Raw genomic sequence first — 57,671 nt, forward strand, 5'->3', positions numbered from 1 at the left:
CCTCGTCCTGGGTGTCGCTCTGCTTGACCGTCACATGGGGGTGGAGCTGCTGGTACTCCTCGTAGAGCCCGGCCTCCTTGAAGCCGAAGGATCCGAAGAGGTCGACCGTGAGGGTGACCTTTCCGCCCGCGCCGTCGGCGGAGTCCGGCGAGGCGCCGGATCCACACGCGGCGAGCAGGGCCCCTGTGAGGACGACCGCGCCGAGGCGGGCAGTGGCTCTCTTGGCGGCTCGGGCGATGGGCATGGGAAGCCTCCCTTGACTTCGGGATGAACCGAGCGCTTTGAGAGCGCTCTCAGTACGTGCGTCTGGAGCGTCCCCCACCGCCTGCTCCCCGTCAATACTCGAACACATAACAGCTTGGTGTTACCCCCAACTGCCCGCTGCGCTGGCTCTCTTGACACTTAGGTTTCAGGAGATTTACGTTCCATGGCACTTGAGAGCGCTCTCGAACGCGCTCTTCCCCCCACGTGATCGAGGTGCTGTTTCGTGCGAACCTCACTCTCCAGACCTGCCGCGGCGACGTTCCTGGCCATCGCCCTGGCCGCCGTCGGCCTGGGCCCCGCCGCCTCCCCTGCGGCCGCCGCCACCATCCCCGCGGGTTCGGGCAGTTACACCGACACCCGCCCCGCCGGCACGTCCGGACCCACGACGAACACCGGTGCCCCCGTCACCCCCAAACTCACCGCCGCCGCCCGGGACAAGCCGGTCCCGACCAACGACTGGTGGACCTCGCTCGCCTACCAGCGCTACGGCGACAACCCGTACTCCACGCCCATGTACGGCCACCCCCTCACGTACCAGGCCAAGGCCTCCGGCCTGGAGGTCGGCTACCCGACCACGCCCGCCATCGTCGGTGACGGCCGGCAGTACGAGTACGCCCACAAGGCCGACCTCACCGTCGGCCTCGCCGGCTTGAACTCTCCCGACACCAAGGCCGACGCGTGGTCGGACTGGACGGTCACCCCGTACTGGGCGGACGGCTCCCGCACCTTCCGGGCCACGATCGGCCACGGCATGCCCTTCGTGTACGCCAAGGGATCCGGCGGCGACGCCCGCATCACGACCGCCTCCACGCCCACGGTCTTCGCGGACAACGGGAACGTCCTCGGCATCACGGTCGCCGGCCACCACTACGCCCTCTTCGCCCCGACCGGCGCCGACTGGAACGTGTCCGGCACCACGATCACCGCCGGACTCGCGGGCAAGGACTACTTCTCGCTCGCCGTCCTGCCCTCCACGGACGCGCTCGCGACCTACCGCAAGTACGCCTTCAGCTTCGTCACCGGCTCCCAGGTGGCCTGGCAGAGTGCCGGCGGCGACGTCCGGGCGACCTACACCCTGACCACGGAGGCCAAGGAGGGCACCGAACGCGGCACGCTCCAGGCCCTCTACCGCCACCAGTGGCTGCACACCACCGACGCGCTGACCCCGTACACGTACGTCTCACCGCGCGGCACCATGAAGGTGCGCGAGTCCGCCTCCTTCACCACCAACCAGAAGAACAACGGCGTGCTGCCCGCCCTGCCCGCCTCCAGCGGCGTCGACCGGGCCCGGCTGACCGGCTATCTCAACGAGGTCGCCAACGCGGCCGACCCGTTCTCCGGGGCCGCCGACACCTATTGGACCGGCAAGGCGCTCGGCCGGCTCGCCCAACTGGTGCCCGTGGCCGACCAGATCGGCCAGACCGCGACGCGCGACAAGCTCCTCGGCCTGATGAAGGGCCGGCTCCAGGAGTGGTTCACGGCGGGCGGGGCCAGCGGGTTCAGCTACGACAGGGACTGGAAGACCCTCACCGGATACCCGGCCTCCTACGGCAGCGACACCGAACTCAACGACCACCACTTCCACTACAGCTACTACGTCTACGCGGCGGCGATCATCGCCCAGTACGACCAGGCCTGGGCGGCCGACTCGGCCTGGGGCGCGATGATCAAGCACCTGATCCGCGACACGGCCAACCCGAGCCGCACCGACTCGGCCTACCCCTTCCTGCGCGGCTTCGACGTGTACGCGGGCCACAGCTGGGCCTCCGGTCACCAGGGCTTCGCGGCGGGCAACAACCAGGAGTCCTCTTCGGAGTCCGTCAACCTCAGCGCCGGTCTCGTGCTCTGGGGCGCGGCGACCGGCGACACCTCGCTCCGCGACCTCGGCAGCTACCTGCTGACGACGGAGTCCGAGGCGATCACCCAGTACTGGTTCGACGCGAACGAGCAGGTCTTCCCGGCCTCGTACAAGTACGGCACGGTCGGCATGGTCTGGGGCAGCGGCGCCGCCTACTCCACCTGGTGGACCGCCAATCCGGAGGAGATCCACGGCATCAACGTCCTTCCGGTGACCGGAGGTTCGCTCCACCTGGCCCGTGAAAAGGCCGCCATCACGCGGAACATCGCCGAGATGGAGCGCGAGAACGGCGGCCCGGCCCAGGAGTGGCGCGATCTGCTCTGGGAGTTCGAGGCGCTGACCGACCCGGCCTCAGCGAAGGCCAAGTGGGACGCCGCGAACGGCAATTACACCCCCGAGCAGGGTGATTCCAAGGCGCACGCCTACCACTGGATCACCACGCTCGCCACCGTGGGCGCACCGGACATGGCGGTCAGCGGAGACCTGCCCACCTCCGCCGTCTTCACCAAGAACGGAACCCGCACCTACACCGCGCACAACCACGGCTCCACCCCCCGGACGGTGACCTTCTCCGACGGCAAGACCCTTTCCGTACCGGCCCGTTCCACGGCCACGGGCACCGGCGCCGGCGGTGGAAACCCGGACCCGGAGGAGCCGGGCCCGTCCACCGGCAACACCTTCCGCCTCAAGACCGGCGGCGTCCTCACCACCGCCACCACCGATCCGGCCGGCGCGGACACCCTGGCCTCGGCCGACGGCGTCAACCGGGACGGCACCCCGTACCGGCCGAACGTCTACGAGGTGAAGCAGGTCAACGGCAAGCTCGCCGCCGGGGCCGCCACCACGTTCCGCCTCCGGGTGGACGCGGGCACCAAGGTCGGGCTCGCCCCGCAGGTCCGGGTCAGCTACGACCTGACCGGTGACGGCACCTTCGACCGCACCGAAACCTTCCGCTACTTCGCGACCGACCCGGTCGCGGGCTGGGAGGAGTACACGCAGGCGGTCGGCGCGCAGGCCGTCACCGGCAGCCTGGGCGAACTGAAGAACGGCACCGTCCGACTGGAGATCTGGAACGCGCTGGGCAGCAGCACGTCGCAGGTGCAGACGGGCACGGACGCGGCGGTCCTGAGGATCCCGTACGCGTAGTCCCCTGCGCGGACGAACCAGGCGTACGGGCACGAGCGGTGCGGCGGGTTTCCGGCTCCTCGGGGGCGGAGGCCCGCCGTACGCGTACGCCGGGGGTTCAGGCCGAGGCCCGCCGGACCAGCGTGGTCGGGGTGATCACCGAGTCCGGTGCCGCGCCGTTCCCCGTACGGTCGAGGCTGCGCAGCAGCAGCTTCGCCATCAGCCGCCCCTGGCCCTCGATGTCCTGGTTGACGGTGGTCAGCGGCGGGTCGGTCTCCTTGGCCACCGGGTCCATGTCGTCGAACCCGACGACCGCCACCTGCCCGGGCACCGCGATCCCGCGATCCCGCAGGACCCGTAGCGCCCCCGAGGCCATCAGGTCGTTCGCGACGAACACCGCGTCCAGGTCGGGGCGCCGTTCCAGCAGCTCCGCCATCGCCCGCGCCCCGCTCTCCACGGTGAAGGCGCCCTCGGCGACGAGCGTGGGATCCATGTCCAGCAGCACGTCCCGGTAGCCGTCCAGGCGGTCCATCGCCGAGGTCTGGTCGGGCGGCCCGCCGATGTGCGCGATCCGCTCCCGCCCGAGGTCCCGCAGGTACTGCACGGCGACCCGGGCTCCGCCCCGGTTGTCGGCGTCGACGTACGGAACGGCCCGTTCGCCGGGGTCGGTGGTCCAGCCGGGCCGGCCCCCGAACACGGTCGGAATCCCCGCTCGGCGCGTGATCGCGGGCAGCGGGTCGTCCGTGTGCAGCGAGAAGGCGAGCGCGCCGTCCACGTGACCGCCGGACAGGTACCGGGTGATCCGGTCGAAGTCCCCCGGCCCCTCCACCAGCAGCAGCACCAGCTGGGTGTCGTGGGCGGTCAGCTCCTTGCTGATGCCCCGGATCTGCTGGGAGAAGAAGGGGTCCGAGAAGATCCGCACCTCCGGCTCCGCGATGACGACGGCCACCGCGCCGGTGCGCCGCGTCACCAGCGTCCGGGCCGCGTGGTTGGGGACGTAGCCGAGCTCCTCGACCGCCCGGAGCACCTTGTCGACCAGCGGTTTGCGGACTCCGTCGCCCCCGTTGACGACCCGTGAGGCGGTGGCCCGGGAGACCCCCGCTCGCGCCGCGACGGCTTCCAGGGTGGGTCGGTACCCGGGGGACTGCTCGGGCAAGGCGGTCGCTCCTCGTCGACGGGGGCGGCGAGGCGCAGGGTGGGTGCTGACCTGTGCCGTCGCCGGATCGTCTACAGCCTAGCGCCGGGACGGGCGGGTGACTGAGAGCGCTTCCAATCGCAGCTCAACCGGCGTAGCGCTGCCACATCTTGACGGTCGTCGCCGGGTTGGTCGCGGAGTTGGATTTGTGCGTCACCAGGCACCGGTACTGCTTGCCCAAATGGACGACACGGTCGTTCTCCGCGTACTGCCGGTTGACCTTCCAGTCCGAGAATCCTGCTGCCATGTGACACCGCCTTTCATCGAGCCGGCTCACTGCCGACGTGCATGAAGCATCGCACCCTCCTGAGCAGGGCAAATACCTGATCCTGTCGGCAGGCCCGCAGGAGTGCCCGCGGAACACGGGAGCGGCAGCGTCGGACCCGGCGTCATGACGCGCGGGCTTTCGTCGATTCCGGATGCGGCAGACCCGTAGCGCATGCCCACAGGTCTGGACCAAGCTCAGGGCATGGATCTGGAGTTGAGGCACCTCAAGATCGTCAGAGCCGTCGCCGACGCCGGCAGCCTGACCCGCGCTGCCACCGTGCTCGGGCTCACCCAGCCCGCTCTGAGCACCCAGCTCAAGCGGATCGAGCGAGCGCTAGACGGGCCGCTCTTCGTCCGGGGGCGGGAAGGCGTACGGGCCACCGCGCTCGGGGAGCTGGTCCTGGAGCGGGCCCGCGTGGTGCTGCCGGCCGTGTCCGAGCTTCAGGAGGACGCGGTGCGCTTCGCCCGGCAGGGCACGGTCGGCTACCGGCTCGGGGGGACGCACGGGCCGCTGCTGGGCGGGCTCGTGGACCGGATCGTCCGGCAGGAGCCCGGTGTGCCGGTGACCACGTACACCTCGTGGTCGGAAGGGGAGGTCGCCGGGGGCGTGGCCGCCGGCAGGCTGGACTTCGCCCTGGTCGGGGTGTGCGGCGAGAGCACCCCGCCGGGACCGGGGCGGCTCGCGTGGAGGGAGGTGGCACGGGACCCGGTGCACGTGATGCTGGCCGAGGACCACCCGCTGGCGCACCGGCCGTGGATCGAGCTGGCGGAACTGGCCGCCGAGGCCTGGACCGACGTACCGGGCGACGGGTGCTTCGGGGACTGCTTCGCGGCGGCGTGCGTGCGCGCCGGGTTCACTCCGGCGTGCGTGTACGAGACGGACACGGCTTCGTGTGTGCACCTCGTCCAGGTCGGGCGGGCCGTGGGGCTGTGCCGGGCGACCTTCCCCGTGACCCCCGGGCTGGTGACCCGGCCGCTCGCCGGGAGCCCGCTGGTGTGGCGGCACCTGCTCGGCTGGCATCCGGCGGCGCGGGCGGCCGCCCGCGCGGCGGCGGTGCTGCAGCACGCCAGGGACGCGCACACGGAGGCGCTGGCCCGATCGTCCGCAGCCGCGGTCGCCACGGCGCAGGTGCCCGCAGCGCGGCCATAACACCGGGGGAGGGGCCAACCGGCATCTCCCGCAGAAGCGTTCGGATTCCTACGGTGTCGCTGACCCCCCACCGAACCGAGGAGATCCCCCATGCTCAAGCGACACGCCCGAACGGCGTGTACCGCCCTGGCCGCCGCCGGGCTGCTGCTGGCCGCCACCGGCGCCGTTGCCGCCGCCGCCCCCGCGGACTCCGCCGACACCGCGCGCCCGCAGAAGTCGGCCTCCGCCACCCTGCGCACCGCCGACGCCCCTCCCGAACTGCTCGCCGCCATGCAGCGCGACCTCGGCCTGACCCCCACACAGGCCAAGGCCCGCCTGGCCCACGAGGCCGAAGCGGGCGCCACCGCCGCCCGGCTCCAGGCCCGGCTCGGCGCCGCCTTCGCCGGAGCCTGGCTGGACGGTGCCGACGCGGGGACCCTGACCGTGGCCACCACCCGGGCCGCCGACGCGGCATCGATACGGGCCACCGGGGCCCGGGCGAAGCTCGTCAGCCGCTCCCTGGCCGACCTGGACACCGCGAAGGCCGCGCTGGACCGGGCCGCCACCGCCGGGACCCCGGTCCGCTACGTCGACCCGCGCGGCAACACCCTGGTCGTCGAGGAGACCCGGCCCGGGGCCGCGCGTGCCCTGCTGGCGGCCACCGGGACCGATGCGGCACTGGTCACGGTGGTCCGTACCGCCGAAGCCCCGCGCCCGCTCTACGACCTGCGCGGCGGGGACGCGTACTACATGAACGGCAGCGGCCGCTGCTCGGTCGGCTTCCCGATCACCAAGGGAACGGTGAACGGATTCGCCACCGCCGGGCACTGCGGGCGGGCCGGGACCACCACCAGCGGCTTCAACCAGGTCGCCCAGGGCTCCTTCCAGGCCTCCGTCTTCCCGGGCAACGACATGGCCTGGGTGGCGGCGAACGCCAACTGGTCCTCCACCCCCTACGTCAAGGGCAGCGGCGGGGCGAACGTGCAGGTCACCGGCTCGGTGCTGCAACCCGTCGGGGCCTCGGTGTGCCGCTCCGGATCGACCACCGGCTGGCACTGCGGGACCGTCCAGCAGCACAACACCAGCGTCACCTACCCCGAGGGCACCATCTCCGGCGTCACCCGTACGACGGTCTGCGCCGAGCCCGGTGACTCCGGCGGCTCCTACATCTCCGGCAGCCAGGCCCAGGGCGTCACCTCGGGCGGCTCCGGCAACTGCTCCAGCGGGGGGACCACCTTCTTCCAGCCGCTGAACCCGATCCTGTCCGCCTACGGACTGACCCTCAAGGTCACCGGAACCGACCCGGGCCCCGGCCCGGGCGACCCCGAGCCCGGCGGCACCTGGAAGGCCGGATCCGTCTACGCGGCCGGCGCCACCGTCACCTACGGCGGCGCGAGCTACCGCTGCATCCAGGGCCACCAGGCCCAGACGGGCTGGGAACCGCCCGTGGTCCCGGCGCTCTGGCAGCGGCTGTAGGCCGCTCGGCAGTACAGGAGGCGCCGTGGCTGCCAAGGGGGGAGCCACGGCGCCTCCGGCGCGTCCGGGACGGGTCAGTTGACGGCGGGGCCGCTCTTCACGGTCGTCCAGCTGCCGCCCTTCACCGTGTACACCGTCAGCTGGCGGTTGACCGTGTCGCCGTACTCGTCGAAGGCCACGCGACCGGTGACGCCGTCGAACGCCAGCCCCGACACGGCCTGCGACATCTTCGCCCGGGCGTCCGCGGGGAGGGCACCGCCGTTCCCCTCCACCAGGGACTTCACCGCCTCGATGACGGCCCAGGTCGCGTCGTAGGCGTAGGGGCCGTACGAACCGGCCGCCTCCGGGTACCCCGCCTCCTGGTACCGGTCGAGGAAGTCCCGTCCCTTGGCCAGTTCCTCGGCAGGAACGCCGAGGCCCGTGGCGAGGGACCCCTCGGCCTTCGTGTTGGGCGTGAGGAACTGCTGGTCGAAGATGCCGTCGCCACCCATCAGGGGGACGCTCACGCCCGCCTGCTTGAGCTGCGCGGAGAGCGGCCCGGCGGCGTCGTAGTAGCCGCCGAAGTACACGGCATCGGCGCCGGAGGCCCGGATCTGGGGGGCCAGGTAGGAGAAGTCCTCCTGCGCGGGATCCACTTGGTCCGTACCCACGACGGTCCCGCCGAGCTTCGCGAACGCGGTGCCGAACCCGGAAGCGAGGCCGGTGCCGTAGGCGCTGCCGTCGCCGATGACGTAGAGCTTGCGCTTCCCGGCCTCGCCGTGGAGGTACCGGGCTGCGAACGGCCCCTGGTCGACGTCCGTGGCGACGGTTCGGAAGTAGGTCTTGTACGGGCGGGACTTGGAGCCCTTGGCCCAGTGGGGACCCAGTGTCAGCACGGGGTCGGTGTTGGACGGCGACACGTTGACGAGGTTCGCCTGTCCGAGCGGTTGCGCCATGGTCTTGGCGACCCCGGAGGTGAGCGGCCCGACAACGCCGAGCACCTTCTCGTCGTCGATGAACTGGGTGGCGTTCGGACCGCCCTTGGCGGGAGTGGCCTCGTCGTCCAGAGCTTTGATCTCGAAGTTCACACCGGGCACGTGCCCGGTGCTGTTGGAGGTCTTGACCGCCAGGTCGGCGGAGTTCCTGACGCCGACCCCCATGGCCGCCAGATCGCCCCCGCCGCTGAGGGGTGCGTCCACTCCGATGACCACCGTGATGGTGGAGGCCGTGGAACCGCCTCCGGTCGTCCCGCCGCCGGGCGGGTCGTCGCGGGTCAGCTTCCAGGTCAGAACGGTGCCGGCCGTCAGCGTGACCATGGCCATTCCCAGAACGGCGGAGCGCCGCGTGAGGGTGCGCCGGCGGGTGGAAGCCCCCTCCTCCCGCCCCTGCCGGTCCGTCCAGCCGAGCGAGATCACGTCCTCGGCCGAGGGGACGGCGACGGGCGGGGTGGTCGGCCGCTCCGGTACGGGCGGGCGGGAGGCATCGGGCACGTGCGCCGGTTCCACGGCCGTGGGCGTCGGCAGGGGAGCCGAGGACGGCAGCTCCGTTTCCCGCTTGGTCGGGGTCGGAGCGTGCTCCGTCGCCGGGTCCGGGGCGGGCGCGCTTTCGGGCCGTTCCAAGTCGGCCTCGTCGGTCGTGCCCTCCCGGGACGGGGAGGACTGCAGTGCCGACGCCAGCAGCTCGGCGGCCTCGGCGGCGCCGATGCGCTGCGCCGGGTCCTTCGTGAGGAGCGCGTCCAGCAGGGGCGCCAGCGGGCCGGCGTGGGCCGGCGGCCGGTGGGGGCGGGTGAAGACGGCCACGGCAAGGGCGTGCAACCCGTCGGCCTCGAACGGCGGGCGGCCCTCGACTGCGTGGTAGAGGGTGGCGCCGAGTGCCCACAGGTCGTTGGCGGGGGTCGGGCGCTTGCCCTCCAGCTGCTCTGGGGGCATGTAGTGCGGGGTGCCGATGACGGTCCCGCTCTGGCTGAGCTTGGTCGTGGCGTCCGCCAGGTGGGCGATGCCGAAGTCGGTGAGGACGACACGGTCCTTGGTCAGGAGCACGTTGTCCGGCTTGATGTCGCGGTGGATGATCCGCGCGCCGTGCGCTTCGGTGAGCGCGCCGAGCATGGCGGCCCCTATCTCCGCCACCCGCCGCACGGGCAGCCGGCCCTGCTCGCGGATGGCCGCGGCGAGGGACTGCCCCCGGATGAACTCCATGACGATGACGGGGGCACCGTGGTGCTCGACGACGTCGTGGATGGTGATGATCCCGGGGTGGCTGAGAGTGACCGCCGCCCGGGCCTCGCCGGTGAAACGCCTGAGCAGCGTCGCGCGGTCGCCGTCGCCCAGCCCCACCGGGAAGAGGATCTCCTTGACGGCGACCTCGCGTCCGAAGAGCTGCTGGTCGAGGCCGCGCCAGACCCGGCCCATGCCCCCCTGGCCGATGGCTTCGACCAGCTGGTACCGGCCGGCGATGAGTTCGGATTTCTGCTCGGTCACGCGCACACTCTAGGACCTGTTGGACCGGTCGGGTGACGGAACCATGGCTTGATCACGCGCCCCGGCCCCCGTGGGCCGGCGGCCATGGGCGCGGCCTGCGTGTGAACGCCGGAACGTCATCCTGCACGCCGGGGGGCCACGGACGCCCAGAGGTGCTACAACTGGGTGCGTGACCCTTCCTTGCCACCCGTGCCTGGTGTGTCGGTGCGGTCACTCCTAGGCAACAGACTGAGAAGCGTCGCCGGACAGGTGTTCGTCCTTCAGGTGGCGATCGTGGTGTTGCTCGCCGCCGGCGCCCTGCTGTCCCTGCTGCTCCAGTCGCGGCACGACAGCGACCGGGAGGCACGCAACCGGTCGGTCGCCGTCGCGCAGACCGTCGCCCACTCCCTGGGCCTGCAGGCCGCGCTGAAGACGACGGATCCGTCCGCCATCCTGCAACCCCTGGCCGAGGCGACGCGCAAGGCCTCCGGCGTGGACTTCGTCGTGGTGATGGACACCAACGGCATCCGGTACAGCCATCCCCAGCCGGACCGCATCGGGAAACGGTTCGTCGGCACGATCGAGCCCTCGCTCGCCGGACAGGTCCACGTCGAGAGCGTGCAGGGGCCGCTCGGCAAGGAGATCCAGGCCATCGTGCCGGTCACCGCGGCCGACGGCCGGGTCGTCGCACTGGTCTCGGCGGGCCTGACCGTGAAGAACGTGACCGGTGTCGTCGACCGTCAGCTCCCGGTCATCCTCCTGGCCATCGCGACCGGCCTGGCCCTGGCCACCGGCGGCTCGGCGCTGATCAGCCGACGGCTGCGCCGGCAGACCCACGGGCTCGGCACGGAGGAAATGACCCGCATGTACGAGCACCATGACGCGGTGCTCCACGCCGTCCGCGAAGGGGTGCTGATCACGGACGGCGACGGGCGGCTACGGCTGGCCAACGACGAGGCCAAACGGCTGCTCGACCTGCCGGAAGACGCCGAGGGACGCAGCGTCGGCGCCGTGCCCGGGCTGAACCGCCGGATGGCGGACCTCCTGCTGTCGGGCCGCTTGGCCACCGACGAGGTGCTCGAAACGGGCGACCGGCTGCTCGTGGTCAACCAGCGGCCCACCCACCCCGGAGGTCGCCGGGAGGGGGCCGTGGTCACCATCCGGGACTCCACCGAGATGCAGGTCCTGACGAGCCGGGCGGACACGGCCCGCAGACGGCTCAAGCTGCTGTACGACGCGGGAGGCGAGGTCGGAACGAGCCTCGACGTGGTGCGGACGGCCGAGGAACTCGCCAATGTCGCCGTGCCCCGGTTCGCGGACTACGTCACGGTCGACCTGGCCGACTCGGTGCTCGACGGCGACGAACCCGGCGCCGGTGCCGACATGCGGCGCACGGCGGTCAGCGGCATCCGCTCCGACCACCCCCTCTACCCGCGCGGGTGGCTGATCGCCTTCCTTCCCTCCACCCCTCAGGCGCGCGGCTACGGCACCGGCGAAGCGGAGCTCGTGCCCGACCTGGCCGACGCGGCGGGCTGGCACGCCCAGGACCCGCCGCGCGCCCGGGCCATCGTCGACTACGGAATCCACTCGCTCATCGTGGCCCCGCTCAGGGCACGGGGCGTCGTACTCGGGGTGGTCAACTTCTGGCGGTCGCAGAAGCCGGAGCCCTTCGACGAGGACGAGCTGTCACTGGCCGAGGAACTCGTCGCCCGGGCGGCGGTCAGCATGGACAACGCCCGCCGCTACACCCGTGAACACGCCCTCGCCGAGACCCTCCAGCGCAGCCTGCTGCCGCGCGCCCTGCCCGAGCAGAACGCCGTGGACGTGGCGCACTTCTACCTGCCCGCCCAGTCCGGGGTGGGCGGCGACTGGTTCGACGTGATCCCCCTGCCGGGCAGCCGGGTCGCGCTGGTCGTCGGAGACGTCGTCGGGCACGGACTGCACGCCGCGGCCACCATGGGGCGGCTCCGCACGGCGGTGCACAACTTCTCCACCCTCGACCTGCCGCCCGACGAGATCCTCGCCCGCCTGGACGACCTCGTGCAGCGCATCGACCGCGACGGGGCCGCCGACGACCTGGACGGCGGCGTCCTGGGCGCGACGTGCCTGTACGCCGTCTACGACCCGGTGTCCCAGCGCTGCACCATGGCGCGGGCAGGGCACCTGCCACCCCTCGTGGTCGCTCCCGACGGCACGACGGACATCGTGGACCTGCCGGCCGGGCCCCCGCTGGGGCTGGGCGGCATTCCGTTCGAAACCTCGGAGCTGTACCTGGCGGAAGGCAGCCAGCTCGTCCTGTATACGGACGGACTGATCGAGGAGCGGACCCGGGACATCGGCGAGGGGCTGGAGCTGCTCCGCGCGGCGCTGAGCCATCCGGACCGGGACCCGGCGGAGAGCTGCCGGGCCGTACTCGATCTCCTCCTGCCGACCCGTCCGACCGACGACGTGGCGCTGCTCATCGCACGGACGCGGACCCTCGGCCCGGACCGGGTTGCGGAGTGGGACATGCCGTTCGAGCCGAGTGCGGTCGCCGCCATGCGGAGCGTCGCGGTGAAGCAGCTCGAGGAATGGGGCCTGTCGGAGATCGGCTTCGCCACCGAGCTGATCCTCAGCGAACTGGCCACGAACGCCCTGCGGTACGGCAGCGCGCCGGTCCGGGTGCGGCTGCTGCACGCCCGCACCCTGACCTGCGAAGTGTGGGACGGCAGCAATTCGGCCCCGCACCCGCGCTACGCCGCCACCACGGACGAGGGAGGGCGCGGCCTGTTCCTGGTGGCGCAGCTCAGCGAGCAATGGGGCACCCGCTACACGCCCGACGGCAAGGTCATCTGGGCGGAACAGTCCCTCCCCGGCACTCCGGGCGCCGGAAAACCGTCCCCCGCGGCCTTCCTCGACCTGGAACCCCTCTGATTCATCCCGCCGCCCGACCCGGGCTGCGGATCAGACGTTGCGCCACCGGGCCATCGCCCAGGAGAACAGTCCGAAGAGCACCAGCCCCACGGCGACCGCCACCAGCAGCCACGGACCCGCCGGGGTGGTGGTGAACGACCGCAGCGTGTCGTCCACCCCCTTCGCCTGCGCGGGCTCGTAGCGCAGCGCCGCGTACACGAGGAAGCCGCCGGCCGCGACGCCCACCGTTCCCCGGGCCAGACCGCCGGTCACCCCGAGGAAGTCGACGGCCTTGCGCCACCGGGCGGAGACGCCTCCCATGGCCAGGTGCTTGCGAAACGAGCGGCGTGCGGCCTGCACTGCGATGACCACGCCCGCGACGGCGATCCCGACTCCCGCCGCGGCCACCAGCCATTGGCCCGCGGGCAGCCCAAGGGCCTTCGCCGTCGCATCGCGCGACTGTTCGTCCCCGGAGCGCCCGCCGCCCGCGGAGAAGGTCAGTACGGAGAAGGCCACGACGGTGTAGAACGCGCACCGGCCTGCCGAGGCCAGCCGTTTCACGGGCTTGTCGCCGTCCGGTCCTGCCGCCCCGAACAGCGCCTCCGCCAGACGCCACAGCGCCATGCCCACGAGTCCGAGGCCCACGGCCCAGACGAGGACCCCGCCGAAGGGTTTGTCCGAGAGCTCCTGGAGGGCTCCCTGCCGGTCGGCCTCCTCGCCACCGTCTCCCAGGGCAATGCGCACGGCCAGGATCCCGGTCAGTACGTAGAGCACCCCGCGTGCCACCAGCCCGCACCGCGCCGTGACCTCCCGGCCCCGGCCGCCCTGCGAGGCGGTACGGGCCCCCCGGGACGCGGCGTCGGCGCCCCCGCTCGCCGCTCGGATTCCCATGGCGGTCAGATCTCGCCGCGCCAGGAGCCGGTCGCGATCCCGCGCGATTCGATGAACAGCTTGAACCGCTTCAGATCACCCGCGACCTGCCGCTTGACGAAGCCGAGCTTGTCGGCGGCCGTCTCGGCCAGGCCGTCGGGGACCCAGTTCATGTGCAGGACGACCTTCGTGGTGGTCGCGTCGACCGGCTGGAAGGTGACGAGCCCGGCCTGGCGGGCCTCCCCGTCGACCGTGATCCACGCGACGCGGCGGTCCGGGAGCTGCTCGGTGATCTGCGCGTCGAACTCGCGCTGCACCCCGTTCACGTTCGTCACCCAGTGGGTGAGCGTGTCCGTGCGCTGGACGATCCGCTCGACCCCCTCCATGAAGACGGGGAAGTCCTCGAACTGCGTCCACTGGTCGTAAGCCGTGCGTACGGGGACGTTGACCTCGACGTACTCCTCGACGTGCGACATGCGCACCCCTTCCGTGTCGTCAGCAGCCCGCACCCGCAGGTGTGGGTCGTCCGTCAGGACGTCTCAAGGCGCGGCTACCCGAGCTCCACGGACCCATGCGCGGACCGGCCGACCCAACTCCCCGACGGACTGAGCCCGTACGGTGCGCGTACGGGCGAAGGCCCAGGGCACACGCGAGTCATGACCGTACTCAAGACCAGCGTGCTCGTCCTGGACTGCGCCGAGCCCGAACCCCTGGCCGGGTTCTACGCCGAGCTGCTCGGAGCCGTGGCGGGCCCGGCGCCCGGGGACGGGGAACTGATCCTCGTCACCGGCGCCTCCGGCGTGGTGCTCCTCGGGATCCGGCGCGATCCGAACCACGTGCCGCCGAGCTGGCCGGCGCCGGAGGACTCCCAGCAAGCCCATCTGCGCATCCTGGTGGCGGCCGAGGCGCTCGACGAGGCCGAGCGGGAGGCCGTGGGACTCGGCGCGCGCCCGTTGGCCGCCGAGGAGGACGGCAGCCGGCTGGACAACCGCACGACGCTGCGCAGGTTCAGCGACCCGGCAGGGCACGCCTTCGTCCTCGCGGCCGTGTGTGAAGACCGTGCCGCCACGGCCCGTAAGGACGATCACGGGGTTGGCGTCGCAGTTCCCCGAGCCCCTGATGACGAGACCGTGCCGTAGGCCCGGAGGGCGTCGGCCGGGTCGCCGGGGCGGCCTCGCAGGGTGGTGTCCAGAAACGCGAGGGTGGCCGCGGCGACGAGGCGCGGGCTCTCGGTGCGGCCCAGGGTGCCGACGATCGAGGGCACGGGCGGCAGGTAGAGCGGGCCGTCCATGAAGGTGAGGTGCCCGGCGCCGGGGACGGTGAGCCGGTAGCTCGTCGCGGTGTTGTGTTCGAGGGCCTCGGTCAGCCGGGGCAGGTAGCGCGGGTCCGTACCGGCGGTGATCTCCTGGGTGAGCGCGAGCGCCGGCTGCTCGAGGGCGGGCGCGGTGGGCCCGTGGGGGTAGCCGTCCAGGTCGACGACGGCGTCGAACCGGCGGTCCTGCCGGGCCGCCTGCAGGGCGGCGGCTCCGCCCAGGGAGTGGCCGGCCGCCGCGGAGCGGCCGGTGTCCAGGCGTCCGGTCAGCGGGTCGGCGGTCTCACCGCGGTCCAGTCGCTCCAGTTGAGTGAGGACGAAGCCGAGGTCGGCGGCCCGGACGGCGGTCCAGCCGGCGGCCAGCTCCTCGTCCTTGTCGCGGTCTCCGGAGGAGGCGGTGGTGGCTCGGATCGTGCGGCCGTCGGCGAGGACGACGACGGCGGAGTCGTACGGGTGGTCGAGGGCGGCGACCAGGTAGCCGTGGCTGGCCAGCTCCTCCGCCCAGGCGGTGTTCTGGGTCCGCACCCCGCCCGACCCCGGGGAGAAGAGGACGACCGGGAACCGCCCGCCCCCGACAGCCACCGGGGCGTCGACGACCGCGCGGCTTCGGGCCCTCGGGACGCCGTCGACCAGGAAACCGGGCAGGCCGGCCCCGCCGGCGAGGGCCTCTGAGACGGTCCGCGCCTCGCCCTCCGTACGCCCCAGGTACCGGGCCCGAGGGACGACCGCAGGGCTCTTCTGCGCCGGGTACCAGAGCTGGACCACGACCGCGCGCCGGTCGTCCGGATCGGCGGTGAAGCGCTCGGGGCGGAGCGGGTCGGTCCACTGCACCACCCGGGTGCCGACCGCGAAGGCGCCCGTCGGCTCGGGGAAGACGGGCACGGGGAAGGCCCGGGCGGCCAGCGGGCCGGTGGCGATCAGGCCGGCGCAGGCCAGCGATCCCGGCAGGGCCAGCCACCAGCGGGCCCGCCACGCCGGTCGGCCCGTACCGCGCCGCAGCAGGGGCGGGAGGGCGAACGCCGAGGCGACGGCGCCGCCGGCCAGGACCGGCAGCATCTGCCAGCGGATCCCCACGATGCCCAGCACGATCGCCGACGGTACGAGGACCGCCCCCGCCGCGACGATGACGGGCCTGCGGGCGGCCGGGGGGAGCCAGCGCGCCACCAGCAGCACGACGGCGCCCAGCAGGACGAGGACTTCCGGAAGGGACAGGAACAGCCCCGGGATGGTTTCGGTCACCCGGCCATGCTCGGCGCCCGGCCCGCGCCGCCGCATCGGCCCCGGGTCGCCGCCGACTGCGACCGGCGTGGCAACCGGGCACCCCGGACCGGCGGCCGGTCTGCGACCGTGGGAGGTGACGGGGATCCTCCTGTGGTCGTACCCCGGCACATTGAGCTCCGACGCCGGGCTCATGTGCGGCGCGGACCCGCCGCCTAGGCTGCGGCTGTACGCGGTGGCGGCCCAGGCCGGGCCGCCGCGACGACCGATCGGCGGAGAGGTGTGACGGTGCGCCACCGGGACCGGGTACCGCCCCTGGTGTGGGACTCGGTACTGCCGGTGCTGCTCCTGCTCAACGTCGTGACCACGTACCCGGCCCGGGAGCTGCCGGTGGCGACGGCGCTCACCGCCGCCCTCGCGCTGCCCCTCGTATGGCGGCGCCGGGCCCCGCTCGCGGTGTTCGCCGCCGTGGTGGCCGCGGCCTTCGCCCAGTGGCTGGCGGACGTCCAACTGCCCGGTGCCATCGCCCTGCTGGTGGCCCTGTACACGGTGGCCGCGCACACGGGCCCGCGCGGCACGCTGCTCGCCGCCGCCGTCGTGGAGGGCGGGGCCCTGCTGGCCTGCCTGCGCTGGGCGACGAACGGCGCGTTCCTGACCCCGTTCGTCGCGCTCTCCGCGATGGTGGTCGCCGCCGCCGTCCTCGGGGTGAACGTGCGGACCGGCCGGGCCTACCTCACCGCCGTGCAGGAGCGGGCCGAACGGCTGGCGCAGCACCGAGAGCAGCAGGCGCTGCTGGCCGTCACCGAGGAGCGGGCCCGGATCACCCGCGAGATGCACGACATCGTCACCCACAACCTGTCGGTCATGGTCGCGCTCACCGACGCCGCCGTCTACGCACAGCACAGGTCCCCGGAGCGGGCCACCGCCGCGATGCTGCAGATCTCCGAGACGGGCCGGCAGGCCCTCACCGACATGCGGCGCTCGTTGGGCGTCCTGCGGTCCGACGAGCCGGACGCCGAGCGCCACCCGCTGCCCGGCATCGCCCAACTGGAGGCGCTCGCCGACCAGATGGCCGCCACCGGGCTGCCGACCGGCCTGGAGATCCGCGGCGGCCACGCCCATGTACCGGCCACCGCACAACTCACCGTCTACCGTCTGGTGCAGGAAGCCTTGACCAACACCCTCAAGCACACCCCCGCCGGCACCCGCGCGACGGTCCTGGTCGAGTGCTCGGCCGGGAGCGTCGGCGTGGAGGTCACCGACAGCGGCCCCCGGCCGGCGCTTCCCGCCGCCGAGCCGTCCGGCTACGGCATCCCCGGTATGCGCGAGCGCGCGGCCGCCTACGGGGGGACGCTGCGGGCCGGTCCGCTTCCGACCGGCGGCTGGGGTGTGCGGACCAGGCTCCTGCTCGGCAGCAGCGGGACGGGCGCCGCATGACGATCCGCATCGTGATCGCCGACGACGAGGCGCTGCTCCGGATGGCCTTCGGCACGGTCCTGGAGGCCCAGCCCGACATGGCGCCGGTCGGCGAGGCCGCGGACGGCGCCGAGGCCGTCCGCCTCGCTCGGGAGCTGCGGCCCGACGTCGTCCTGATGGACGTCCGGATGCCCGGGACGGACGGGATCGAGGCGACCCGGCAGGTCGTCGAGGTCTCTCCGGGGAGCAGGGTGCTGATCCTGACCACCTTCGACCTGGACGCGTACGCCTTCGCCGCGCTCGGCGCCGGGGCCTCGGGCTTCCTGCTGAAGAACACCCGGCCCGAGGAACTGCTCACCGCGATCCGCAACGTCGCGGCGGGCGACGCGGTGCTCTCCCCGCGGATCACCCGGCGCCTGCTGGAGAACTTCCGCCCGCAGCTGGCCGACGGGGGCACCGCCGTCCGCGACGAGCGGCTGGACCGGCTCAGCGCCCGGGAGCGCGAGGTGCTCGTCGAGGTCGGTCGCGGCCTGTCCAATGCCGAGGTCGCGGCCGCTCTGCACCTCGCGGAGGCGACCGTGAAGTCCCATCTGGGACGGATCCTGCTCAAGCTGGAGCTCCGCGACCGGATCCAGGCCGTGGTCTTCGCCCACGCGAACCGCCTGGTCGCCCCGGCCTGACGCCGTCGGCGTCGGGCTCACGGAGACGGGGGCGGGGCAGCGGGTGAGGGCTCGCGCCACATGGGCCAGAGGGTGGGTCCGTCCTGCGGGAGACGGAGCTCGGAGGTGACGCGGAAACCCAGCCGTTCGTAGAAGGGGACGTTGGCTTCCTTGCTCGACTCCAGGTAGGCGGGTTGCCCGAGCCTGTCGCAGTCGGCCAGCTGCTGGCGCAACAGTGCCGACCCGACTCCCGTCCCCTGGAGCCCCGGGTCCGTCCCCACGGACGGCAGGTACCAGTGCGGAATGTCCGGATGGGATGCGTGCATGAGGTTCTGGACCTCGCCGGCCCGCGACATCCCTCGGAGACCGAAGACGCGCGCGTAGGCGGGGAGCGCCGCCAGCTCTCGTACCGCGGATCCCTTCCAGCGCCCGGGCCCCGACCACAGCGCGGCCGCCAGCAACCGCCCGTCACTGGTCGCGGCGACCCGGACACCGCCCGCGCGGGGCCGCTGCTGGCGCTGGGCGAGCTCGAAGTAGCGGGCGATGCGGCGTTCCCGGTCGGCTGAGGCGGGGACCATCCACGCCATGACCGGGTCATCGGAGAAGGCGCGGGCCAGCAGGGCGGCGACCGCACCGGACTCGGAGGGACGGGCGAACCGGATCCCGTACCCGGCGATGGGCGGTGTCGTGCGGATGCTCATGGGTACACGCTAGGCAGCGGTCCCGGTCCCCTGCCGCCGCGCACGAAGGACACGCCGTGGCCTTCGATCCGGGGGTCGCGAAGGCCCTCAAACCTTCCCCCGAAAGGGGTACGGCTGGGAACGCAGGGTGAGATTCGGGGCTGTCGGCGGTGACCCGCCCCACAGGACCTTGGTCACATATGAGGCGGGATAGTAGTCCTTGGACGGCCCTTACCGGTCCTCTCGAACCGTCCCTGACCTGCGCTGATACCGGCCCGGTCTCTGGGGGGTCGTTGCGCCTCGGCTGCGAGGGCCACTAGTAAGAGGGGTCGTTGCCAGGCGGGCTCTACCCCCGTAGAACTGGATGTGTCGCAAGGCGGACGGAGTTCCCCCGGGTTCTCCCGGGTTCTCCCGCTCCCGCCGACGATCCCCTCTCCTTCGCGTGAGTGGCTCACGCACGTCTTCGGCGTGTCTGCGACTGCCCTTGTTCCCTTCGGAAGGTTCGTCCGTGTCCAACGCCGTCATCCGCCGCATCGCCGCTTCGAAGAAGACCCTCGCGGGTACCGTCCTCGCCCTGGGCGTTGCCGGTTCCATGCTGGCCGCGGTTCCCGCGCAGGCCGCCCCGATGAGTGCCAAGGCGATCGCCCAGCAGATGATCAAGGACCCGGCGCAGTTCGCGGCGTTCAACAACATCGTGTCCCACGAGTCCGGCTGGGACTACACCGCCACGAACTCCGCTTCCGGCGCGTACGGCCTGGTCCAGGCCCTGCCGGCGTCGAAGATGGCCTCGGCGGGCTCGGACTGGAAGACCAACCCGGCCACTCAGATCAAGTGGGGCCTGGACTACATGAACTCCCGCTACGGCAGCCCCGCCGGCGCCTGGACGTTCTGGCAGAACAACCACTGGTACTAAACCACCAGCGGAACACGAAGACACGAAACGCCCGACCGGTATCCCTCCGGCCGGGCGCTTTCGCATACCCGCCCCGTGGATGCCGGACGGTCAGTGCGCCGCGGGGTCGATGTTGCAGCTCGCTCGGCGGCGCCCGATGGTGACCAGAGCGTGATGCAGTGCGTCGAGGTCGCCACGTCGGACCTCATGGATGGCCCCGTGCACCGGCTCGAGTCCCGGGCTGATCGCCTCGCCCGCCTCGTGCGGGTCGCGACGCAGGATGATCCCCGTGGGAGGGTCGAAGGACCGCAGGGCGCGAACGAGGCTCCGGCGGTCGCGTTCTCCCTGAGCGTCGGCACGGTGGAGGGTGACCACGGCGATGTCCGGAAGCAGCACGCGGGCCTGCGCCAGGGCGACGTCGGCATCGTGAGCGTGGGCGACGATGCGGAAGTGCGGCCCCGTGTGGATGCACGCACGGAGGGCTTCCAGCTCGGCACCGTCCGCCACACCCGTCACCAGAACGGTCATCATTGCCCCCATTCTTCATGAAATCTGCACTTTTGGTAGAGGGGGAGGCGGGTTGCGGGGGAGAGGGGGAGGGGTGCGTAAGGTCGGCACGGCCGTCGGCGCATCGGCCGTGGTGCTGACCTGGTGGAGGAACACGTGGGAAATGCTGAGCCGCGGCGGCGGTCGCACTCTGATGCGGGGGGTCCTGGCGCAGCAGGAGCGGACGGTCTGCGTGAGCACGGGTTTGCCCGCTACGGTGCCGAGCAGCTCGGCATCGCTCCGGGCGGCTCCACGGCGAGGGACTTGGCTGAGCTCCGGGAGGGCTTCGCGGGTCTGCCGACCGACCCGTACGCTCCGGGAACGAACCGGTTCCGCCGCTACTCCCATGCCGTGTACCTGCCGTGGAAGGACGAACTGTCCTGGATCCCCGGTATCCCCGACCCCGTACACGGTACGGTCACCAATTTCTCCCAGGGCGAGGACGACCCCGAGCATCCGCGAAAGCTCCGCGTGCTCCCCGACATCCCCGGGGCACTGCGCGGCAACGCCCTGCTGCTGCGGCTCCTGCGCTGGGACATCGAGCAGGTCCTGTCCCTGAGGGACATGACGAGACGGCCGCTGTGGGCCGGGGTCCACCTGATCAGGCTCGGCGTCGACCTCCCGGGCCAGGATGCCGTCTCTTTGCCGAACTGCCTGCACCAGGACGGAGGTTCGGCCAGCACGTTCACGTTCGCCCACCTGATCAGCCGCACCAACGTCACGGGTGGGGAGAACGTCATCGCCACGCCGGGCAGTGCGGGCCTCCAGCCCGAGGATCCGTGGGCGGACGTCCACGCCAGATTCACCCTCACCGACCCACTGGACGGCTACGCCGTCCACGACCACAGGGTCAGCCACCACGTCGGCCCGGTGCGCAGGGGCTCCGGGCCGGGGCCGGGCGAGCGATCCGTCCTCATCGTCGGCCTCGCCCCGTACGTCCCGCAGTTGTGACACCGGCACCGCCCGAGCCCGCCGGAAACGCCGGCTGCTGCTCGAGCACCGCGTCGGACCACACCTCGACCAGGCGGTCCGGCAGGCCGAAGAGCGGGAAGAGGCGGTCGGTGTCGCGGTAGGCCGCAATGCCGCTGATCCGGTCGCCGCGGAACTCGACGACTTGGAGGGCCCAGGGCACGTAGCCGGTGCCGTCCGGCTGCGGGCGGTACTGGCCGAATGCGGGGGAGCCGTTCGCCGTGGTCGGGACCAGACGCGAGCCGCGGCAACCGATCGCCGGTCCGGTGAGCCACGCGTGGATATCGGGGACCCCGCGCATCCACTTCGCGTACGGCGGCAGGCACAAGGTGGCGTCGACGTGGAGGAGCATGTTCAGCTCCTCCACGTCGTAGCGGGAGAAGGCCGTGGCGTACCGCTCGGCCAGCACCCGGTGGACGATGTCGTCGGACGGCCGGGCGGCCGTCCCTTCCGCCGCCGCGTCGGTCGTCCGGCGCCGGTCGGACAGCGTGGCGCGGGCCCGTTGCAGGGAACTGTTGGCCGAGGCGAGGGTGCAGCCGTGCAGGTCGGCGACCTCGCGGGCCGAGAAGCCCAGGACGTCCCGCAGGATCAGCGTGGCCCGCTGCCTGGGCGGCAGGTGCTGCAGCGCGGCGACGAACGCCAACCGGACCGACTCGCCCGCCGTCGCGGCCGCCTCGGGATCGCCGGCGGGGCACGGTTCCACCCACAGGAGGTCCTCCTGCGGCGGCGCGGGCGGGGCGCCGCCCCCGCTCGGTCCTGACAGGTCCATCGGGAGCGCCCGCCGCTTGCCCGATGCGAGGGAGTCCAGACACGCGTTGGTGGCGATGCGGTACACCCACGTCCGCAACGCCGACCGGCCCTCGAAACGGTCGATGCTCCGCCACGCCCGAACCAGTGCCTCCTGCACGGCGTCTTCGGCCTCGGCGTACGACCCCAACATCCGGTAGCAGTAGCCGGTCAGCTCCCCCCGGTACTCCTCAAGCTCCTCGGCCACGACGCCGGGCGCCCCGGTATCCCCCATGCCGCACTCCTCAAAAAGACGGTCTCGAACCCGCTGACCGGGCGTTCCACTCTAGGAGCAGGGCCCAGGCTCGGCGGAGCGGGGTTCAAGATTCCTTCGAGTTGCGGCTGCCAGATTGTCGGTCAGACCCACCCGCTTCCAGCAAAGGAGAACTCCATGCCCACGCTTGCCCCCGAACGCAATGCCGAGCTCGCCCAGCCGCAGACCGACGACCTCTTCGACCTCTTCGACATCGACGTGCGGATCGAGGTGGACACGAAGCGGCCCGAGGCCGGCTGGACCAGCTTCAGCTGCAGTTCCTGCCTGCAGAGCATGTGTTACTGCTGAGCTAGTCGGCCGGCGGCCCCTGGCCGCCGGCCGCTCTCTCCCACGCGTGGATGCGCTCGGCACTCGCCCGGCCTCGCTGCCGCCCCGCCCCGCCCTGCCTCTCACCCTCCGCTCGACTCTCCGCCAACGTCAGAGGACCCGTCCCGATGCCGCCGAAGGTCGCGAACCGCCCGTACTTCCGCGCCGTACCGGCCGCCCTGCTGCGGGCACCGGCGCGCGGCCTCCTCGAAGGGCCCGTCCGCACCGGCCCCGACGGACAGCCCGACAGCCGCACGGCCTGCGAACAGGTCCTGCGCACGGCCGCGGGCGACGCCCCGTTGATGGAAGCCCTGCATGTGGCCAGCGCCTCGCTGGCACGGCTGGTCGAGTCGAGCACCGAGCCCGAGGGGCTGGCCTCGCGCACCGACGGCCAGTTGCGCAAGGCCGCACTGTCCGTGGTCCGCTACGAGGCCAGGATGCGCTCCCGGTGCACCCCGTTCGGGCTGTTCGCGGGTGTGGCCCCGGTACGCATCGGCACCTCGGCGAAGGTGTCCTGGCCGGATGCCCCCTCCAGCCGTACGCGGGTGGATCTGGACTGGCTCTCCCGGCTGATCCGCGAGCTGGAGTCGGACAGCGCGCTGCTGCCGCACCTCACCGTGCACGCGCACACCGGGGTGTTCCCGCGCGGGGGCCGGCTCGTCATGGCCACCCCCTCGAACCCGGGCACCGTCGCGGGCGACACGGCCCGCAACGAGGTGTCCGTGCGGGTCACTCCCGTGGTCACGGCCGCCCTCGACCTGGCCTCGGGCCCGGACGGCATCCAGGTGGGTGCGGCCATCGCCTCGCTCGAACGGCGCTTCCCCACGGCCCCGGCCGGCGCCGTCGCCGGACTCCTCGCCACCCTGGTCCGGCAGGAGTTCCTCGTCACGAACATGCGCCCGGTACTCGACGGCAGTGATCCGCTGACCCGCCTCATCGGGGTGCTCGCCGGCGCCCGCGAGTCCGCCGACGCACCGCTCCCGGTCCTGACCGGGCTACGGGAAGCGTCCGCGGCCCGGGACCGGTTCGACGCGGCCCCTCCCGGCTCGCGCCGTGCGGCGCTCGCCGACCTCGAATCCGCACTGCGCGGGCTCGGAGCGGTGCGCGAAGACGACCGGCTCGTCCACGTGGATCTGGCCCTGGGCGCCGACGTGCGGCTGCCGCAGGCCGTGGCCGACGAGGCCGCCCGCTCGATGGACGTCCTGTGGAGGCTGTCGCCGCCGGGCCCCGGAATGCCGTCGCTTCGCTCGTACCACCGGGACTTCATCGAGCGCTACGGCACCGACCGGATCGTCCCGGTCCTCGAACTGCTCGACGACACGGTCGGACTGGGAGCGCCGTCGGGCTACGAGTGGCCTGCCTCCTCGCGCACCGAGGAGCCGCACGCTCCGCCGGAGCGGACCCGTGACCTGCTGCTCGGCCGGCTGGCCGCCGCGGCGCTCCGGGACGGGACCCGCGAGGTGGTCCTGGACGACGACCTCGTGGAGCGGCTCACGCGCGGCGAGCCGGACCCCGCACGGCTGCCCAGGGCCTGCGAGTTGTTCTGCACGCTGGTTGCGGATTCCGAAGAGGCGCTCGACCGCGGGGACTTCCTGCTCGTCGCCGGCCCGGGACCGGCGCCCGCCGAAGCCGGGGCGACGTTCGGGCGGTTCGCGGGGCTCACCGGGGCCATCACCGAGGAACTGGCCGCCGCCGTACACCGGGACGTACCCGGGGCCGCGCACCTCACCGTCGCGTTCCAACCGCGTGCCGCACGGGCCCTGAACATCGCCAACAGCCCGCGCACGGCCGGACACCAAGTGCCCGTGGGGCTGCCGCCGAACCCGGCCGCGACCACCGTACGGCTCGACGAGATCGGTGTCGCGGGGAACGCCGACCACCTCTATCCGGTCCACCTGCCCACCGGCCTGAGGCTGCTCCCGCACACCTCGCACGCGCTCGACCTGCGCGGTCAGGCGCCGAACGCCGCCCGGTTCCTGCTGGAACTGGGCCGCGACGGGACCCGGATGTGCACGCCCTGGGACTGGGGCCCGGTCAAGAGCGCTCCCTTCCTGCCGCGCGTCCGCTACGGCCGCACGGTCATCTCTCCGGCGACCTGGCGCCTCGACGAACTGCGGGAACACACCGCCCGCGGACCGGCCGAGTGGTCCGCCGCGGTGGCCGAATGGCGGGAGCGCTGGGGCGTCCCGCAGCGGATCGTACTGAGCCGGCTCGATCACCGGCTGCCCCTCGACCTGACCGACCGCTGGCACCTGGAGGTGCTCCGGGACGCGCTCACCAAGGACACCGACCACCTCGCCACCGAGGTCCCCGGGGGCGAGGAACGCTCCGGCGGCTGGCTCCGGGGCCCGGACGGCCTGCCCCGGCAAACCGAACTGGCACTGGCCTTCACCAGCGCCGACGCCCCCGTGGCGCCGCTCGCGAGCCACCCCGCGGGTCCGGCGCGCACCGCGGAACGGCGGTCCGCGGAGGTGGGCGGCGAGTGGCTCTACGCCAAGCTCTACCTCCCCGAACGGCACGTCCCGGCGTTCCTCCGCGAGCGGCTCACCCCCTTCCTGGCCGGCCTGTCCGGTCTGGCCGTCGAGCACGGGGAGTTCGTGGACCGGTGGTTCTTCATCCGCTACCGGGACCAGGAGGACCATCTGCGGCTGCGCTTCCACGGGCCCTCCGGGCCGCTGTGGGAGCAACTGCTGCCCGCACTGCACACGTCGGTCCGGACGTGGACGGCCGAGGGTCTGATCGGGCGCTGCGTCCTCGACGCGTACGAGCCCGAGTGGGAGCGGTACGGAGGACCACGGGCGCAGGCGGCGGCCGAACGGTTCTTCGCCGCCGACAGCCGCCTGGCCCTCGCCCTGCCCCGGGCGGCCCGTGACCAGGGGGCCGGAGGGCCCCGCTGGGACCCGGAAACCCTCGCCGCGATGTCGATGGCCTCGATCGCCCAGGCCTTCGGCCCGCCGCCCGTCCACAGCCACAGCCATGGCATCGCCTCCGCCTCCGCCCCTGGCACCGGCACCGGCTCACCCGCACAGGACCGGTACGGGCCGCACGAGCCGGGCGCCGCCTGGCTCGCCGCGGGCGCGGCGGGCCACGACCTCCCGCACGGTTTCCGGGCCGACCGGGCGCAGTGGCTGCGCCTGATCGACCCGGTAGGCGGGTGGCCCGTGCTGTCCGAAAGCCCGGCCGGGCGAGAGGTGCTCGCCGCGCTGACCGACCAGGCCGCCCGACTGCGCGAGTACCGGGAAGTCCTCGACCAACTCGCCGACGCCGACGAGAGCTGGTCGCCGCTGCCCCGCGTGCTGGCGAGCCTCCTGCACATGACCTGCAACCGCCTGCTCGGCCCCGACCGGGATGCGGAACGGCGGGCCTACGCCGCCGCCCGCGCCTGTATGACGGGCAACGCCGACCGAAGGAGGCACCACCGGTGACCACGGCCACCAGCCTGCTCGAGTCCGCCGTCGCACGGGTGGCGGACGCACTCGCCGACCCCGAGACGCTGACCCGGCATCCCGGCGAGCGCGGGGAACCGGTGTCGCTCGAAGGGAGCGCCGGCGCCGCGCTGTTCCTCGCGGAACTCGCCGGACACGACCCGGGCCGGCTGCCGGCCGCCCACGCCCACCTGTCGGTGGCCGCGCGGGCCCTGAACGGGACCGCCAGCGCGGGCCTCTTCCACGGCCCCGCCGCCGTACTGGCCGCCGCGCAGGCCTGTGCACGGCTCGGCGGGCACTACCCGCGGCTGCGCCACCAGCTGACCGAACACGTCGCGGCGGAGGCAGTGGCCAGGATCGCCCCCGCAGCCTCCCGCGCGGGGGTGGACTGGACGGCGTACGACGTCATCTCCGGCGCCACCGGCACCGGCCGACTGCTGCTCGGCGCGGTGGTCGACGGCGATCCGCGGGAACGGGCATCGGCCGAACCGGCGTTGCGGGCCACCCTCACCCATCTCACCGCCCTGTCCCGGCCGTTGACGGTCGACGGCCACCAGGTCCCCGGCTGGTGGGTGCCCGGCTCGCTGCAGGCCACTCCCGCGGACCAGAAGGTCTTCCCCCGAGGGGACTTCAACCTCGGTCTCGCCCACGGCATCGCGGGCCCGCTGACGCTGCTGGCCCTGTGCGCCGAAGCCGGGGTGACGGTGGACGGCCAGCTCGCCGCCGTCCACCGGATGGGACGCTGGCTCGCCGACCGGACCGACCACGACGCGTACGGCCCCTACTGGGAGCCGCGGCTGGCCTTCGACGACGAAATCGTCCGGGGCGCCGGCGGCAGCACGTCCCCCTCCGACCACGCCGCCGCGGCCTCGGGCGGGGCCTGGTGCTACGGAGCGGTGGGCATCGCGAACGCGCTCGCCAGGGCCGCACGGCTCACCGGAGAGGCAGGCTGGCACCGGCTCGCCCTCGAGGGCGCCCGTACGCTGCTGCGCCGTCCCGCCACCGAACACCACTTGAAGGGCCCCACCCTCTGCCACGGCCGGGCCGGCTTCCTGCAGAGCCTGTGGCGGCTGGGCCGGCTGACCGGAGACCGGGAACTGCTGGACCAGGCCGCACCGCTCGCCGAGGGGCTGGCCGCCCTGGCGGACCCGGAAGCACCCTTCGGTTTCCGCCACTTGTCGCCCGTGCGGTCCGACCGGGGCTGGGACCGTGCGCAGCCGCTGCGCGCCGTGGACAACGGCGGGCTCCTCGAAGGGGCCGCCGGAGTCGCGGCGGCGCTCCTCTCGATGCTGCCCGGCCGACCCGCGGCCTCCGGAGCAGCCGGGGACGGCCCGCACTGGGACCGCGTACTGCTCCTGTCCTGAGCGCCCGTACACACGACCGCGCCCGCCTGTGGCCCCGCCCCCCGTACGAGGAGACCCCGCCATGAGCTCTGACACGCATGCGACGCCACGCGATCTCCTCGACCTGCCCCGGGGACAGATCCTCCTGGTGGGTACGGGCGCCTTCGACGTGGTGAAGATGCCGACCTGGGTGATGTGGCTGCGGGCGACCTGCGGCTGGTCGGTGCGGGTCTGCCTGACGGCGTCCGCCGAGCTCCTCGTGTCCCGGCGGGCGCTGGCCGCCGCGGCCCAGGCGCCGGTCAGCGGGCCCGAGTGGGACACCGAGCAGGGCAGGGTGCCGCACCAGGAACTGGCCGAGTGGGCCGACCTGGTCCTGGTGCTGCCGGCCACCGTCAACTTCATCGCGAAGTGCGCGGCGGGCATCACCGACGACCTCGCCCTGACCACGGTCATGAACACGGAGGCACCCGTGGTCATCGGTCCGTCGATCCCGGCCACCGCACTGCGCCGCCCTTCGGTCCGACGGAACCTGCGCACCCTGCAGGAGGACGGCTTCTTCGTGGTGCCCCCCGCGGCGGGCACCTCCGTACACGAGGGCCGCACCACCGAGGGCTGGGGAAGCGAGCTGGGGTCCGCGCTGGAGTGCGCGGCCAAGGCACTCGCCGAGCGCCGGACGGTCTGACACGCCCCCCTCACGGATGCGAAGCCCCGGACCGAGCCGGGCGCCGAGCACCCACCCCGTGCCGTCACCCCCGTGCCGCGAGGACGAGGGCGAGCACCGCGTCTCCCGCCTGCCACGCCATGGCGCGGCGCCGTCCGTCGAGGACGGGTGGCCGCAGGCCCAGGATCGCGATGTCCCGCGCGGCGGTCCCGAAGATCCCGGTCCGGTCGGCCTTGACCGCCGCCTCTTTCAGCGCCCAGGCGCCGGCCAGCGCGTCGGGCCGGTCCGTACCGACGAGGGAGCGTTCCCCGGCGGAGAGGACGTGGTCCGCGACCCGCCGTACCGCGTCCGCCGAGGCGGTCTCGCACAGGTCCACTCCGACCGGCCGGGGTGCGAGGGCCGCGGCGACGTGGTGGGCGGTGTGGCTGATGGAGACGTGCAGGGCGGTCACCGGGCTCCCGCCGACGAGGACGTGGGGGCTGCCGTCGTCGCGCGGGAGGACCTCCACCTCGGCCGCCGGGGCGGCGAGGAACTCGCCGACCAGGCGCTTGGCGAGCAGCCGTCCCGCCGCCCACTCGGCCTGCCGCCAGGCCGGCAGCGCCCGGACCACCTGCCGCTCGGCCGGTGAGAGGGGCACGAGGGGCACGGCCCGGTGGAGGCCGGGGCGCCGGGCCACGAGCACCCCGGCCCCGCCCCATCGGTGGACCTGTCCCGGCACGATCGGCGGGAAGACGGTGATCACGGCGGCGGGGGTCACGCGGCGGCGGGGGTGCACGGGGCTGCCGTGGCCGTGTCCGCCTCCAAGGCCCGCAGTTCGCGCTCCAGCGCGGTCACGGCCTGCCGGATCTGGTCGGGCGTGTGGTCACAGGTGACGAAGAAGCGCAGCCGGGCCATTTCCTCCGGTACGGCCGGGTAGAGGATGGGGTTGACGCTGATGCCCTGCCGGAAGAGGGCCTCCGCGAGCTGCAGCGTCTTCAGCGAGTCCCCGACGATGCAGGGGACGACCGGCGTGTCGTGGCTGTCCCCGACGTCGATCCCCGCTTCGCGCGCCAGCCGGACGAACAGCGAGGCGTTGTACGCGAGACGCGTGACGCGCTTCGGCTCGGTGCGCAGGAGGCGCAGCGCGGCCAGCGAGGCTGCGGTGTCGGCCGGGGTCATGCCGGCGCTGTAGACGAACCCCGGAGCGGTGTAGCGCAGGTACTCGACGACCGCGCGGCTCCCGGCGACGTAGCCGCCGCAGCTGGCCAGTGCCTTGGACAACGTGCCCGACCACAGATCGACGTCCGAGCGCTCGATGCCGTGGTACTCGCCGATGCCCCTGCCCGTCGTGCCGATCGTGCCGATGCTGTGGGCCTCGTCGATCATCAGCAGCGCGCCGTGGCGGCGCTTGACCTCGACGAGTGCGGGCAGGTCCGCGATGTCGCCGTCCATGCTGTAGACGCCCTCGATGACGATGAGCACCCGCCGGTACTGGTGGCGGACCTGGCCGAGCACGGAGTCGAGCGCGGCCGAGTCATCGTGGGGGAAGGGCCTGCGGGTCGCGCCGGAGAGCTTGCAGCCCTGCAGGATGCTGTCGTGGGCGAGGGAGTCGTGGAGGACGAGGTCCCCGGGGCCGACGAGGTGCCCGATCACGGTGACGTTGGTGGCGTGTCCGTTGGCCAGGGTGAGCGCGGATTCGCATCCGAGCAGGTCGGCGAGTTCCGCTTCGAGCTCCAGGTGGAGCGGACGGCTGCCGGACAGCAGCCGGCTGGCGGACACCGACGTGCCGTAGCGCTCCACCGCCTCCTTGGCGGCCGCCTTCACCTCAGGGTCGGTCGCCATGCCCAGGTAGTTGTAGCTGGAGAAGGAGACGAGTTCCCGGCCGCCGACGACCGTCGTGTCCGTCATGCCGCCTTCGTGTACGAGGAAGTACGGATTGGCGAGTCCCAGCCCGGCGAGCATGCCGATCCGCTCACCGTGGGCGGCGACCTCCGGGAAGCGGTCGATCCGCGTGTGCTCCTCCGGCGCGGCCGGGTCGTCCGTCGGCTGCTCGGGGGGAGCCGGGGGAACCGGGGGAACCGGGACCACGCCCAGGCGGGGGGAGTCCGCCGCTGCCGAAGGTTCGGGAGCCGATACGACCGGCATCGGCTCGGTGGACGTCGCAGGCGGGGTCCCGTCACCGTGTCCGGTGCGCTGCCCGGGGACGGCCGTCGCCGCCGTGGCGTCCGGGCAGGCGCCCGTGATCAGCGCGGCGATCCGGGCGACGGTCGGCCGGTCGGCGGCCCGCTCGTCGAAGCTCCACTGCGGCCACTGCCGGGAAAGGGAGGTGAGCAGGTCGGTGAGCATCAGCGAGTCGAATCCGAGGTCGTCGATCAGCAGCTGGTCGCTGCTCAGCTGCTCCACCGGGAAGGCGCTGATCCGGGCCACCTGCGCGAGCACGGCTTCGGTGACCTCGGCGGTGACCGCGCCGGTGCCCTCGTCGGCCGCCGCTCGCGGGGCGGGCGGGCCGGAGGGGTCGGCGGCGGCCTCCTCGGCCTCCTCGGGAGCCGCGGCAGCGGGTACGGCCAGGGCGGCGGGCACCGGCTCGGGGAGCGTCCCGGCGAGGCGGGCGAGCAGCTCCGCCTGCTGCCGGACCAGCTGGAGCAGCTCGTCCACCGGGGTGTTCGCCGGGGCGTCCGTCGGGGCGTTCATCGAGGTCTCCTCCGGCTGTGCAGCCTCTACGGGCTGTACGGGCTGTACGGGCTGCGCCGGGAGGGAGGCGGCGGCGGGGTCCTGCTTCGCGGCACGCCTGGCAGGTACCCAGTAGGACTGGGTGGCGAGCCCGGCCACCGGCAGGTCCAGCAGCCGGCGGTCCTCCTCGGCGATCAGGGCGCGGGGGTCGACGGGGACACCCAGGACCGCGAGCCGGGCGAGGGCCAGCGCGAAGGCGCGCCCGCCGTCGGCCGTCCCCTCGACGGGGACGACATGGACGTCGTCGTGGCCGCCGAGGTTGCGGCGGACCGAGGTGAGGAGCGAGCTGCCGCCCGTCACCTGGAGGAAGACGCGGGCCCCCTGGTCGTAGGCGGTACGGACCGCGTCGCCGAAGAGGACCGGCGCGGACGCGTGACGGATCCACAGCTCGCGCAGCCGCTCGGGGTCGGTGCAGACCTCGGCGTTCACGGACGAGACGAACGGCAGGACGGGGCCGGCGATCGCACGGGCGGTGAGGCCCGAGCGGATGGTGTCCTCGACGGCGGTCAGGTGCGGCGAGTGGAAGGCGTTGGACACGTCGAGCGTCGCCGTGACGACCCCGGCTTCCGCGCACGCCTCCCGCAGGGCGGCGAGGCCTTCCGGGGTGCCGCTGACCACGATCTGCCGCGGCTGGTTGAAGCAGGCGAGCCAGACGCCGTCGATCCCGCGCGTGAGCCGGCGGCAGGTCTCCTCGTCGGTCTGCACGGCGAGCATTCCGCCCGAGAAGCCGGACTCGGCCTTCCGGAGGGTTGCACCGCGGTGGACCAGCAGCCGGACCGTGTCCACGTTGCTGAGCGCTCCGGCGGCCGCGGCCGCGGCGAACTCCCCGGCGCTGTGCCCGAGGGCGAGGTCGGGACGGATGCCGCAGTCGGCGAGCAGGCGGGTGGCGGCGATCTGGACGGTACCGAGCAGGGGCTGGCACACCTCGGTGGCGGCGAGCCGCTTCCTGAGCTCCTCGGTGTCGCCGTCGGACCGGGCCTCATCGCCGTAGACCAGGTCGGCCAGGTCAAAGCCGAGGTCGGCCCGGGCCACGGCGCTGAGTACGCAGACGGCCGAGCGGTAGGCGGGGAACCGCGCGTAGAGGTCCTGCATCATGCCCGGTCGCTGGCTGCCCTGACCGGGGAAGAGGAAGGCGGTACGGCGCTGCGCGGCAGGCAGGGGTGCGTCGGCGGCGAAGGCGCCGTCGCCGAGGTCGCCCCGGGCTCCGGCCAGGAGCTGCTCACGGGCGCGGCGCAGCCGCTCGACGAACGCGTCCGTGTCGGTGGCCACGACCGCGAGCCGGGCCGTCAGCGGTTCCCGGGAGCCGAGGGTGTGGGCCACGGCCGCCAGCGGGGCACGGTCCGTCGTGTCGGGTGCGTCGAGCGCGTCGAGTACGTCGCCGATGTGCCGGTCCAGCAGTTCGGCGTTGCCGGCCGAAAGGAAGACGAGCTGGGGCTGCCCGGCGTCTCCGGTGCGAGCCGGGAGGTGGCCGGTGGCCGTGTCGGGCTGCCGCTCCTCCAGCACCACGTGGACGTTCGTGCCGCCGAAGCCGAACGAGCTGACGGCCGCACGGCGCGGGGTACCGGTGTCGGGAAAGGGCCGCGGGCTGTCGGCGAAGCGCAGGCCGGCGGCGGCGATGCCCAGGTCCGGGTGGGGTGCGGTCTGCGGCTGCGGCACGATCGTGCGGTGGTGGACCACCAGGGCCGTCTTGATCAGTCCCGCGATGCCCGCCGCGGACAGGGAATGCCCGATGAGAGCCTTGCCCGCGCCGAGGTAGCACAGGGCGGGGTCGTCGTCGGGGTACTCGGTGCGCAGTCGGCGCAGGGCCTCGGACTCGGCCCGGTCGCCGGCTGCGGTGCCGGTGCCGTGGGCCTCCAGGAAGCCCACGGAGGAGGGCGCGACGCCCGCGTCCTCGTAGGCCCGGCGCATGGCGCGCAGCTGGCCGTCGGCGGTGGGGACCAGCGGTCCGGGGGAGGCGCCGTCGTTCGCCGAGCCGATGCCCTTGATCACCGCGTAGACGCGGTCGCCCTCCGCCAGCGCGTCGGCCAGCGGCCGTACGACGACGACACCGGCGCCCTCGCCGAGGACGAAGCCGTCGGCCTCCGCGTCGAACGGGCGGCACACCCCGGCCGCCGACAGGGCGCGGAGCCTGGAGAAGCCGACCAGGCTGTCGGGGGTGAGGTTGAGGTACACGCCGCCGACGAGGGCGATCCGGCAGCTGCCGGATCGCACCTGGGCGATCGCCTGGTCGAGGGCGACCAGCGAACCGGAGCAGGCGGCGTCCACGGCGAAGCTGGGACCGCCGAGGTCGAAGTGCCGGCTGACGGTCCCGGCCGCCATGTTGAGCAGGCTCCCCGGCAGGGTGAAGGCGTCGATGGAGCCGAGCTGCCGCGCCCGCTCCTTGGCGGCGTCGGCGGCGCCCCCGTCGCCCTCCTCCACCCCGTGCGCGCCCTCGGCCAGGGTGATGGCCCGGAGGGGGGCCGCCATGAGGTCCTTGTAGTCGGACACCGATATCCCGAAGAACACCCCGGTGTTCTCGCGGTCGAAGTCGCCGCGGCCCAGCCCCGCGTCGGCGAGCGCCTCGCGCGTGACGTCGAGCATCAGCCGGTGCTGCGGGTCCATGGCCCGGGCGCGAGCGGGCGGCACGCCGTAGTGCGCCGCGTCGAAACGGTCCAGGTCCTCCAGGAAGGCGACCTGGTCGGTGTACGCGGCGTTGGGTGCCGACCGGTTGCCCGGCTCGTGGAAGGTCCCGTGGTTCCAGCGTTCCCCCGGGACGGCGGAGAACTGACGCTCCGCGCTCATCAGGAGCTTCCAGTAGGTGCGGATGTCGGGGGCACCCGGGAAGCGGCAGCCGAGTCCGACGATGGCGATGTCAGTCATGGATCTTCCTTGTCGTCACGCCCTGGACGGACGGCGTCCGGGGCTGGGTGGGGCTGGAGGGGTGGGATGGAGCGGAGGCTGGATCGGATGGGAGAGGGGGGAGGGGAGCGCCCGGTGGTCAGCGGCGCGCGGGGGCGTGGGTACGGACGACGGTGCGGATAGGGGAGCAACGGCCCGGGGCGCACCGCCTCGCGGGGGCCGGTGGCGGCCGGGGCGTCGGCTGCGGCACTTTGGCCCTCAGCGCCTTCGGCGCCCACCAGTTCAGGCCGCCCGCCAGGCGCATGAGCGCCGGTACGAGGACGCCTCGAACGAGCGTGGCGTCGAGGAGGACGCCCAGACCGGCGCCGATGCCGAAGAACTGCAGGAGGGAGACCTGCGAGGTGCCGAAGCTCAAGAGGGTGAACGCGAGCAGGGCACCTGCCGTGGTGACGATGCCGCCGGTCCGGGCGATGCCCGTGACGATCGACTCGGTGTTGTCCTCCCCGGAGTCGCGCGCCTCCTTGATCCGGGCCAGGACGAACACCTCGTAGTCCACCGAGAGCCCGAAGAGGATGCAGAACAGCAGCACCGGCATGGTCGTGGTGAGCGGTGCGGGCGTGAAACCGAGCAGGCCGCTCAGATGGCCCGTCTGGAAGATCCACACCATCGCTCCGAGGACGGCCGTCAGGCTCAGGGCGTTCAGTGCGATGGCCTTGAGCGGCAGCAGCAGACTGCGCGTGAAGCCGAAGAGCAGCACGAACGTGGTGACGGTGATCAGGGCGAGTGCCAGTGGAATCCGGTCACCCACCGTGTCCTTTGCGTCGACCAGTACCGCGCTCGGACCGCCGACCAGGACCTTGGTTCCGGGCGGGGCGGGGGTCTCGCGGACGTCGTGCACGAGCTGCTGGGCCGCCCGCGAGCGGGGGTCGACCCGCGGCACCACGGAGAGCTGGGCCGGACCGTCGCCCTCGGCCCCGGCGACCGGGGCGACCTGGGCGACCTGGGCGACCTGGGGGAGCGCGGACAGCCTGCGCACGTACTCCTCGAGCGCCGATCGGTCCGCCGTACCCGTACCCGTGCCCGTGCCCGTCACGGAAACGGTGAGCGCGTCGGCGCCCCTCACGTCGAACGATTCGCGCACCAGGTCACCGGTCTGCCGGCTGGCCGCGCTCGTCGGCAGCGCCCGGTCGTCGGGGCTGGCGAAACCGGCGTGCGCGAACGGTGCGGCGAGGACCAGCAGCACTCCGATCACCGGCAGCGCCGCGAGCAGCGGGCGGCGTACGACGATCCGCGCCAGCCCCTCCCAGAAGCGCGATCCGGAGCCCGTACGGGCCCGGCGGCGCCACGGCACGGGCCAGGCGTTCACGCGCGTGCCGAGCAGCGTGAGCACCGCGGGCAGGACGGTCACGGCGCTCACGGCGGCGATGGCCACCACGGCGATGCCCGCGTAGGCGAAGGAGCGCAGGAAGTACGGCGGGAACACCAGCAGCGTCGCCAGCGCGGCGGAGACCGTCGCGGCACTGAAGGCGATCGTGTGGCCGGCGGTGCGCACGGTCCGGATGGCGGCCGTCCGCGGGTGGTACCCGGCGGCGAGCTCCTCGCGGAACCGCGAGACGATCAGCAGCCCGTAGTCGATGCCCAGCCCCAGGCCGAGCGCCGTGGTCAGGTTCAGCGCGAACACGGATACGTCGGTGACCGAGCCCAGGACGCTCAGGACCAGCAGGGTCCCGGCGATGGCGAGGACTCCGATCAGCAGCGGCAGCGCGGCGGCCACGACACTGCCGAACGCCAGGACCAGCAGGATCAGCGTGCCCGGCAGCACGACGGCCTCGGCCCGCTTCAGGTCGGACTCCGCGATGTCCTGGAGCTCGGCGTCGGTGAGCGCCGACCCGCCCACGTGCACGGTCAGGGCCGCGTCGGGAGCGCCGGGGCCGGTCAGCTCCTCGCTCAGCCGCTCGACCCGGGCACCGAGCTGTTCGCCGTCCCCGTCCACGTGCGCGACCAGCATGCCCGCGCGGCCGTCCCGGCTGCGCAGCTCCGCCGCGCCGCCGGTCCAGTACGAGGCCACGGCGCCCACGTGCGGCTGGGCGGCGAGCCTGCGGGTCAGCTCCTCGCCCTCGCTCCGGGCCGCCGGGCCGTCGACGGAACCGTCGCGGGCCTCTGCGACGACGACCAGGTTGGGGGAGGCCCCCAGCCGCTCTGCGGCCACACGGGCGGCGCGGCTGGACTGAGACCGGGGATCGTCGTACCCCTGCGTCTTCAGCCGCCCGGTCGCCTCCGCACCGAACACGACGGACAGCGCGAGGAACACGAGGGCGGCCAAGAGGACGAGCCCGGGACGGCGGGTCACGAAGACGCCTGCACGACGGGACATCGGGGTCTCCGATCCAGATGGCGATCCGTCCTGCTCTGCTGCAGAACGACGGATTTCCACCGTGCCCCGCCCCGGGGCGGACCCGTAGCCCCGGCTGTTCGTTACTTGACAGGACCCCTCCCCATGCCCTCACCACCGTCGCCGTCCCACAGGGGACGGCACGTCCGGTGCGATACGACCGCGCCTTCGAGGGGAGCACGCGAACAGGGCGGTTCCGCGTGCCCTACCGGATCAGCGCTCCGGCGGACCCGCCGCCCGTGCCCGGCACCGCACGAGGGCCTGGATGCCGGTCCGGAAGCTGCTGCGACCCGGCCGGATGGAAGTCTGTCCTGTGTAGGACATGGCGCGTCCCGGACACGCGAGAACCCTGGAACACCCCCCTCACCTGCGGCAACCTTGATCACGTCAGTCAAACACCGCACCACTCGGGGGAATCCGGTCATGTCCAGCCGTCTCAAGGCCGCCGCGCTCGTCGCCGTCACCGTCACGCAGACGACCCGTGCAGACGGTGCGACGTACCAGGAAGACTTTCGTTGGGACCACGTCCCGCTGGTTGCCGACGGACCGGACAGCTGACCACCGGCAGCTGTAACCGACGGCGTGATGTCAGGCGGCGTGCTTCACGTGGCGGACCAGCCACATCAGCAGGGCGTCCAGGTCGGCGGCGGCCGAGAGGACCCGGTCGACCGCCTCGGGGGTGTGCAGCCACTCCTCGCAGCCGAGGGGGCGGGCGGCGATCAGAGAGCGGTGGCGCAGCAGGTCCGTACGGGAGTGGTCCGTCGGGTAGCCGCGCGGCGGACGCTTCATCACGTCCCCGGAGACGTCGTAGCCCTTCTTCCGCACGTCCTCGACGATGGCGGACAGTTCGCGACCGCTCCCCTCGGAGGCCACGGCCTTGCGGAACCTGTCCACCTGGCCGGGATCGGGATACCACCAGGCGCCCTGGATCCGCAGGCCGTCCACGGAGAACCGGAGACCGATCTCGATCTTGCGGTCGAGGCGGATCACGGCGCTCTGGTTCTGCCACCACCAGGAGTCCGTGCGGTAGTGCCAGACGGAGAAGTCCTCGTATCGGGGGTTCGTGTCCGCGACCTCGTTGAGCAGGGCGATCATCGGCTGTCGGACCAGGCGTTCGCGGTCCGCGCGACAGCGCTCGCGCGTCGCGTGGGTCGGTTCGCCCTGGAGCTCCCACAGCACGTCCATGGCCTGCTCAGGCCAGCCGGTGAACTGTCTGCGCATCCGGGCAGGTTAGCTCACCGCCGCTGCCGTTTCTCTCCGTGCCGCCGAGCGGCTCGGATGCGCGCTGAGGCAAGGCGAGCTCCGGCGGCATTGTCAGTGCGGGGCGCGAAGATGACCTACATGACCGAAAACATCGCCCTGCTTTCCCCTGCCGCCTACACAGAGGCCGTGACCGCCGCCGTGGCGGCGTCGGCCGCGTACTACGGCGACGGGACCACCCCGCTCGGTGACGACGAATACGACGGGCTGCTCCGCGCCATCGCGGCCTACGAGGAGGCCCACCCGGACGAGGTGCTGGCCCAGTCGCCGACCGGGAAGGTCGCGGGCGGGGCCGTCCAGGGCGACGTGCCGCACTCGGTGCCGATGCTCTCCCTCGACAACGTCTTCGACGCCGACGAGCTCGCCGAGTGGGCCGCAGGGCTGGAACGGCGTCTCGGGCGCCCGGTGGCCGGGTGGTGTGTGGAGCCGAAGCTCGACGGCCTCGCGGTGGCCGCCCGGTACCGGGGTGGTCGGCTCGTCCAGGTCCTCACCCGCGGCGACGGCCTGGCCGGCGAGGACATCACCCACGCCGCCGACGCCGTCCTCGGTCTGCCCCCCGTACTCACCGAGCCGATCGACGTCGAGTTGCGCGGCGAGGTACTGCTGACGACCGCGCAGTTCGAGGAGGCCAACCGGATCCGGCTCACCCACGAGGCCACGCCCTTCGCGCACCCGCGCAGCGGAGCGGCCGGCACCCTGAGGGCCAAGGACCGCCCCTACCGGATCGAGTTGACCTTCTTCGCCTACAGCGCGATCGGCCTGGACGACCTCGGCCACGTCGCCCTGCTGGAGAACCTGGCCGCGCTCGGCGCGAACACGGCCGCCGGCACGGCCGTCGCCCCGATGCGATGCGAGACCGTGGAGCAGGTACAGGAACGCATCGACGTGATCGCCGGCCTGCGCGCAGACCTGCCCTTCGGCATCGACGGTGTCGTCGTCAAGGCCGACACGGCCGAGGACCAGCGGCAGGCCGGCAACGGCTCGCGCGCCCCGAGATGGGCGGTGGCCCGGAAACTGGCGGCCGAACACAAGGTGACGCGCCTGCTGGCGGTGGAGTGGAACGTCGGCCGGACCGGGATCATCGCCCCGCGCGCAGTCCTGGAGCCCGTGGTCATCGACGGGGTGACGGTCACCTACGCCACGCTCCACAATCCGTCCGACATCACCCGTCGCGGGCTCATGATCGGCGACCAGGTGTTCGTCTACCGGGCCGGCGACGTGATCCCCCGGGTCGAGGCACCACTGGTCGACCAGCGCACCGGCACCGAGAGCCCGATCGTCTTCCCCGAGGCGTGCCCCCGCTGTGGCGACGCCATCGACACCTCCGAGCAGCGCTGGCGGTGCGTGCGCGGACGCAACTGCCAGGCCGTGGCCTCGGTGATCTACGCGGCCGGCCGCGACCAGCTCGACATCGAAGGCCTCGGCGGCACGCGCGCGATCCAGCTGGTGGAGGCCGGTCTGGTCAAGGACATCGCCGACCTGTTCACCCTGACCAGAGAGCAGCTCCTCGGTCTGGAGCGCATGGGCGAGACCAGCGCCACCAACCTCCTGGCCGCGATCGAGACGGCCCGCGGGGCCGTATTGAGCCGCGTGTTCTGCGCCCTCGGTGTCCGCGGCACCGGGCGCACCATGTCCCGCCGGATCGCTGCGCACTTCGGCTCGATGGCCGCGATCCGTGCCGCCGATGCGGACACGCTGGCCGGGGTCGACGGCATCGGCGCCGAGAAGGCCCGCGTCATCGAGGCCGAACTCGTCGAACTCGCCCCGCTCCTCGACAAGCTCCAGGCGCAGCAGGTCGGCATGCAGGCCACCGAGCCGCAGCGGGCCGCAACCGACGCGCACGACGCCGATGACTCGGCGGGCGGCCCGCTGGCCGGACAGGCCGTCGTGGTGACCGGCTCCATGACGGGCCCCCTCGCGGTGCTGTCCCGGAACGAGATGAACGAGCTGATCGAGCGGGCCGGCGGAAAGGCATCGTCGTCGGTGTCCAAGCGCACCACGCTCCTGGTGGCGGGCGAGAAGGCCGGATCCAAGCGCACCAAGGCCGAAGAACTGGGCATCCGCATCCTCGACCCCGAGGAATTCGCCACCCTCGTCGCCGACCTCCTCCCTCCTGCCTGATCACCACCCGCGAGCTCGCTCGCAGCCACAGGGAACCGGCTTCTCTGCCCGGCCGCAGAGCATAGATCTCCGCGATGATTCGATCCTGAGGAAGATCCGCGACGTCAACCCATGAAAGGCGGGCGATCGGCCGCGAGTTGACCGACCGCGCACGAGCGAGGGGAGGGCGTGCGTGGCCGCTGTCTCATTGCCTCCCAGGCGTAAAAGTACAGAACAGGCTGCTGAACATGTCCTTCTTCATTCCCGACTTCGATGATTCCGTCGTCGTACGCGCTGCGGACGCCGAGCTCATCGGGGGCGACGCCCCGGTCCAGAACCACCTGCTCGTGGACAGCGCCCAGGTGGGTGGCGCGCTCTCGACCATGCGCGTAACGCTGGCCAAGGGTGCGAACGGGGCTCGTCCGCACCACCACCGCAAGTCCGCAGAGATGTTCTACGTCCTCGACGGCACCGCGCAGCTGCTCGCCGGCGACCAGGTCGTGACGGCCGAGCGCGGCGACGTCGTCGTGGTACCGCCCGGTCAGAAGCACGCCTTCTCCGCCGCTCCGGGTGAGATCGCCGACATGCTCGTCATCATCACGCCGGGCGTAGAGCGCTTCGAGTACTTCCGGCACCTGGAGCGAATCCGGTACGGGAAGGTCCCGCCCGAGAGCCTTCTGGAGGTGCAGGAGTTGTACGACTCCTACTTCGGCACCAGCGCGATCTGGGAGTCCTCGCGCAACGGGTGACCGCGACGGGGCCTGATGGTCGCTCCGGCGAGTAGGGCCGCAGGCCGTCGGGGGTTGCACGGCCTGCCTGCCAAGCCCCGCCGGTGGGCTGCCCCGCCATGAAGTTACTGCGGGGTAGCCGTGCGGCGGGCCAGGCGGTAACGTCGGGCCCCTCGAGGGGAGAAGCATGTCTCGTACGCTGACCGTGTCCGACAGCATCGTCGTCAAGGTCCATCCTGCAGAGGTCTATCGGCGCATATCCGATCCCGCACGGATGGGGGACTGGAGCCCGGAGAACCTCGGCGCCACCGTGCGCGGGGGTGCCCGGGAACCGAGTGTCGGCATGGTCTTCGACGGCCGGAACAAACGTGGCGCCTTCCGCTGGACCACCCGGTGCACCGTGACGGCGCTCGAGCCGGACAGGCTGTTCCGGTTCAGGGTGCACGCCATCGGTGTCACGCGGCCCCGGCTGCCGGGTCCCATCGCCACCTGGGAGTACCGCTTCGAGCCCGTCCCGGAAGGGACCCGGGTGACCGAGACGTGGACCGACGACCGCCGGGCGTGGCCGGACTTCGTGGCGAACACCTTCGACCGGGTGGCCACAGGCGGCAGCGTCTTCGCCGATTTTCAGCGCAGGAACATCGCCACGACCCTGCGCAACCTCAAGAAGGCCTTGGAAACCGGCTGAAGCGTCGGCATCGCGGTGCCTGCGGGTATCCGGCTCTGACCTCGGCTTATCGTTGGCCTGGACTATTGTGGAGAGTGATCGGTTCGGGAATGATCTCCCCCCGTGACCATCTTCCTCGCCGTTGCACTCGGCGTGTTTCTCATCGTGCTCCTCCGCTCCAGCGTCCTTGGCGGTGCCGACCGCTGGATCGAAAAGCACTTCGTGGCGTCCTCCTACGGTCTTCCGCCCCGTGAGGCGCTGGACAACCGGCGCCCCGGTCCTCCGCCCGCGGCACACCGAGCGCAGGAGAGGCAGGACGTCGCCGACGCCGCATGGCAAGGGGACTGGAAGACCGCCGAGCGGTACGTCCGGGCGGCTGGGGACGACTGGGACGCGCGCTGGGACCGGCTGGAGCTCCTGCAGCACGTCGCCCGGAAGGACAGTGCCTGGCTCGACGCCTGGCGCACCGCCGAACCGGGCAACTGCGACGCGGCGACTCTCCACGCAAGCCTCATGGTCCACCGAGCCTGGGAGATCCGGGGCAGCGCCTTCGCCCACGCGGTCCCGGACTCGGACATGAAGCGCTTCCGCGCCATGCTCCCGGCCGCGATCGAGGAAGCCCGCCGCGCCGCACTGCTCGACCCCGCGAACCCGGGACCCTGGGTCGTCATGGTCACCGCAGCGCGCGGAGCCCAGTACGGCCACGAACAGTTCGAGCCCCTTTGGAAGGGGCTCGTCGCCCGCGCACCCCACCACTACGAGGGGCATTGGCAGGCCCTCCAGTACTGGTGTGCCAAGTGGTTCGGAAGCAACCGGCGGATGATGCGCTTCGCGCGCCAGACGGTCCGCAAGGCACCGGCGGGCAGCCCGCTCGCCGGGATATACCTGCACGCGCTGAGCGAACTCGCCGACCGTTCCTCCGCTGCCTCCCTGCCCGTCAGCCCCACGACGAGGAGCCTGCTGAAGCGGACCGCCGCTTCGTTCGGCCAGGTTGCCCCCGACGACGAGCGCCTGCCGGTCCTGCGCCACCTGTTGGCGCACTACATGCTCCAGTCGATGATGTACGGCCCCGCCCTGGAGCAGTTCCGCCAGATCGGGCCGTGGTGCGGAGCCGAACCCTGGCGCAAGGCGGGGAACCCTGTCATGGCGTTCGAAGCGGCTCGCGGCAGGGCCGTGAAACTGTCCCGGGCACGCCCCACCCCGACGGCGCAGGGCTACGGGATGGCGCGCTAGACGGCGTCTCCCGAGCCTCGGGGTCTTCGCAGAAACAAACGTGCGATTGTCGGTCGTGCGTGATAGTCACATGTCTCACGGGAGGTGCTCCATGCCTTCCCGTGAGGACACAGCAAGGGGTGGGGAGATGGCGGTGCTCCGTCAATGGGGGCTTGCACTGGGGAAATGGGGCGGCAGGCCCGTCGCACGGGTCCAGGAGGACTCCGGCGATCCGGACGTGCGACGGGTGCGCGAGGCCGCCGCGGCCGCGGACTGGACCGGTGTGCGCGAGGTGCTCGAAGCACGTCCCGAGAGCGACGACCGGACCGAACTGCTCTGGGCGGTCGGCGACACCGCCGGGGTGGAACGGTGGATCGTCCCGGTCCTCGAAGCAGACCCCGACGCGTCGCTGGCCCGGCTCGTGGCGGGCGTCCGCCACATCAGCTGGGGCTGGGAAGCCCGGACCGGTGCCAGGGCATCGGAGGTCTCGCGCGAGCAGTTCGAGGTGTTCCACTCGCGACTGCAGAGCGCCGAGGAGTGGCTCTACGAGGCGGCCGAGCGCGAGCCGCGGTGGACCTCGCCCTGGTACGGCCTCCAGCTCACCGGCCGCGGCCTCCAGGTCGGGGCGACCGCCGCACGCCGCCGCTTCGAGGCGACCGTACGCCGCGATCCGCACCACCTGGGAGCGCACCAGCAGCAGTTGCAGCAGGTCTGCGAGAAGTGGGGAGGCTCGCACGAGGAGGCGCACTCCTTCGCCCGGGACTCGGCCTTCGGCGCCCCCGCCGGCACGCAGCTGGGCCAGCTCGTGGCCATCGCGCACATCGAGCAGTGGCTCTCCCTCGACTCCGGTCCGGACGATGCGTACATGCGGAGACCCGAGGTCTCGGCGTCCCTGCGGGAGGCGGCCGACCACTCGTTCCGGCACCCGGACTTCGTGCGCCGGGCCGGGTGGGCCCAGGTGCTCAACACCTTCGCCATGGCGTTCTCGCTCGCGGGGGACCGCGAGGCAGCACGGGAGTGCTTCCACGCCACCCAGGGCCGCGTCACCGAGTTCCCCTGGTACTACATCAACGGCTCCGACCCCGCCGCGGCCTACCGCAAGCAGCGTGCGGCAACCGGACGCTGACCTGCTGACCTGCTGACCCGGCAGCCGCCAGCCCGCCACGGGTCACGGGCCACCACGAGCAGCGGCGGTCGCGGTCGCCGCCGGCCCGGAGCACGGTCCGGCCGCTCCCGGCTCGGCAGCCACGTACCGCTGCTGACGGACCGTCCCTAAGGGCTTCGCCGGGGCTCCGCCGGGGCTCCGCCCGGCCGGGCGACCGGTGCGGCACAGCGCTCCCCTCGGGCCGCACCCCTCGCGCCACATTCCACGAGCTCCTCCCTTCCGTCTCCGCCCGCGCCGCCCACGGCGTCGGCGGACTCACCGAAAGATGCCGCCAGGTGCCCGATTCCGAGACGTCCCACACCTTCCAGGTCGACCTGCGCGGCCTGGTCGACCTGCTCTCCCACCACCTCTACTCCAGCCCCCGCGTCTACCTGCGCGAGCTGCTGCAGAACGCCGTGGACGCCATCACCGCACGCCAAACCCTGGCGCCCGGGTCCCCGGCCACCATCACGGTGCGCACCGGCGCGACCCTCACCGTCACGGACACCGGCATCGGGCTGACCGAGGCTGACGTTCATCAGTTCCTCGCGACCATCGGCCGCAGTTCCAAGCGGACCCTGGACGGTGCCGGGCTCGACGCCGCCCGCGGGGACTTCATCGGCCAGTTCGGCATCGGGCTGCTGGCCTGCTTCGTGGTCGCCGACGAGATCACCGTGCTCAGCCGCTCGGCGGCCGACCCCTCGGCGCCCGCCGTCGAATGGCGCGGCCACTCCGACGGCCGCTACACGATCCGCACCCTCCCCGCCTCGGCCGTGCCGGAGCCGGGCACCACCGTGCGCCTCACTCCGCGCGCCGACAACGCCGAGTGGACCAGTCCGCAGAAGGTCGCCGAACTGGCCCGGCACTACGGCGGTCTCCTGCGGCACGAGGTCATCGTCGAAGGCCCGCGCGGCGAGATCGACAAGATCAACGAGACACCCCCCTGGGAGCAGACCCACCGCTCTCCGCTGGCCCGCCGCGAGGCCATGACCGCGTACTGCCGGGGCCTGTTCGGCTTCACGCCCCTCGACACCATCGAGCTCGACCTGCCGGCCGCCGGGCTGCGCGGGGTTGCCTACGTCCTGCCCACGGCCATGAGCCCGGCACAGCGGGCCGGCCACCGCGTCCACCTCAAGGGCATGCTCCTCACGGACCAGGCGCCCGAACTGCTCCCGGAATGGGCGTTCTTCGTCCGCTGCGTCGTCGACACCACGAGCCTGCGGCCGACCGCCTCGCGGGAGGCCCTGTACGAGGACGGCACCCTGTCCGCCGTACGGGACGCCTTGGGCGACCGGATCCGCGATTGGCTCACCGGCCTCGCCGCCAGCAACCCCTCCCTGCTGCACCGCTTCATCGAAACGCACCACCTCGCCGTGAAGGCACTGGCCCGCTACGACGACGAGCTGCTGCGCATCGTGCTGCCGTGGCTGCCGTTCGAGACCACCGACGGCAACGTCACGCTGGAGGAGTTCGCGCGGACCCACCCGGCCCTCCTGATCACGCGCAGTGTCGAGGAGTTCCGCCAGGTCGCGCCCATCGCCTCGGCCGCCGGTCTCGGCGTCGTCAACGGCGGCTACACCTACGACCGCGACCTCGTTCTCCGGCTGCCCGAGATCCGGCCGGGGACGTCCGTCACCGACCTCGACCCGGCCACGGTCACCGCCCATCTCGACGCCGTGGACCCGTCCGCCGAGCTCCGCGCGGCGGCTTTCCTCGCGATCGCCCGGGAGACCGTCGGCGTTCACGACTGCGACGTGGTCCTGCGCGACTTCCAGCCGGTCACGGCTTCCGCGCTGCTCCTCGACAACCGGGAGGCCCGGCACGAGCGGACCAGGTCGAGCCTGGCCGCCGACAGCGACGGCGTGTGGGCCGACATCCTCGGGTCCCTGCGCAACGAGACCCCGCGGGCCCAGCTCGTCCTGAACCACCTCAACCCGCTGGTGCGCCAGGCGATCACCATCGCCGAGCGCGGGCTGGCCGTCACCACCGCCGAAGCCCTCTACGGCCAGGCGCTGCTGCTCAGCCGCCGCCCGCTCCGGGCCAGCGAGAGCGCCCTGCTGAACCGGGCCTTCATCGGCCTGCTCACCCACGCCATGCACCAGAGCGGTACCGCTGCACCCGGCTCCGAGCCCCGGAAGGAACTGTAGATGCTGGACACCCCCGAGGCCGTGGTCGAGGCGCTCCGCGAGAACCACGACCGTCCCCACGGTCTGCACCGCACCGTCACCGCCGAGGAGATCGTCGATGCGGCCGAGCTCCTCGACGTGCCGGACACCCTCGTCACGGCGCTGCTGGAGCTGATGGCCTCGTACGAGTTCACCGGCGAGCACCGCAAGTCGCCCGTCGTCTTCGCCCGGCTGCTCAAGTTGTGGGACACGGCCCCCGACACCTTCAGTCAGTGGGAGGCCCATCAGGTCTTCTGGCGCTTCAAGTGGGTCGCCACCTCCCTGCTGCAGGTACCCGAAGTACCGCTGGCCGCGATCCACGGCTGGATCGACACGATGCGCAGCCGCTACACGGCGGCCGACCACGGCATGCAGCCGGTCGCGGCGATGCGCTACCACGTCGCGAACCACACGGGTGCCGGCCTCGCCGACGCCTACGACCTCTGGGCCACCCGCGCGCGTACCGAGCTGAGCGACTGCGAGGCATGCGAGATCCGGCACCTCGCCGAGCACCAGGTGGAGTCGGGTGACGACGCGGGGGCCTTGGAGATCTGGGGTCCCGTGCTCGAAGGCGAGACCGGGTGCACCGAGGAACCGCAGCTGAGCCGGTCGCGTTCGCTCCTGCCGCTGCTGCGCGCGGGCCGCGCCGACGAGGCCCGCTCCCACCACCTCAGCGGCTATCGCCAGGTCCGGGGGAACACCGGAACGCAGGACGCCGTGGGCCTCCACCTGGAGTTCTGCGCCCTCTCCCGCAACGAGGGCCGGGGACTGGAGATTCTCGCCGAGAACCGCCCGCTGTTCGAGGCGACCGGCGCCCCCCTGGCACACCTCGGCTTCCTCACCGGAGCAGGGGTGCTGCTCACCCGCCTCGTCGAGGACGGGCACGCCGACACCGCCGTCGCCGGACCGCCCGGGCGCGACTGGACCGCCGGGACGCTCCTCGACCACGTCCACTCCGCGGCCGGCCGCCTCGCGGCCGCGTTCGACGCGCGCAACGACACCGGCACCGTCGGGGACCGGTTCCGTAGCCGCCTCGCACAGCGTCCGCTCCTCGACGAGCCGCTGCCGCTCGGTCTGCGCACGCAGGTCGCCCGCCCCGCCGTGTCCGTTGTCGCGGCGGCTGTGGCCGTGACACCCGCCGCGGGAACGGACCTCTCCCAGGACGTGGCCACCTTGGTCCGCGAAGCACGCCGGCTGGCCGCCGCGGGACACCCCGGGGAGAACCGGCTCTGGGACCGCATCGAAGAACGCCTGGCCGACGGCGGCTTCGCCCACGACGACGAGCTCGGCCCGCAGGACCTCCTGACGGCAGAGCTCGCCGAACAACGGGCCTACAAGCTCACCAAGCAGGACCGCGACGAGGAGAGCGCCACCGAGTTGAAGCGGGCGGCCGAGCTGTACGAGGGCCTGGGGATGCCCTGGCACGCGCTCAACGCGCGCTCCCGTGCCCTGGCCTGGCGGACCAGTTCCGAGGACACGGACCGCGAAGCGATCCGCGCGGGCCTGGACACGGTCCTGGCCGAGGCGGAGCGCCTCCAGACCCAGGCCCCCCTGACAGCGGAGACCGCACTGGAGTACCTCACCTTGCGGTACGCCGCCGCCTACGCCGCCTACCAGGACGCGCTGCGGGAGCTGCCGGAGACCGAGGGGACCGCAGCGGAGCGGTTCCAGGAGCACGCCCGTACGCTGCGCGCGGAGGCGGAGCGGCTGTCCGTGCCCCACCACGTGGCCAACGCGCTGCAGCTCACCGCGGACCTGGCCGGCCGCGGGGGAGACACGGAAGCGGCCGAGGAACTGCTGCGCGCGGCCCTCGACGCCGTGGACGCCTCGGCCCGGCCCTGGCGCGGTTCACGCCCGCGTGCACTGCTCGCGCAGTTCCTGCTCTCCAAGGGCGAGCCGGACGAAGCGGCGGAGCTCCTGCACCGGGCGCTCGCCGACGCGGCCCGGTACGACGACACGGACTTCGCGCTGGCCCCCACGTACTCCCTGCTCGGGCACGCGGCATCGCACCTCGGGGACCTGGGCGGCGCCGTACGCCATCTCTCCGAGGCTGCCGCACTGTTCGACCAGGACGGGGAGCTCGCCGAAGCCGTGGACGTACGCCTCCAGCTCGCGGACGTGCTGGGGCGCGGCGGCCGGCCGGAGGACGCCGTCGCCGTCCTGGAATCCCTCCTGGCGGACGAGGCGCACGCCCCGGACAACGAACGCGCCTTCGCCCAGGCCCGCCTGTCCCTGGCCCGCGGGCTGCGGGATCTCGGAGAGCACCTGCCCGCGGCGGAGGAGTTCCTGCGCCTGGCGGACACCGTCGCCGCATGGGAAGACGACCGCCCGGTCCAGACCCTGGTGGCGGTGGAGGCCGCCATCACCCTGGCCATGGCCGACCGGTGGGAGGCGGCGAACACCGCCTACGAGCGGGCCGTCGCCGCGCACGCCGAGGCGCCGAACCCGTCGCTGATCATCAGCATGATGTGCCAGTTCGCGCGCCTCGCGGTCCAGGCGCGGGCGGCACAGGGCCTGGAAGCGGCGCTGGAGCACCTCGCACGGGCGGACGCCGTCCGCGCCGGAGTACCGCAGGACGCCGAGGACTTCGCCCACTGGTACGAGCGCGGCACCGTGCACTACCGCCGGGCCTGTGTCCTGGCGGAGGCCGAGCGTTTCGAGGAGGCCCTGCCCGAGGCGGAGGCGGCCATCGCGGCCCACGAAGAGGGCGGAGAGCACGGCGAGGTGCCGCGCGCCGAAGCGGTCCGGATCGCCGCCCTGGTAGAGGGCAAGGGCCTCGCCCTCTACCAGAAGGCCATAGCCAGGCTCACCACCGCCGCAGCCCGCTGCCGCAATGCCGGCCTCCCCGAGGCCGCCGACATCCTGGAGGCCCTCCGCCAGGACTACCTCCGCCGATAACCGTCCGGATCGCCACGGCGCGGGCCGCCACGTCACGATGGCTGCCCGCGCCGCCGTACGTCGGGTCTTGACCCTGATTCAGCGCACCGGCCCCGCGGCGCGCGGCCGAGCTGCTGATCACCGCCGCGATGCGCCGGCTCCCCGCGCTCCGACGGGCATGGCCCGCCGCACCCCCTCCACCTCGTTTGTAATAGGTCAATGGCCACCCTGACTATTACCGTATGCTGCCTTCGGCGCTCCGCCCCGGTCCGTTCGGAACGGGCCGCGGACGTCCGAAGGAGAGGTGTGTCGTGATCGAGCGGTACACGCGCCCCGAGATGGCGGCGGTGTGGAGCGAGGAGACGAAGTACGCGACCTGGGTGCGCGTCGAGGTGTTGGCCAGCACCGCGCAGGTATCCCTCGGTGTGGTGCCCGAGGCGGCACTGGCCGATATCGGGCGGGCTCCAGTGCCGTCCGTCGCGAGGATTCGGGGGCTGGAGGCCGAGCGGGACCACGAGATCCTCGCCTTCCTCGCCGCCTGGACCGAGACCATGCCGGCCGAATCGGCGCGCTGGGTCCACCACGGGATGACCAGCTACGACCTGGTCGACACCGCCCAGGGCGTGCTGCTGGCCCGCTCCGTCGACCTCGTGCTGGACGCGGCCCACACGCTGATCGGGCTGCTGATCGACCGGGCCCTGGAACACTGGGACACGGTCTGCGTGGCCCGCACCCACGGCGTCCACGCCGAGCCGACCACCTTCGGCCACAAGCTCGCCGTCCACGCCCACGCGCTGCACCGCTGCACGGGCCGGCTCGCCGCCGCCCGCCGGGCCGTCGCCGTGGGCACCCTCTCCGGAGCCGTCGGCACCTACGCGCACATCTCCCCGCAGGTCGAGACGTACGTCTGCGGCGAGCTGGGCCTGGGCATCGAGCCCGTCCCCACCCAGGTCGTCGCCCGAGACCGGCACGCCGAGCTGCTCGGCGCGCTCGCGATCACCGGCGCGGTAGTGGAGCAGTTCGCCTTGGAGATGCGGCTCCTGCAGCGCACCGAGGTCGGTGAGGTCGAGGAACCCCGAAGCGGTGCCTACCAGGGCTCCAGCGCGATGCCGCACAAACGGAACCCGACCACCAGCGAACGGCTGTGCGGTCTGGCCCGCATCCTGCGCGCGAACGCCGGAGCCGCGTACGAGAACATCGCGCTGTGGCACGAGCGCGACCTCGCGCACTCCTCGGTCGAGCGCGTCGTCCTCCCCGACAGCCTCGCCGTCGCCCACTACCAGCTGGTCTCCGCCTCCGAGCTCCTTGCCGGCCTCACGGTCGACGACGAACGGATGGCCCGCAATCTCCAGGCCACGCGCGGACTCGTCCACTCCTCCGAGGTCTTCCTCGGTCTCACCGCCGACGGCACCGATCGCGAGAGCGCCTACCGCCTCGTGCAGTCCGCCGCCGACGAGGCGCACACGTCCGGGTCCTCCCTGGCCGAGGCGCTCTCGGCCCGCGGTGTGGAGGCCCCCGAGGCGTGGTTCGACCCCCGCCGGTTCCTCGGCAACCGCGACCACCTGAAGTCCCGACTCGACACCCTGAAGAAGGAGCATCACCGCCATGTGGACATGTGAACAGGTCATCGGAGCCAGCCTCGACGTCGCCGAGGCGGCCGCCCTCTACCGAGCCTCGACCCTCGCCGAGCGCCGCCCGGTCGAGGACATCGGGCGCTTCACGAGCATGCTGGCAGGCGCCAACCTGGTGGTCACCGCCCGGGACGGCGAGGGCCGCCTGATCGGCATCGCACGCTCCCTCACCGACGGCGCGTACTCCACCTACCTCAGCGACCTCGCCGTCGACGTCGCCTGGCAGGGCAAGGGCGTCGGCCGCGACCTCGTCCGTGCCACCCGCGAGGCCGCACCGCGGGCCAAGGTGATCCTGCTCTCGGCGCCCGCGGCCGTCGACTACTACCCGCACATCGGTTTCGAGCGCCACGACTCGGCCTGGACCATGACCGCCACCGCAGGCTGACCGATCACCTGCTCGGGTCTTGTGGCTGCGGATTCGGGTCATTGGTCTGCTGTTGGGCGTCGCGCGGCGGGTTTAGGCTGCGGTTATGCCCCTTCACACCCGCCTCGCCCCCGGCTGCCGCCCTCGCGGCTGCCGGGCGCCTGCGCGGCATGTGCACGGCCGCCGGGTGCGGTACGTGATCGGCTCCGAGCGGGGCCAAGTCAACGGCATGCGATGGCTGTGCGCTGCGCGCACCGTGCGGGGCGCCTGAGGGAGTCTTCCCTCCCGCCGTCCCCTGCCACCCCTCACCGAGCACCACGCGGACACGCTCCTGCGCTCGGCTTGCTCGCTGCCGGTTCTGACCAGCGGTTATCCCGTACGCGGCTTGCGGCCGTGCCGGGCCCGGCCCGTGCCGGCCCGCAGCGGTTCGAGGGAATGCGGTGCGCTACGACGCCCCATCCGTAGTTGCCCCTCCCACGCGACCAGCCCTCTCGGCGATCGCACTGATCCGAAGGTTCCGGGATCACGCCCATGTCGACATCCCCGATACAGCCACCCCTCACCACGGCCACCGACGCCACCGATACCGCCGAAGCGGTCGTGCCGGAGACAAGAGGAGGGAAGCTGCCCCTTGCCCCGCTGCCGGCCCTGTCCACGGCCGCGTTCATCACCCTGCTGACCGAGGCGCTGCCCGCGGGCGTCCTGCCGGAGATGGCCCGCGACCTGTCGGTCGGCGAACCCGCGATGGGGCCAGGCGATCACCGTCTACGCGATCGCCACCGGGCTCGCGGCCATCCCCTTGTCCAAGGCGACCGCGTCCTGGCGGCGCAAGAGGCTGCTCCTGTCGGCCGTGGGAGTCTTCGCCGTCGCCAACGCGGTCACGACAACCTCCTCCACCTACCCCCTCACCTTGCTGTTCAGGGTCCTCGCCAGCATCGCGGCCGCCGCGATCTGGACCGAACTGGTCGGCTACGCACGCCGCCTGGCACCACCTCACCTCCAGGGCCGGGCGATCGCCGTCATCCTGGCGGGAATCCCGCTCGCACTCTCCCTGGGCATCCCCCTGGGCACCTTCCTCGGAGGCCTGATCGGCTGGCGGCCGACCTTCGCCCTGGTGACCCTGGTAGCCCTCGTCCTGGTGGGGTGGATCGCCGTAGTGGTCCCCGACGCCCCGGGGCAGCGCCCCGGGAACAGGCGACCCGTCCTGACCGTGGCACTGGCCGTCGTGATCGCCGCACGCGCGCACGCCTTCCCCACCGGACGGACACCGAGCCCGTCCGAGCCGACCGGCGGATGAAGCCCCGTCACCACACCGGCTGCCCAACGGGTCGTGTGCCGCAGATCAGCAACATCGCGCAGGTCGGCACCATTTATTCCATAACGCTGGAGATCATGACATTCGGTGCGCGCTGCTGGAGCCATCCAACCCGCCCCAGACGCAGGCGCCCGGTTCCGGTGCCCGCCCACTACGACGACGAAGCAGGAGAAGTTCATGAGCACGCACGACCCGGTGACGCCCCCGGCCCCCGACCTCTCGGTGGCCCGGCGACGCAGCGCCGAGCTGAAGGGCCTGATCGCCACCGATCCGGGGCAGTTCCGGGTGCTGACCGGTGACCGGCCGACCGGACGGCTGCACCTGGGGCACTACTTCGGGACCCTGCAGGGCCGGGTACGGCTCCAGGACCTGGGCGTGGACACCTTCGTGATCGTGGCTGACTACCAAGTCCTCACCGACCGGGACGTCGCCGAGCACCTGGCCGAGCACGTCGAGGAACTCGTCCTCGACTACCTCGCGGCCGGCATCGACCCCGAACGGTCCACCATCTTCGCGCACAGCGCGCTGCCCGCCCTCAACCAGCTCCTGCTGCCCTTCCTCTCCCTGGTTTCGGTCGCCGAACTGCGCCGCAACCCCACCGTCAAGGACGAGATCGCCCACTCCCGGCAGGCCTCGGTGAGCGGGCTGATGTTCACCTATCCGGTGCACCAGGCCGCCGACATCCTCTTCTGCAAGGCCGGGGTGGTGCCCGTGGGGCAGGACCAGCTCCCGCATCTGGAGGTCACCCGCACCATCGCCCGCCGCTTCAACGAGCGCTACGGGGCGAACGGGCCGGTCTTCCCCGAGCCCGACGCCCTGCTCTCCGCCGCCCCGCTGCTGCTCGGCACCGACGGCACCAAGATGAGCAAGTCCCGCGGCAACGCCATCACCCTGTCGGCCACCGCCGACGAGACCGCCCGGCTGATCAAGGGCGCCAAGACCGACGCGGTCCGCCGCATCAGCTACGACCCGGCCGCCCGCCCCGAGGTCTCCAGCCTCGTGCTGCTCGCCGCGCTGTGCCAGGACCGCGACCCGCAGACGGTCGCGGAGGAGATCGGCGACGGCGGCGCGGCCCAGCTGAAGAAGGTCGTCACCGAGGCCGTCAACGAACACTTCGCCCCGCTGCGGGCACGTCGTACGGAGCTCGCGGCCGATCGGGGGCACGTACGGGACGTCCTGCGGCGCGGCAACGAGCGCGCGAACGCGGTGGCCGAGACCACCCTCGCCGAGGTCCGGGCCGCCATGGGCATGGCGTACTGATGCCCGGCCCCGCGTGGTTGCGGCACGCCGCCGAGATCCGGGCGGTCCCCGTCGACCGCGCCCTCGTCGCTCGCGGCGCCCTGGGCATGTTCGTGCCGCTCGCCATCGGCCAGTTGGCCGGGCGGCCCGACCTGGGCGCCGCGGCCGGCCTCGGCGCGTACGGCGCGGCCGTCGACGACACCGCCGCACCCTGGCGCACCCGCGCCCTCACCCTCCTCCTGCCCCAACTGGGCGGTGCGATCGGACTCGCCCTGGGCCGGATCACCGGCGGCCAGGCGTGGGCACAGATCCTGCTGGTCGCCGTCGTCGCCCTGGTCTCGGGGCTGTTGTCGACCATCGGCCGGATCAGCGACATGGCCGCCCTGGTCCTGCTGCTCGCCACCACCATGGGCCTCGGACTGCCCACCGCCCCGCCCTGGTGGCAGGTACCGCTGCTGTTCCTGCTCGGTGGCATCCCCCTGATGCTGCTCTCCCTGACCGACGCCCTGCGCCACCCCGGGCGCGCCGAACGACAGGCCGTCGCAGGGGCCCTGCGCGCCGTCGCCGACCTCCTCGACGCCGACGAGGACACCTGGACCGAGCGCCGCCACCGGGCGACCGGAGCCATGGACGCCGCCTACGACACCGTCGTCATCCGCCGGCTCTCCCCACCCCGCCGGGGCAGCACCGCCGCCCAACTGGCCGCCCACCTCGACCGGCTGATCGAAGTGATCGCCTCGGCCCCCGCCGTCCGCACCGCCCGGGCCCGCGAGTCGGCCGCCGAGTACGCCGACGCGGTACGCCGGATCGCCGATGCCGTCGAGACGAGGACCCCCGGCCCGATCGCCCTGCCTCCTGCCCCGCCGGACCAGGCCGGACGCGCACTGCGCGCCGCCGTCGCCGCACTCGCCACGCCCGGCGAGGAGCCCGCGGACGGCAGGACCCGCCTGCTGCCGACGCGCCCCGCACCCTTGCGCCGGCTCGCCGGAGCCGTGGCGGGCAGGTTCCGCGACCCGGCGGCCCGCCGCTACGCCCTACGCCTGACCCTGTGCCTGACAGTGGCCCAGACGGTCGCCTCCTTCAGCGGCCTGCCTCGCTCCGGCTGGCTCGTGCTGACCGTCGCCCTCGCCGTCCGGCCCGCCCTGGGCACCGTGCCCGCCCGGCTGATGACCCGCGCCCTCGGCACCACGGCCGGGGTCCTGATCGGACTCGCAGCCATCACGGTCCTGCCGCCCGGCTGGTGGAGCGTCGGCGCCGTGGTCGTCCTGACCGGCCTGCTCCAGGCCTACGCCCGCCGCAACTACGCCCTGCAGACCCTCTTCCTGACCCCGGTGATGCTGCTGCTCGCCGACCCGCTGGGCCTGGCGGGCTCAGCCGTACCCGCAGCCCGCCTGATCGACACCGTGGCCGGCTGCGCCGTCGCCCTCGTCTGCGGCTACCTGCTCTGGCCGGAGGACACCCGCGCCCGGGTCCCCGACCGGCTGGCCCGCGCGTACGAGGCCATGGCCGAGTACGCCGACCACACCCGCATCGCCTCCGGCGACGCCGGGGCCCTGCACACCCTGCGCCGTCGCATCCACGGAGACCTGGCCGCCGTACAGACCGAACTCACGCGCCTGCACACCGATCCGCGCCACCACGACGCGCTGGAAACCTGGCGGGACGACCTCGCCCACGCCGAGCAGGTCATGGCCGGCCTCACCACCACAGCCGTCACCAACCACCGCGACACGCCGTGCTGCCCGTTCCGGCCACCCACCAGGGCCGTGGGCCCGAACCGCGTCCCCTCCCCGAGCCCCGCCAGGAGAACCCCGCCGTCAACAGCAGTGCCGCCGCCGCAAGGTTCTGAAACCTCAGAGCCCCTTTCGGATCTTGCCCCGATCATGCCGGCCGGGGCCGGACGGACGGGGGACCCGGCCGGCCCTTTAATTGACTGGCACGCGGTGCGCGGGCCTGCCTAATGTGACGGCGCGACCGCGTCCCCCGATGCGCTCGGCTGCGGCTACTTCCTTCCGAAACCAAGTGACGCCGCGGCCACTTCTGATCTCGGGGTGGCGCGGGCGCATCCGTGCCCCGCCCGTCCCTCCGCCCCGTCGGACGCCTCGGACGGGGCTCCCCATTGACCTTGGATCCGGGGGGATTCCCTGCCTCGCCACACCCCGCGCACGTCGAAGATCTGGTCCGAGATGCTCGTGGCCCCGCACATCTCCGCCGCGGCGGCCCGTACCGCCCCCGATCCGTGGTCCCACCAACACCCCACCGGGGCGGACCCGCTCACTTACGAAGGCGGCCCCGCCTTCGTCCGGGAGCCGCGCGAGGAGCTCTTCCTCCTGGCCGTGGGGAACTTCGTCACCCAGCAGACCTTCTACGAGAGCGGCCCGGAACGCGACGAGCGGTACACCCGCCTCGTCGGTGAACTCGCCCTCCAGGACCCCGCATGGACGGCCGGCCTGCTGCGTTGGCTCCGAGGCGAAGGAAACATGCGTACCGCCTCCCTGATCGGCGCGGCCGAGTACGTCAGGGCACGGCTCGCCTCCGGGTCCTGCGTGGGGCCGTCCAACCGGTCCGTCATCGACTCCGTGCTCCAGCGCGCAGACGAACCCGGCGAGTTGCTCGCCCACTGGACCTCGGCCTACGGGCGGAGCGTCCCACAGCCCGTGAAACGGGGCATCGCCGACGCCGTACGGCGGCTGTACTCCTCCCGCTCCCTCCTGAAGTACGACACCGCGTCCAAGGCCTTCCGCTTCGGCGACGTCCTCAACCTCGTCCACGCCACACCCGACCCGGCCAAGCCCTGGCAGGGCCAGCTGTTCCGGCACGCCCTGGACCGCCGGCACCACCCGGACAACGCTGCGCCGCCGCCCGGCGACCGGCTGCTCACCGCACACCGGACCCTGATGGAACTGCCGGCGGACGAGCGGCGGGCCGTGGTCACCGGGCCGGACGGCGCCGAGCGGCTGGCCGCGGCGGGCATGACCTGGGAGGCCCTGGCGGGCTGGCTCCAGGGACCGATGGACGCCGCCGTGTGGGAAGCCGTGATCCCCTCGATGGGATCGATGGCGCTGCTCCGCAACCTGCGCAACTTCGACGGGGCCGGGATCTCGGACGAGGCGGCGGCCGAGGTCGCCGCACGGATCTCGGACGCCGAGGAGGTCGCCCGGTCCCGGCAGTTCCCGTTCCGCTACCTGGCCGCCCACCGCCATGCACGCTCTGCGCGCTGGTCGGCGCGGCTGGAGGTGGCGCTGAGCCACTCGTTGGCCAACGTACCGGCCCTGACCGGCCGGACCCTGATCCTGGTGGACCGGTCTTACTCCATGTTCTACGACACCGTCTCGGAGCGGTCCACCCTGACCCGGGCGGACGCCGCGGCCGTCTTCGGCACGGCGTTGGCGATGCGCGCCGAGGACGCTGACCTGGTGGAGTTCGGATCGTCGAGCGCGCAGGTCTCCTTCCGGTCCGGGGAGCCGGTGCTCGACGTACTGAAACGGTTCAACAACCTCGGGGGCACTGACACTGCCAAGGCGGTGCGCGCCCACTACCGGGGCCACGAGAGGGTCCTGATCGTCACCGACGAGCAGACAGGCCCGCACCTGGGGCGCCGAGGTCCGGCGGAACCGGTCCCGGAGGACGTCCCGGTCTACACCTGGAACCTGGCGGGGTACCAGCCGGCCCACGGCCCCGGCGGCCCCAACCGGCACACCTTCGGCGGCTTGACGGACGCCGGGTTCCGGATGATCGGCCTTGTCGAGGCCGGCCGCGAAGCGCGATGGCCATGGACGCCACAGAGCTAGGGGGTGCCCTGGGGAACGGGCAGGACACCCCCTGGAGTCAACGGTTGTCGTACACGCCGCACAGTCGACCACCAGGTCAGCCGACTTCCAGCCGCGGTTCCAGACGTCTGTTCGTGTCCGGGGCCGCGGATACCCCGGTCCCCTCTTCATCCGCGAGGGCAAGATCTCCACCGCCGCCGGGGTCACCAGCGCCCTCGACCTCACCCTCGCGTTCATCGAGGAGGACCACGGCGCGGCGCTCGCCCGCGAGGTCGCGCGCGAACTCGTCACCTACCTCCAACGCCCCGGGAACCAGGCCCAGATGAGCCTGCACGTCGCCGCCCCGCCGCCCCGCCGCCCGCGCACGACCTGGTGGGCGCGGTCGCCGACCACATCGCCGCGCACCTGGACCACGACCTCACCACCGAGGCACTGGCCGACCTGGCCCGAGTGAGCGAAAGGCACCTCACCCGCCTGTTCACCACCCCCTGATCTCGCTTCCGGTCATCCCCGTACCCGGGCCCGTACCAGCGCCGAGCGCGAGTTCTGCCCGCCCGTCGCCGCCGAGGAAGGTCCCGAACGAGAATTGGAGCCCAGGACTGTCGACGAAGGGGAGATGGCTGTGAAGAACGCACTGAACTTGTGGCGTCGAAAGCTCGGAGAGGTGCCCGAGTCGGTCTGGGAACAGACCGAGCTCCATGTGCTGATCCTCGCGGACAACGGACTTACGGCCCTCCCGCCGGACATCGGGGGGCTCCACCGGCTGAAGACCCTGGACCTGGGCCACAACGCGCTGACGTCGGTGCCCGAAGAACTCGGCGGGTTGACCCAACTCAGCGACTGCCTCTACCTACACGACAACCAGCTGTCCCGGATTCCCGACTCTCTGGGGAACCTGACCCGGCTGCGTTACCTCAACGTCGGTGAGAACTCCCTCACCGCCCTGCCGGAGGCCATCGGTGGGATGAGCGGCCTCATCGAGTTCAGGGCGCAGCACAACCGGCTCACCACCCTGCCCGATGCCATCGGCCGGCTCCGCAACCTGCGTGAGCTGTGGCTCCGAGGGAACGCGATCGAGCACGTGCCGTCGTCGGTGGCCGAGCTGCACGAACTGCGCCACCTGGACCTACGCGAGAACTCCCTGACCGGGGTGCCGGAGGCACTGGCCGGCCTCCCACGACTGCGCCAGATCGACCTGCGGAGCAACCGCCTCGGCCGGCTGCCCGACTGGCTCGCCCTCATGCCGTCGCTGGAGAAGCTGG

The 57,671-nt window shown here is 72.6% G+C and carries 44 protein-coding genes (2 of these 44 cut by a window edge); 29 read left to right on the forward strand and 15 right to left on the reverse strand.

The genetic code is table 11. The features are described 5' to 3' along the window. Window positions 1-244, reverse strand: partial view of an ABC transporter substrate-binding protein gene (locus tag ACE1OC_RS40050; RefSeq protein WP_407841192.1) — the beginning only. The gene continues 1,061 nt to the left of window position 1, outside the view; only the first 244 of its 1,305 coding nucleotides appear in the window; it begins with the start codon at window positions 242-244; its stop codon lies beyond the left edge, outside the window. 243 nt (window positions 245-487) lie between these two features. Between ACE1OC_RS40050 and ACE1OC_RS40055 the strand changes: the two genes are divergently transcribed. Then, window positions 488-3,268, forward strand: coding sequence for a glycosyl hydrolase (locus tag ACE1OC_RS40055; RefSeq protein ID WP_407841193.1), 2,781 nt, complete (start codon window positions 488-490; stop codon window positions 3,266-3,268). Window positions 3,269-3,365: 97 nt separating this feature from the next. Here the strand turns inward: ACE1OC_RS40055 and ACE1OC_RS40060 are convergent, their stop codons facing one another. Next, window positions 3,366-4,403 (reverse strand): LacI family DNA-binding transcriptional regulator, encoded by a 1,038-nt coding sequence (locus ACE1OC_RS40060; RefSeq protein WP_407841194.1) that lies wholly within the window; start codon window positions 4,401-4,403, stop codon window positions 3,366-3,368. 124 nt (window positions 4,404-4,527) lie between these two features. Further along, window positions 4,528-4,689: a carbohydrate-binding protein gene (locus ACE1OC_RS40065; protein WP_250747714.1), complete on the reverse strand. Its 162-nt coding sequence runs from the start codon at window positions 4,687-4,689 to the stop codon at window positions 4,528-4,530. A gap of 222 nt (window positions 4,690-4,911) precedes the next feature. Here ACE1OC_RS40065 and ACE1OC_RS40070 point away from each other — a divergent pair, with 222 nt between their 5' ends. Both ACE1OC_RS40070 and ACE1OC_RS40075 read left to right on the forward strand, forming a co-directional pair. Beyond that, window positions 4,912-5,859 (forward strand): LysR family transcriptional regulator, encoded by a 948-nt coding sequence (locus ACE1OC_RS40070; protein WP_407841835.1) that lies wholly within the window; start codon window positions 4,912-4,914, stop codon window positions 5,857-5,859. Between the two features lie 90 nt (window positions 5,860-5,949). Beyond that, window positions 5,950-7,314 (forward strand): carbohydrate-binding protein, encoded by a 1,365-nt coding sequence (locus tag ACE1OC_RS40075; protein WP_407841195.1) that lies wholly within the window; start codon window positions 5,950-5,952, stop codon window positions 7,312-7,314. A gap of 74 nt (window positions 7,315-7,388) precedes the next feature. Here the strand turns inward: ACE1OC_RS40075 and ACE1OC_RS40080 are convergent, their stop codons facing one another. Further along, window positions 7,389-9,770 carry a bifunctional serine/threonine-protein kinase/ABC transporter substrate-binding protein gene (locus ACE1OC_RS40080; RefSeq protein ID WP_407841196.1) on the reverse strand — a complete coding sequence of 794 codons (2,382 nt, stop codon included), beginning with the start codon at window positions 9,768-9,770 and terminating at the stop codon, window positions 7,389-7,391. Between the two features lie 249 nt (window positions 9,771-10,019). On the opposite strand from ACE1OC_RS40080, the gene ACE1OC_RS40085 reads away from it, so the two are divergent. Next, a complete protein-coding gene (locus ACE1OC_RS40085; protein ID WP_407841197.1) occupies window positions 10,020-12,662 on the forward strand; it encodes a SpoIIE family protein phosphatase in 2,643 nt (880 codons plus the stop codon). Between the two features lie 30 nt (window positions 12,663-12,692). Here ACE1OC_RS40085 and ACE1OC_RS40090 read toward each other — a convergent pair whose 3' ends face one another. Beyond that, window positions 12,693-13,532: a DUF1206 domain-containing protein gene (locus ACE1OC_RS40090; protein WP_407841198.1), complete on the reverse strand. Its 840-nt coding sequence runs from the start codon at window positions 13,530-13,532 to the stop codon at window positions 12,693-12,695. 5 nt (window positions 13,533-13,537) lie between these two features. Beyond that, a complete protein-coding gene (locus tag ACE1OC_RS40095) occupies window positions 13,538-13,987 on the reverse strand; it encodes an SRPBCC family protein (protein WP_407841199.1) in 450 nt (149 codons plus the stop codon). A 180-nt stretch (window positions 13,988-14,167) separates the two neighbouring features. Between ACE1OC_RS40095 and ACE1OC_RS40100 the strand changes: the two genes are divergently transcribed. Then, window positions 14,168-14,650 (forward strand): VOC family protein, encoded by a 483-nt coding sequence (locus ACE1OC_RS40100; RefSeq protein WP_407841200.1) that lies wholly within the window; start codon window positions 14,168-14,170, stop codon window positions 14,648-14,650. Here ACE1OC_RS40100 and ACE1OC_RS40105 read toward each other — a convergent pair. Then, window positions 14,596-16,098, reverse strand: coding sequence for an alpha/beta hydrolase family protein (locus tag ACE1OC_RS40105; RefSeq protein ID WP_407841201.1), 1,503 nt, complete (start codon window positions 16,096-16,098; stop codon window positions 14,596-14,598). The genes ACE1OC_RS40100 and ACE1OC_RS40105 overlap by 55 nt on opposite strands. Window positions 16,099-16,329: 231 nt before the next feature. Between ACE1OC_RS40105 and ACE1OC_RS40110 the strand changes: the two genes are divergently transcribed. Both ACE1OC_RS40110 and ACE1OC_RS40115 read left to right on the forward strand, forming a co-directional pair. Beyond that, window positions 16,330-17,478, forward strand: coding sequence for a sensor histidine kinase (locus ACE1OC_RS40110; protein ID WP_420497898.1), 1,149 nt, complete (start codon window positions 16,330-16,332; stop codon window positions 17,476-17,478). Next, on the forward strand, window positions 17,475-18,137 hold the full coding sequence (locus ACE1OC_RS40115; RefSeq protein ID WP_407841203.1) for a response regulator: 663 nt from the start codon (window positions 17,475-17,477) through the stop codon (window positions 18,135-18,137). The genes ACE1OC_RS40110 and ACE1OC_RS40115 overlap by 4 nt, the downstream gene beginning before the upstream one ends. A gap of 17 nt (window positions 18,138-18,154) precedes the next feature. On the opposite strand, the gene ACE1OC_RS40120 is transcribed toward ACE1OC_RS40115, so the two are convergent. Next, window positions 18,155-18,817: a GNAT family N-acetyltransferase gene (locus ACE1OC_RS40120; RefSeq protein WP_407841204.1), complete on the reverse strand. Its 663-nt coding sequence runs from the start codon at window positions 18,815-18,817 to the stop codon at window positions 18,155-18,157. 487 nt (window positions 18,818-19,304) lie between these two features. Here ACE1OC_RS40120 and ACE1OC_RS40125 point away from each other — a divergent pair, with 487 nt between their 5' ends. Beyond that, window positions 19,305-19,709 carry a transglycosylase SLT domain-containing protein gene (locus tag ACE1OC_RS40125; RefSeq protein ID WP_274551450.1) on the forward strand — a complete coding sequence of 135 codons (405 nt, stop codon included), beginning with the start codon at window positions 19,305-19,307 and terminating at the stop codon, window positions 19,707-19,709. Between the two features lie 90 nt (window positions 19,710-19,799). Here the strand turns inward: ACE1OC_RS40125 and ACE1OC_RS40130 are convergent, their stop codons facing one another. Continuing rightward, window positions 19,800-20,219, reverse strand: coding sequence for a hypothetical protein (locus ACE1OC_RS40130; RefSeq protein WP_407841205.1), 420 nt, complete (start codon window positions 20,217-20,219; stop codon window positions 19,800-19,802). A gap of 279 nt (window positions 20,220-20,498) precedes the next feature. On the opposite strand from ACE1OC_RS40130, the gene ACE1OC_RS40135 reads away from it, so the two are divergent. Further along, window positions 20,499-21,185 carry a 2OG-Fe dioxygenase family protein gene (locus ACE1OC_RS40135; RefSeq protein WP_407841206.1) on the forward strand — a complete coding sequence of 229 codons (687 nt, stop codon included), beginning with the start codon at window positions 20,499-20,501 and terminating at the stop codon, window positions 21,183-21,185. Here ACE1OC_RS40135 and ACE1OC_RS40140 read toward each other — a convergent pair. Then, a complete protein-coding gene (locus ACE1OC_RS40140; protein ID WP_407841207.1) occupies window positions 21,148-22,224 on the reverse strand; it encodes a sigma-70 family RNA polymerase sigma factor in 1,077 nt (358 codons plus the stop codon). The genes ACE1OC_RS40135 and ACE1OC_RS40140 overlap by 38 nt on opposite strands. 156 nt (window positions 22,225-22,380) lie before the next feature. Here ACE1OC_RS40140 and ACE1OC_RS40145 point away from each other — a divergent pair, with 156 nt between their 5' ends. The 4 genes from ACE1OC_RS40145 to ACE1OC_RS40160 all read left to right on the forward strand — a co-directional run bounded on the left by ACE1OC_RS40145 (window position 22,381) and on the right by ACE1OC_RS40160 (window position 28,019). Continuing rightward, window positions 22,381-22,551 (forward strand): hypothetical protein, encoded by a 171-nt coding sequence (locus ACE1OC_RS40145; protein WP_407841208.1) that lies wholly within the window; start codon window positions 22,381-22,383, stop codon window positions 22,549-22,551. Between the two features lie 146 nt (window positions 22,552-22,697). Beyond that, complete coding sequence (locus ACE1OC_RS40150; RefSeq protein WP_407841209.1) at window positions 22,698-25,994, forward strand: lantibiotic dehydratase; 3,297 nt, start codon at window positions 22,698-22,700, stop codon at window positions 25,992-25,994. Then, window positions 25,991-27,358: a lanthionine synthetase C family protein gene (locus ACE1OC_RS40155; RefSeq protein ID WP_407841210.1), complete on the forward strand. Its 1,368-nt coding sequence runs from the start codon at window positions 25,991-25,993 to the stop codon at window positions 27,356-27,358. The genes ACE1OC_RS40150 and ACE1OC_RS40155 overlap by 4 nt, the downstream gene beginning before the upstream one ends. Window positions 27,359-27,419: 61 nt before the next feature. After that, entirely contained in the window at window positions 27,420-28,019 is a 600-nt protein-coding gene (locus ACE1OC_RS40160) for a flavoprotein (protein WP_407841211.1), read from the forward strand. Window positions 28,020-28,083: 64 nt separating this feature from the next. On the opposite strand, the gene ACE1OC_RS40165 is transcribed toward ACE1OC_RS40160, so the two are convergent. From ACE1OC_RS40165 to ACE1OC_RS40175, 3 genes are all read right to left on the reverse strand, one after another. Next, entirely contained in the window at window positions 28,084-28,755 is a 672-nt protein-coding gene (locus ACE1OC_RS40165) for a 4'-phosphopantetheinyl transferase family protein (RefSeq protein ID WP_407841212.1), read from the reverse strand. Beyond that, a complete protein-coding gene (locus tag ACE1OC_RS40170; protein ID WP_407841213.1) occupies window positions 28,752-33,566 on the reverse strand; it encodes an aminotransferase class I/II-fold pyridoxal phosphate-dependent enzyme in 4,815 nt (1,604 codons plus the stop codon). The genes ACE1OC_RS40165 and ACE1OC_RS40170 overlap by 4 nt, the downstream gene beginning before the upstream one ends. A gap of 118 nt (window positions 33,567-33,684) precedes the next feature. Beyond that, window positions 33,685-35,919 (reverse strand): MMPL family transporter, encoded by a 2,235-nt coding sequence (locus ACE1OC_RS40175; protein WP_407841214.1) that lies wholly within the window; start codon window positions 35,917-35,919, stop codon window positions 33,685-33,687. 441 nt (window positions 35,920-36,360) lie between these two features. Between ACE1OC_RS40175 and ACE1OC_RS40180 the strand changes: the two genes are divergently transcribed. Further along, window positions 36,361-36,495 (forward strand): hypothetical protein, encoded by a 135-nt coding sequence (locus ACE1OC_RS40180; protein WP_407841215.1) that lies wholly within the window; start codon window positions 36,361-36,363, stop codon window positions 36,493-36,495. A gap of 30 nt (window positions 36,496-36,525) precedes the next feature. Here the strand turns inward: ACE1OC_RS40180 and ACE1OC_RS40185 are convergent, their stop codons facing one another. Then, window positions 36,526-37,158: a DUF2461 family protein gene (locus tag ACE1OC_RS40185; protein WP_407841216.1), complete on the reverse strand. Its 633-nt coding sequence runs from the start codon at window positions 37,156-37,158 to the stop codon at window positions 36,526-36,528. Window positions 37,159-37,269: 111 nt separating this feature from the next. Here ACE1OC_RS40185 and ligA point away from each other — a divergent pair, with 111 nt between their 5' ends. The 14 genes from ligA (at window position 37,270) to ACE1OC_RS40255 (ending at window position 56,430) form a co-directional block, all read left to right on the forward strand. Beyond that, window positions 37,270-39,318 (forward strand): NAD-dependent DNA ligase LigA, encoded by a 2,049-nt coding sequence (gene ligA / locus ACE1OC_RS40190; protein ID WP_407841217.1) that lies wholly within the window; start codon window positions 37,270-37,272, stop codon window positions 39,316-39,318. A 227-nt stretch (window positions 39,319-39,545) separates the two neighbouring features. Continuing rightward, a complete protein-coding gene (locus ACE1OC_RS40195) occupies window positions 39,546-40,046 on the forward strand; it encodes a cupin domain-containing protein (protein WP_407841218.1) in 501 nt (166 codons plus the stop codon). A gap of 166 nt (window positions 40,047-40,212) precedes the next feature. Then, a complete protein-coding gene (locus tag ACE1OC_RS40200) occupies window positions 40,213-40,713 on the forward strand; it encodes an SRPBCC family protein (RefSeq protein WP_407841219.1) in 501 nt (166 codons plus the stop codon). A 102-nt stretch (window positions 40,714-40,815) separates the two neighbouring features. Continuing rightward, window positions 40,816-41,925, forward strand: a complete 1,110-nt coding sequence (locus ACE1OC_RS40205) for a hypothetical protein (protein WP_407841220.1) — start codon at window positions 40,816-40,818, stop codon at window positions 41,923-41,925. A 127-nt stretch (window positions 41,926-42,052) separates the two neighbouring features. Continuing rightward, window positions 42,053-43,030, forward strand: coding sequence for a hypothetical protein (locus tag ACE1OC_RS40210; RefSeq protein ID WP_407841221.1), 978 nt, complete (start codon window positions 42,053-42,055; stop codon window positions 43,028-43,030). 314 nt (window positions 43,031-43,344) lie between these two features. Further along, a complete protein-coding gene (locus ACE1OC_RS40215) occupies window positions 43,345-45,195 on the forward strand; it encodes an HSP90 family protein (RefSeq protein ID WP_407841222.1) in 1,851 nt (616 codons plus the stop codon). Then, on the forward strand, window positions 45,196-48,111 hold the full coding sequence (locus ACE1OC_RS40220; RefSeq protein ID WP_407841223.1) for a hypothetical protein: 2,916 nt from the start codon (window positions 45,196-45,198) through the stop codon (window positions 48,109-48,111). A 290-nt stretch (window positions 48,112-48,401) separates the two neighbouring features. After that, a complete protein-coding gene (gene purB, locus ACE1OC_RS40225; RefSeq protein WP_407841224.1) occupies window positions 48,402-49,709 on the forward strand; it encodes an adenylosuccinate lyase in 1,308 nt (435 codons plus the stop codon). Next, complete coding sequence (locus ACE1OC_RS40230) at window positions 49,696-50,106, forward strand: GNAT family N-acetyltransferase (RefSeq protein WP_407841225.1); 411 nt, start codon at window positions 49,696-49,698, stop codon at window positions 50,104-50,106. Before purB ends, ACE1OC_RS40230 begins: the two co-directional genes overlap by 14 nt. Before the next feature lie 85 nt (window positions 50,107-50,191). Beyond that, the gene (gene trpM / locus ACE1OC_RS40235; protein WP_407841226.1) at window positions 50,192-50,356 is read left to right on the forward strand and encodes a tryptophan biosynthesis modulator TrpM; all 165 of its coding nucleotides are present in this window, start codon (window positions 50,192-50,194) and stop codon (window positions 50,354-50,356) included. A 528-nt stretch (window positions 50,357-50,884) separates the two neighbouring features. Then, entirely contained in the window at window positions 50,885-51,382 is a 498-nt protein-coding gene (locus ACE1OC_RS40240; protein ID WP_407841227.1) for an MFS transporter, read from the forward strand. 195 nt (window positions 51,383-51,577) lie between these two features. Beyond that, window positions 51,578-52,660 (forward strand): tryptophan--tRNA ligase, encoded by a 1,083-nt coding sequence (gene trpS / locus ACE1OC_RS40245; RefSeq protein WP_407841228.1) that lies wholly within the window; start codon window positions 51,578-51,580, stop codon window positions 52,658-52,660. Further along, window positions 52,660-54,600: an FUSC family protein gene (locus tag ACE1OC_RS40250; protein ID WP_407841229.1), complete on the forward strand. Its 1,941-nt coding sequence runs from the start codon at window positions 52,660-52,662 to the stop codon at window positions 54,598-54,600. Before trpS ends, ACE1OC_RS40250 begins: the two co-directional genes overlap by 1 nt. A gap of 225 nt (window positions 54,601-54,825) precedes the next feature. Beyond that, the gene (locus ACE1OC_RS40255; RefSeq protein WP_407841230.1) at window positions 54,826-56,430 is read left to right on the forward strand and encodes a TROVE domain-containing protein; all 1,605 of its coding nucleotides are present in this window, start codon (window positions 54,826-54,828) and stop codon (window positions 56,428-56,430) included. Window positions 56,431-56,506: 76 nt separating this feature from the next. Here the strand turns inward: ACE1OC_RS40255 and ACE1OC_RS40260 are convergent, their stop codons facing one another. Next, complete coding sequence (locus ACE1OC_RS40260; RefSeq protein ID WP_407841231.1) at window positions 56,507-56,743, reverse strand: hypothetical protein; 237 nt, start codon at window positions 56,741-56,743, stop codon at window positions 56,507-56,509. A 282-nt stretch (window positions 56,744-57,025) separates the two neighbouring features. On the opposite strand from ACE1OC_RS40260, the gene ACE1OC_RS40265 reads away from it, so the two are divergent. Continuing rightward, window positions 57,026-57,671, forward strand: the 5' portion of a protein-coding gene (locus tag ACE1OC_RS40265; protein ID WP_407841232.1) for a leucine-rich repeat domain-containing protein. Its footprint extends 80 nt past the window's final position; 646 of the gene's 726 nt are visible here — the first part of the coding sequence; it begins with the start codon at window positions 57,026-57,028; its stop codon lies beyond the right edge, outside the window.

The organism is Streptomyces stoeckheimensis, from assembly GCF_045822005.1.
Lineage (GTDB): Bacteria > Actinomycetota > Actinomycetes > Streptomycetales > Streptomycetaceae > Streptomyces > Streptomyces stoeckheimensis.

What these genes read in the sequence shown, in the direction of transcription:
- ACE1OC_RS40095 (WP_407841199.1), bottom strand. Translation starts at nt 13,987, where the DNA reads ATGTCGCACGTCGAGGAGTACGTCGAGGTCAACGTCCCCGTACGCACG.
- ACE1OC_RS40185 (WP_407841216.1), bottom strand. Translation starts at nt 37,158, where the DNA reads ATGCGCAGACAGTTCACCGGCTGGCCTGAGCAGGCCATGGACGTGCTG.
- ACE1OC_RS40115 (WP_407841203.1), top strand. Translation starts at nt 17,475, where the DNA reads ATGACGATCCGCATCGTGATCGCCGACGACGAGGCGCTGCTCCGGATG.
- ACE1OC_RS40150 (WP_407841209.1), top strand. Translation starts at nt 22,698, where the DNA reads ATGCCGCCGAAGGTCGCGAACCGCCCGTACTTCCGCGCCGTACCGGCC.
- ACE1OC_RS40065 (WP_250747714.1), bottom strand. Translation starts at nt 4,689, where the DNA reads ATGGCAGCAGGATTCTCGGACTGGAAGGTCAACCGGCAGTACGCGGAG.
- ACE1OC_RS40070 (WP_407841835.1), top strand. Translation starts at nt 4,912, where the DNA reads ATGGATCTGGAGTTGAGGCACCTCAAGATCGTCAGAGCCGTCGCCGAC.
- ACE1OC_RS40180 (WP_407841215.1), top strand. Translation starts at nt 36,361, where the DNA reads ATGTCCAGCCGTCTCAAGGCCGCCGCGCTCGTCGCCGTCACCGTCACG.
- ACE1OC_RS40250 (WP_407841229.1), top strand. Translation starts at nt 52,660, where the DNA reads ATGCCCGGCCCCGCGTGGTTGCGGCACGCCGCCGAGATCCGGGCGGTC.
- ACE1OC_RS40130 (WP_407841205.1), bottom strand. Translation starts at nt 20,219, where the DNA reads ATGATGACCGTTCTGGTGACGGGTGTGGCGGACGGTGCCGAGCTGGAA.
- ACE1OC_RS40195 (WP_407841218.1), top strand. Translation starts at nt 39,546, where the DNA reads ATGTCCTTCTTCATTCCCGACTTCGATGATTCCGTCGTCGTACGCGCT.
- ACE1OC_RS40120 (WP_407841204.1), bottom strand. Translation starts at nt 18,817, where the DNA reads ATGAGCATCCGCACGACACCGCCCATCGCCGGGTACGGGATCCGGTTC.
- ACE1OC_RS40255 (WP_407841230.1), top strand. Translation starts at nt 54,826, where the DNA reads ATGCTCGTGGCCCCGCACATCTCCGCCGCGGCGGCCCGTACCGCCCCC.
- trpM (WP_407841226.1), top strand. Translation starts at nt 50,192, where the DNA reads ATGCCCCTTCACACCCGCCTCGCCCCCGGCTGCCGCCCTCGCGGCTGC.
- ACE1OC_RS40175 (WP_407841214.1), bottom strand. Translation starts at nt 35,919, where the DNA reads ATGTCCCGTCGTGCAGGCGTCTTCGTGACCCGCCGTCCCGGGCTCGTC.
- ACE1OC_RS40145 (WP_407841208.1), top strand. Translation starts at nt 22,381, where the DNA reads ATGCCCACGCTTGCCCCCGAACGCAATGCCGAGCTCGCCCAGCCGCAG.
- ACE1OC_RS40200 (WP_407841219.1), top strand. Translation starts at nt 40,213, where the DNA reads ATGTCTCGTACGCTGACCGTGTCCGACAGCATCGTCGTCAAGGTCCAT.
- ACE1OC_RS40230 (WP_407841225.1), top strand. Translation starts at nt 49,696, where the DNA reads ATGTGGACATGTGAACAGGTCATCGGAGCCAGCCTCGACGTCGCCGAG.
- ACE1OC_RS40075 (WP_407841195.1), top strand. Translation starts at nt 5,950, where the DNA reads ATGCTCAAGCGACACGCCCGAACGGCGTGTACCGCCCTGGCCGCCGCC.
- ACE1OC_RS40220 (WP_407841223.1), top strand. Translation starts at nt 45,196, where the DNA reads ATGCTGGACACCCCCGAGGCCGTGGTCGAGGCGCTCCGCGAGAACCAC.
- ACE1OC_RS40210 (WP_407841221.1), top strand. Translation starts at nt 42,053, where the DNA reads ATGGCGGTGCTCCGTCAATGGGGGCTTGCACTGGGGAAATGGGGCGGC.
- ACE1OC_RS40105 (WP_407841201.1), bottom strand. Translation starts at nt 16,098, where the DNA reads ATGCGGCGGCGCGGGCCGGGCGCCGAGCATGGCCGGGTGACCGAAACC.
- trpS (WP_407841228.1), top strand. Translation starts at nt 51,578, where the DNA reads ATGAGCACGCACGACCCGGTGACGCCCCCGGCCCCCGACCTCTCGGTG.
- ligA (WP_407841217.1), top strand. Translation starts at nt 37,270, where the DNA reads ATGACCTACATGACCGAAAACATCGCCCTGCTTTCCCCTGCCGCCTAC.
- ACE1OC_RS40090 (WP_407841198.1), bottom strand. Translation starts at nt 13,532, where the DNA reads ATGGGAATCCGAGCGGCGAGCGGGGGCGCCGACGCCGCGTCCCGGGGG.
- ACE1OC_RS40100 (WP_407841200.1), top strand. Translation starts at nt 14,168, where the DNA reads ATGACCGTACTCAAGACCAGCGTGCTCGTCCTGGACTGCGCCGAGCCC.
- ACE1OC_RS40160 (WP_407841211.1), top strand. Translation starts at nt 27,420, where the DNA reads ATGAGCTCTGACACGCATGCGACGCCACGCGATCTCCTCGACCTGCCC.
- ACE1OC_RS40170 (WP_407841213.1), bottom strand. Translation starts at nt 33,566, where the DNA reads ATGACTGACATCGCCATCGTCGGACTCGGCTGCCGCTTCCCGGGTGCC.
- ACE1OC_RS40140 (WP_407841207.1), bottom strand. Translation starts at nt 22,224, where the DNA reads ATGGGGGATACCGGGGCGCCCGGCGTCGTGGCCGAGGAGCTTGAGGAG.